This window comes from Pseudomonas sp. YL2 (assembly GCF_023063025.1).
Classification (GTDB): Bacteria; Pseudomonadota; Gammaproteobacteria; order Pseudomonadales; family Pseudomonadaceae; genus Aquipseudomonas; species Aquipseudomonas putida_A.
The window spans coordinates 60,293-116,226 of record NZ_JAJSLU010000011.1 but is presented as its reverse complement, the minus strand read 5'-3'; the positions used below and the strand labels follow the sequence as shown (position 1 = coordinate 116,226).

Genomic DNA, 55,934 nt, shown 5'->3' with positions numbered 1-55,934 from the left:
GCAGCCGCGCGTCGTGTTTGGTATCGGCCAGACCTTTGCCACAACCGCTGGAGCCGGTGCAGGCAATCAGCCGGGACAGCGGCTCGCGGGTGTCGGTCAGCCAGTGCAATTGACTCAGGTGTTGCAGGACTCGCCCCGGGTCGGCGGGCTTCACGTTCGGCAGCAGCAGACTTTGCCAAGGGGTGAAACGCAGGCTGCCATCTCCGAACTCGCGAGCCAGCTGGGCCACGCCCCGCAGCATGGCCGGATCGAGACGGCCGAGCGCCGGCACCGCACCGACATATACCCGGTCGTCAGCGTTTTGCGCGTGAACACCGATATGCAGCGCATCCGCCATCGGTGTGCGCTGTCGAGCGACGGCAGCTGTGATCGCCACGCGTTCGCGCAATTGTTCGAGAAACGCCAGCAGCGGCAGTTCATCGAGCAAATGGCGCATGCGGGTCTGCTCCGGCCGAGCCAGCTCAAGGAACAACTCCAGCACCGCGACCACCAGTGCATGGCCGTTTTCCACGCTCACGGCACCGGCCGCACGATCGGTCGGGCAGCCGGCCAGACCGAACGCCAACAACACTTCACCGTCACGTTCGAACGCCGACAGCCACAGATCATGCGGATGCTCGAGCATCGCCAACGCCTCACCGCCGTCCAGCTGCACGGCGAACTTGGCACTCAACTGGTGAAAGCGCGGATGCGTCTGCAATGTCGCCAGAATCTGTTCGGCCAGAGGCCGGGTATCGAATAGCAACTGCCGATCAATCCCGGCACTCGGGCTGAGCATCAGGTTGCGCACATCGTCGCCCGCTGCGGTTTGCGGCCCCAACCCGGCGGCCAGCAAACTGTCGACCAATGCCGCGGACTGCTCGCCGATGCCGCGAATCTGCAGATTGGCGCGGTTGGTCGCCTCGATCGCGCCACTGGCAAAACGCTCGGCGGCATCGGCCACCGCGTCGGCCTGATCAGCAGTGATCGAGCCGCCATTGAGCTTGATCCGGCAGATACCGCCATCCAGCGCCTGGACAATACGCAGCAACCCCGGACAAGCCGAGGGGCGCAAAGCGGTGGACATAGAGCGTTCGTTCAAGGGATGACCGGCTAGCTGGCAGCGCTGTGGTGGGCGAAAGGTCGCCATTATGCCTGCTTTGCCCGAGCGCATGAAAATGCCTGCCGGTCGGAAACTGCGGCGTTTCAGAGTTCGACCTCCTCAAGGTCGGCCACGCTCTCGCGAATCGCCTGATCTACAACGTCCCGGTTTTTGTCGATGTCCCGGCGATTGATCACCATTCTCCTGGCGCGGATGTCCAGTTGCGACATCGGTTGATGGACCTGCCAGAACAGGTAGTTGGTACTCAATACCAACTTGAAAAAGCGGATATGGCTGAGCACCACAACCAACTCGCCGCTGGCATTCTTACTGACCGGCACAATATGCGAAGTGAAGCTTTTGCCACTCAAAGCGGTAAACTTTTGCAGCAGTGCTGTATCTCTTTCCAGTGCTGCCAGCCCGGCTTCAACCTGCTCTAATTGACCGCGCGCGAGCAAGGGGGCTGTCAACCGCCGCCACGCCTCCTGCACACTTCCGGAAAACGCCTCCTGGACCAGCACGACCGGCTTCTCTTCCAGGTTCCAGCCACATGACCAAAGGCCCCCGGCAAAGTAATCGAACCACTCTGCAGGGTGCAGGCTGCTGTCACAACGCTTGTCCGCCGCGATCTGGGCGAGATAAATGCAGTTCCTCACAAATCTGTTATCGGCCTCTGCGCGCCCCTCCAGTCCGGTGAACAACATATTATTAACGACAACTGCATTACTCTGACTTAAACGTGTAGCTGAATTGATATCCATATCGCTCCCTGCCAACTTGGCACGTATTAATTTTATAGCTTCATTGCGCCAGACTTATTAAAAAGAACTGACTTGGAATCAAACTAACAAAAACGGAAGTTGAAAAAATCACTATTACTCGACATTAAGTTTCCGCGTTGTTCTCGACACGCCGCGACGACAGACCTGCGTCAGGTGCCGGCAGTCGCGTTATCATGCCGCCCGTGAAGATCTACTCAGGATTAAGGAACGGCATGACACCCTGGCTGACGGTTGTGGGAATCGGTGAAGACGGCTTCAAGGGCTTGGGCAAAAATGCCCGGCGGGCGCTGATGGGCGCCTCGCGGATCATCGGCGGCCAGCGGCAACTGGACTTGCTGCCGGTGTGCATTCGTGGCGAACGCGAATTGTGGCCGAGTCCGTTTTCCCTCGCGCCGGTATTGGAGCAGCGCGGCGAAGCGGTGTGCGTGTTGGCCAGTGGTGATCCGATGTTCTACGGCGTCGGCGCCAGCCTCGCGCGGCACGTGCCGAGTGCCGAGATGCTGATCCTGCCGGCGCCATCCTCCTGTTCGCTGGCCGCCGCCCGACTCGGCTGGCCGCTTCAAGAGGTGGTCACCCTATCGCTGGTGGCGCGACCACTGGCGGCACTCAATGCGCAGCTGTTCAGCGGGGTGCGCCTGTTGCTGTTGAGCAATGACCGGCACAGTCCGGCGGCAGTCGCGGCGCTGCTGCGCGAGCGCGGTTTTGGCGGCAGCCGCCTGACTGTGCTTGAGCATTTGGGCGGCGATGCCGAACGGCGCCTCGAAAGTACTGCCAATGACTGGAATGACCCGGCGATTGCCGATCTGAATGTGATCGCCATCGAATGCCTGGCCGATGCGCAGGCGCCACGCCTGTCGCGTCTTGCCGGACTGCCCGACTCGGCATTCCAGCACGACGGGCAACTGACCAAACGCGATGTCCGCGCCATCACCCTCGCCCGCCTCGCACCGATCCCCGGCGAATTGCTGTGGGACGTCGGCGGTGGTTGCGGCTCGATCGGCATCGAATGGATGCGCGCGCACCCGAGCTGCCGCGCGATTGCCATTGAGGCGGACGAAGGCCGACAGGCCTTGATCGAACACAACCGCGACGCGTTGGGCGTACCCGGTCTGCACCTGGTGCGTGGCCGTGCGCCGCAGGCACTTGCCGGGCTGGAGCGCCCGGACGCGATCTTCATCGGCGGCGGCGTGACCCGCGAAGGCGTGTTTGAAACCTGCTGGGAACAACTCAAACCCGGCGGCCGACTGGTTGCCAACGCCGTGACCCTGCAAAGCGAAGTCACCCTGGTGAACTGGCGCGAACGCCACGGCGGCGAACTGACCCGCATCCACGTGGCCCAGGCGCAACCGCTGGGCGAGTTCGACACTTGGCGTCAGGCGTTGCCGATTACCCTGCTGGATCTGGTCAAACCCCTCGATGCGTGACGAAACCGCCGAACAACCCGCCCCGCTGCGCAGCGGTCTGACCACCGGTAGCTGCGCCACCGCCACCAGCCTCGCCGCCGCCCGCCTGCTGCTCGGCGGAACGTCGGCGGATGCGGTGCAGATCGTTCTGCCCAAAGGCAAACAAGTGCAGATGCGCCTGGAGTTCTGCCGCCTGACCGAGGGCGGTGCCGAGGCAGGGACGATCAAGGACGCCGGCGACGACCCGGACGTAACGCACGGTGCGCTGCTCTATTCGCACGTGCGGCTGCTGGCCGAGCCGGGGATTCGCTTTGTCGCGGGCGCAGGTGTCGGCACCGTCACCCGGCCGGGGCTGGTACTCGGCGTCGGTGAACCGGCGATCAACCCGGTGCCGCGAAAGATGATCAGCGATCACTTGAGCCTGCTCGCCGCCGAGATCGGTTATGCCGGCGGTTTCGAGGTCACCGTCAATGTCGAGGGCGGTGAGGCGCTGGCGCTGAAAACCATGAACCCGCGGCTGGGCATTCTCGGTGGTTTGTCGATCCTCGGCACCAGCGGCATCGTCCGGCCGTTTTCCTGCGCGGCGTACATCGCCTCGATCCATCAGGGCATCGACGTCGCCAAAACCAATGGCTATCTGCACATTGCCGCGTGCACCGGCAACGCCAGCGAAGACACCATGCGCCGGGTCTACGACCTTCCGGAAATCGCCTTGATCGAAATGGGTGACTTTGTCGGCGCGGTGCTCAAGCATCTGCGCAAAGTGCCGGTGGATAAACTCAGCCTGTGCGGCGGCTTCGGCAAGATCAGCAAACTGGCGGCCGGGCACATGGATCTGCACTCAAGGCATTCGAGCATCGACCTGCCGCAACTGGCTGAATGGGCGGCGGAGATTGGTGCCGATCAGGCATTACAGCAGAGCATTCGTGAAGCCAACACCAGTCAACAGGCCCTGACGATGGCCAGCGCTGCAGGCATCGCCCTCGGCGATGAGGTCTGCCGCCACGCATTGAATTTCGCCCGCAGCGTGGTGCCGGCGCAGGTGCAGGTCGAGGTGTTTGCGATTGATCGCCTGGGCGGCATTGTCGGCCACGCCGGAGGTTTTGCATGAAACGCATTCTGTTGCTTGGCGGCGTCACCGAGGCGTTGGCCATCGCCCGTACGCTGGGGCCAGAACACATTTACAGTCTGGCCGGCGTGGGCCGGGTGCCGACCGACCTGACCTGCCAGGTGCGCGTCGGCGGCTACGGCGGGGCCGAAGGTCTGGCGCAATTCATTCGCGCTCAAGGCATCGACCTGCTGTTCGATGCGACCCACCCTTACGCCGCGCAAATCAGCCACAACGCCGCCATCGCCGCACAACTCGCCGGCATCCGCTGCTGGGCCTTGCGCCGCCCCGCGTGGCAGCCGCAACCGGGCGACGACTGGCGTGAAGTCAGCGACTGGGCCGAACTGATCGAAGCCCTCAAACCGTTCCGCCGCCCGCTGTTCACCCTCGGCCGCGAACCGCTGCAACACCTCGACGAAATCCCTGCCAACCAGTATTGGACCCTGCGCGCCCTCGACGCTTATCCCGGTAACGAACGCTGCGAAGTCATCGGCGCCCGTGGGCCGTTTCTGCTGGAGGATGAACGCGCACTGTTCGAACGCCGGCAGATCGATGTGCTGATCAGCAAGAACAGTGGCAGCACCGCGACCGAGCCGAAACTGGAAGTGGCGCGGGAGTTGCGAGTGCCGGTGATGGTGCTGAAGCGACCGGTGTTGCCGAGGGTTGATCGGGAGTTTTGGACGCTTCAAGAAACACTTGTTGAATTGGAGGCGATCACCTCCTGAGGCAAGATCCACGGCTTGCATGATAAGTAACCTATTTGTTACCTTCAGGGCCGACTGTGATCACACTCGAAGAATATCTACAAGAAAACGATTCAAGCCCGTTTGGCCGTTGGATCTCCACTTTGAGCGTGCCGGCCGCAGCGAGGGTTTCGAAAGCCTTGGCACGGTTGGAAGCGGGCAACACCTCCAACATCAAGTGGTTCGATGGTCTCGGCGAATACAAAATAAACTGGGGGCCTGGCTATAGAATTTATCTGATACAAGAGCGAAAACGACTGATCATCTTGTTCGGTGGAGGAGATAAATCCACACAGAGACAGGACATCAAACAGGTGAAAGCACTGATAGCCGAATTTCGAACTCGAAAAAAAGCTGAACAGAACCAGAGGTAATTTGATGGCGCTCACTCGAAGCTACAAAATTTCAATTTCAGAGCGTGCACAACGTGATCCCGAATTTGCCCAGGCATTACTGGACGAAGCCGCAACGCTTTTTCTGAATGGCGAGCCAGAAGTTGCGAGGATAATTTTGCGCGACCTCGTCAATGCAACTGTCGGATTCGAAGAACTTGCGAGGGAAACTGAAAAGCCCAGCAAAAGCCTGCATCGAATGTTGTCCGCCAAAGGCAACCCGAGCATGGACAATCTGGCAAAAATTTTTTCGGTAATCCGAACTACGCTGGGAGTAGACATGGAGGTTCACGCGGTACCAGTGAACTGAGCGATTGGTTGATGAGATCGCTGCGACACCAAACCGCACGACGCCTTTTTACTTATCGGCCCTGATCAGGCTAAATAGCCCGCGCCTGATTGCCCACCCAACGGATCTGTCCCATGAACCGACACCGGCTCGCATTTGCCTGGATCGCCTGCTTCGCAGTGCTGTTCAACATGCTCGCCATGCCGATGACCGGGGCGCTGGCGCAGGCGGCCAGTTCACCGGCCGAACAATTGCTGTGGAGCAGTTTCTGCACCGGCAGCGGGACGAAGATGGTGGCGATCGACATCGGCACCCCGGAGCAGAAAGCCCCGCCCAACGACAGCCATTCCAACATGCAGCATTGCTGGTGCTGTTCGGGTTCCGCGCCGCTGGTGGCGTTGCCGGGCCATACGCCGCAGCTGTATTTCGCCCGCTACGAAAGCAATCGCAGCGTGGCGCCGCCCTCGTTGCTAACACCGACACCGCGCCAGCAATGGCCGAGCCTCAATCCCCGCGACTCGCCTCTGGTCTGATCTGTCTCGCAATTGACCTGCGTTTCACATCGTTCTGGAGAACTGCCATGTTGAACAAACTCTTCGTCATCGCTGCGCTGTTGCTGCCGGCGTGCTTCGCCCATGCCCACGAATACAAGGCCGGCGAGCTGGAAATCGCTCACCCGTGGTCGCAGGAGCTGCCGCCCAATGCGCCGACTGTCGCCGCTTATTTCGTGATCAGCAATCCCGGCAAGACCGACGACCGCCTGCTCAGCGTCGACTCGCCGATTACTGACGAGGCTCAGTTGCACGAGCATGTGATGCAGGGCGACCTGATGAAAATGCAGCAGGTGCCCGACGTGGTGATTCCTGCCGGCGGCAAGGTGACGTTCGCGCCGATGGCCTATCACGTGATGCTGCTCAACCCGAAAGACCGCAGCCTGCTCAGCGACGGCAAACGCTTCCCGCTGACCCTGCATTTCGAGAAGGCCGGAGACGTGACCGTCGAAGTCGCGGTGCAGAAGAAACCACCGCAAGACACCAAGGCACACGATCACGCCCAGTAACCGATCCGGCTGACCACGCCCGTGCGCCCACAATGCGCCGGGGCGTCCCGCCTGCATCGCCAGAGCCAGACTCTGACCCGCGGTAGCTGGATCGCCCTGTTCGCCATGTTGATGATCTTCATCGGCCCACTGATTTCTCAGTCGATGCCGATGGATCAACACGCCTCGACGTCCATGCCGATGCCCATGGCGATGGACATGCCGGGCATGGATCACGCCGCGCACGGCGCACAACCGGCTGCCGAACACTGCCCGCCGCAATCCTCGCACCACGCCCTATGGGAAAAGTGCGGTTATTGCAGCCTGCTGTTCAACTGCCCGGCGCTGACCGGGGGCGGCACGTTCGCCACGTTCAGCGTCGCCCACGTCAACACCTTCAGCCCATCCTCTCCACGCCTGGGCCATGCCCGGCAGACCTTCTTCCCCGGCGCCCGCACCCGCGCCCCGCCCGTCAACGCGTAAACACCGCACCTTTGATTGCACACGGTTGAGAAGACAGCTTCAGGCTGCCGGCCGTGTCGTTTACGACTGTTTGATGGAAATTGTCATGTCCAGGTTTTCTGCTGTTCCACGCTCGGGTTCTGCCCGGGCGTCTTTCGCGCTGAACGCATCGCGCATTGGTTTCTCGCACGCCACCGCCGTCCTTTGCGGCGTCCTGTCGTCCCCGCTGGTGCTGGCCGATGACCACGCCGGGCACAACGAAGAACTCAGTCCGACGGTGATTACCGCGATCGCCCCCAGCTCGCCGTTGACCATCGTCACCAACCCCAAGGATCCGCGCCAACCGGTGCCGGCCAGTGACGGCGGCGATTACCTGAAGACCATTCCCGGCTTCGCCCTGGTGCGCAATGGCGGCACCAACGGTGATCCGGTGCTGCGCGGGATGTTCGGTTCGCGGCTGAACATTCTCACCAACGGCAGCATGCTGCTCGGCGCCTGCCCCGGACGCATGGACGCACCGACCTCGTACATCTCGCCGGAAACCTACGACAAACTCACGGTGATCAAGGGCCCGCAAACCGTACTCTGGGGGCCGGGCGCATCGGCCGGCACGATCCTCTTCGACCGTGAGCCGGAAAGCTTCGGCGAACTCGGCACGCGGGTGAATGCAAGCGTGCTGGCCGGCTCCAACGGACGCTTCGACAAAATTGTCGACGCCGCTGCCGGCGGGCCATTGGGCTACGTACGGGTAATCGGCAATACCGCGCACTCCGACGACTATCGCGACGGCAACAACGACATCGTTGCCTCGCGCTACGACAAGTGGAACGGTGACATCGCGCTCGGCTGGACCCCGGACGCCGACACCCTGATCGAACTCACCGCCGGCAAGGGCGATGGCGAAGCGCGCTACGCCGGGCGCGGCATGGACGGTTCGCAGTTCCTTCGCGAAAGCCTCGGCCTGCGCTTCGAAAAATCCAACATCACCGACGTGCTGGAGAAAGTTGAAGCACAGGTTTACTACAACTACGCCGACCACGTGATGGACAACTACACCCTGCGCACACCGTCCGGCACCGGGATGATGGCCGAGCCCATGGCGTCCAACGTCGACCGGCGCACCCTCGGCGCGCGGATCAAGGCAACCTGGCGCTGGGCCGACATCCAGCTGATCACCGGTCTCGATGCGCAGACCAACGAGCATCGCCAGCGCAGCGGCATGGGCATCGACACCTACAAGGATCAGCCCTACACCAAGGACGCCGATTTCCATAACTACGGCGTGTTCAGCGAAATGACCTGGTACGCCGCCGACCGTGATCGGCTGATTACCGGCGCCCGGGTCGACCGTGCTTCGGCCAAGGATTACCGGCAGCGCATTGGTTCGGGAATGATGAGCCGGCCAAATCCGACCGCCGACGAGACCCGCGCCGACACCCTGCCAAGCGGCTTCGTGCGTTACGAGCATGACCTCGCTGACAGCCCGGCCACGCTGTACGCCGGCCTCGGTCACGCGCAGCGCTTCCCGGATTACTGGGAGCTGTTTTCACCGAAGTCCGGCCCGGCCGGCTCGCTGAATGCGTTCGACTCGATCAAACCGGAGAAGACCACCCAGTTCGACTTCGGCGTGAACTACAAGACTGCCGAACTCGAAGCCTGGGCCTCGGGCTACATCGGTGTGGTGCGCGACTACATCCTGTTCGACTACACACCGACAATGATGGGCATGAGCACTTCGCGCGCGGAAAACATCGACGCGCGGATCATGGGTGGCGAGCTCGGCGCCGCCTACAAACTCACCGATAACTGGAAAGCCGACGCGACCCTGGCTTACGCCTGGGGCAAGAACAGCAGCGATGGCAAGGCTCTGCCGCAAGTGCCGCCGCTGGATGCGCGTTTCGGCCTGACCTACAGCGAAGACAACTGGAGCGCCGGGGCGCTGTGGCGCGTGGTCGCGGCGCAAAACCGCATCGACCAGAACAAGGGCAACGTGGTCGGCAAGGACTACGACAAGAGCGGCGGCTTTGGCGTGTTCTCGCTCAACGGCGCCTACCGGATCAACAAAAACTGGAAGGTCAGCACCGGCGTCGACAACCTGTTCGGCAAGGCTTACGCCGAGCACCTGAACCTGGCCGGTAACGCCGGTTTCGGCTACCCGGCCAACGACCCGCAAGCGATAAATGAACCGGGGCGCACGCTCTGGACCAAGGTTGATATGAGTTTCTAACCGAGCGGCACGCCCTGCCCTTGTGGGAGCGGGCTTGCTCGCGAAGACGGCGGCACATCCGGCACGGGTGGCGCCTGACACGACGCTTTCGCGAGCAAGCCCGCTCCCACAGGAGTGCAGCGGTGACGCTACCCATACAGAACAACTAAAAGATCCAAGCCAAGCGGAGCAAACGTGATGCAAAAGCCCAAACCGAATTTCTACAACCTGGCGTGGCGCTGGCATTTCTATGCCGGATTATTCGTCGCGCCATTCATGGTGATGCTGGCCCTGACCGGCATCATCTACCTGTTCAAACCGCAGCTCGATTCGCTGATGTACAGCAGCCTGCTCAACGTCCCCGCCGGGCATCACATGGTGCCGGCCGATGATCTGCTGCAACGGGTGAAAAGCGCTTATCCACAAGGCCAGATCAGCCAATACCTGCCGCCGGCCAACGCCGAACGCAGCGCTCAGTTTGTCGTCAAGAATGAGGGTCATGAACTCAACGTATTCATCGATCCGTACCACGGCGACATCCTCGGCGAGCAGGATGCGAAGAAAAATCTGCAAGCCGTCGCCCGCGCCATTCACGGCGAATTGATGATCGGCACGCTCGGTGATCGCCTGATCGAGCTCGCCGCCGGTTGGGGCGTAGTGCTGGTGGTGTCGGGGGTGTTTCTGTGGTGGCCGCGCGGTCAGGCGGCGGGGATTCTGTGGCCACGCCTGAACAGTCGCGGTCGCGTATTGTGGCGTGATCTGCACGCGGTCACCGGGTTCTGGGGCGCGGCATTGCTGCTGGTGATGCTGCTCAGCGGCATGACCTGGACCGGGTTCTGGGGCAAGCAATATGCGCAGGTGTGGAACGTGTTCCCGGCCGCGATGTGGAACAACGTGCCGACCTCCGACGTCGAGGCCGGCAGCCTCAATAACGCCGCGCGCCAGACCGTGCCATGGGCGATGGAAAACACGCCGATGCCGATGTCCGGCGACCACGCTGAACACATGGCCCACGGCGGTATGCAACACGGCCCCGCCGCACCCGCGATCAGCCTGCAAGAGGTGCAGAACATCGCCATTGAACGCAAGGTCGAACCCGGCTACAGCATCACCCTGCCAACCACCGCGACCGGCGTGTTCACCATCGCGGTATTCGCCGACGACCCGCGCAACGACGCGACCTTGCATGTCGATCAGTACACCGGCAAGGTTCTCGCCGATGTGCGTTTCGAGCAGTACGGCGCAGTGGCGCGGGCAACGGAAATCGGCGTGATGCTGCATGAAGGCAAGATGTTCGGCACCTTCAACCAGATCGTCGTGCTGCTGATCTGCCTGATGATTCTGCTCAGCGCCGTCAGCGGTGTGGTGATCTGGTGGAAGCGGCGTCCGCAAGGCAAGTTCGGCGTGCCGCCGCTGCGCCATGACCTGCCGAAATGGAAAACCGGCGTGGCGATCATGCTCGCGCTGGCCGTGATCTTTCCGCTGGTGGGGGCTTCGCTGGTACTGGTCTGGCTGCTGGATCGCCTGCTGTTGTCGCGTCTGGGTCGCCAAACTGAATCTGCCTCAACTTCATCGTGAAGCAGGCGAGATGCGCGTTTCAGACAGATCTTTAAACTGCCGGGGCTTAAGCTTCGACATTTTTTAGTGTTACTGTGTAACACAAATAGGCCGCCCTGCCCGCAGCCACAAGTTGCGGGCTTTCTTTTGAAGAAGTGATTCACCGCCCCGATGAACAAGTACCTCTTGTCCAGCCTCTGCCTGTTCGCCCTGAACAACGCCAACGCTGATGGCCAGCCGCTGACGCTGCCCACCGGCACCATCTCCGCGCCTGCGGTTGACGAAGAAAGTGTCAGCCTGAACACGCCGACCACCGCCGGTTCGCGTCTGAACCTGACAGCCATGGAAACCCCGGCCAGTGTCGAAAGCCTCAGCGGCGAGCAGGTGCGTGCCCGTGGCGATCGCAGCGTGCAGGACGCCGTATCGCGCAGCACCGGCATCAGCCGCACCGGCACCCCGGGCGATGGCGGTACCTCGTTGCAGGCACGCGGTTTTACCGGGCAGAGTTCGGTGATGCAGTTGTATGACGGCAATCGGATGTACACCGGCATGGGCACCGTGACCTTTCCGGTCGACACCTGGTCGGTGCAGCGCATCGACGTGCTGCGCGGCCCGGCCTCGGTGCTGTACGGCGAAGGCGCGACCGGTGCTGTGGTCAACGTGATTCCGAAGAAACCGTTCGAGGGTGAAATCGAAAATCACCTGCGCGTCGGCTACGGTTCCTACGACAGCCAGCAGCAGGCGTTCGACAGCGGCGGCTCGCTGAGCGACACCCTGAGCTATCGGCTCAATCTCAATCGTCTGCGCAGCAACGGCTGGATCGATCGCGGTGATTCATCAAGCGACTTCATCAGCGCCGCGCTGCGCTGGCAAGCCACTGATGACCTGGCCTTCACCCTCGCCCACGACTACGGCGACCAGCGTCCGCAGAACTACTTCGGCACGCCACTGATCAACGGCCGATTGCAGGACAGCCTGCGCAACAAGAACTACAACGTGCGCGACGATCAGCAGCACTACAACGATCAGTGGACGCGCCTGACCAGCGATTGGCAGATCAACGACGCCGTCAGTGCCAGCAACGAGCTGTACTACCTCAAGGCCCAGCGCCGCTGGCAGAACGCCGAGAACTACAACTTCGACCGCGACAGTCAGCAACTCAGCCGCAGTGGCTACTTCGGCATCGGCCACCAGCAGGAGCAGGTCGGCGACCGCCAGACCTTCACCTTCAAGCATTCGCTGTTCGGCCTCGACAGCCAGACCGTGACCGGCGTCGATTACAACCGCATCCGCTTCCAGCTCAACAGCAACTCGCCGTTCAACGATGTGCTGCCGAACGGTCAGGCGCTGGATCTGTATCACCCGCAACCGGGCTATTTCGAAAGCGCCAACCCGTACCGCGACCAGTTCGACAGCACCACCAAACAGATGTCAGTGTTCGCTGAAAACCGCACGCAACTGAGCGAGCGCTGGTCGCTGGTGACCGGCGTGCGCCGTGACTATGTACATGTGGATCGCAACAATCTGGTCGACGACAGCCAGAGCGACAAGACCCTGACCGGCAACAACTGGAAGGCCGGACTGGTGTTTGCGCTGACGCCTGAGACTTCGTTCTACGGTCAGGTTGCGACCAGCACCGACGGCATCGGCGGCCTGATATCCCTCAGTCCGAGCCAGCAGCAATACGACCTGTCGACTGCACGCCAGACCGAGGTCGGCATGAAGCAGTTGTTCTGGGATCAACGCGGCGAGTTCACCCTGGCGGCCTATCGCATCGTCAAAAAGAAACTGCTGACCGACGATCCGGGCAACCCGACGCTCAAGCAGCAAGTTGGCCAGCAATCTTCCAACGGCCTGGAAGCCAGCCTCGATCTGCAACTGCCGCACGCCTGGCAACTGCAGGCCAACGCGGCGATCGTGAAGGCCAAGTACGATGACTTCTCCGAAGTGGTCGACGGGCAAACCCTGTCGTACAACGGCAATCGCCCGGTGGATGTGCCACGGCGCACCGCCAATCTGTGGCTGAACAAAAACCTCAGCGATGATCTGAAGGCCGGTGCCGGCGTGCGTTATGTCGATGCGCGTTACGCCGACATGGCCAACCGCAACGAGCTGCCAAGTTACACCGTGGTCGATGCGACGCTGTCGTGGCAAGCCCTGCGCAACACCACGCTTGGCCTGCAACTGAACAATCTGTTTGACCGCCAGTACGCACAAAGCCAATACAATGCCGGCCAGCAGTGGATTCTCGGCGAGCCGAGATCGTTCTTCGTCACGGCGGATTACACCTTTTGATTCACCGGCCCCTTCGCGAGCAAGCTCGCTCCCACATTGAAATGCGATCCACTGTGGGAGCGGGCTTGCTCGCGAAGGCGTCATCAGCAACACCCGATATTTCAGAGTAAAAGCATGACCTCACTGACCCTCGCCAACCTGGCCTGGACACCTCTGGGCCACGGCCACTGCCATCACCAGTTCCAGCTGCGTGACGCCTCGTTGCAGGTGGCCGCCGGTGAGTTTGTCGGGCTGATCGGGCCCAACGGCAGCGGCAAGACCAGCCTGCTGCGCTGCGCCTATCGCTTCAGTCAGCCGGAAAGCGGAGAGGTCAGACTCGATCACCACAACGTGTGGAAGCAATCCTCGCGCTGGTGCGCGAAACGCATCGCCGTGGTCCTGCAGGAATTCCCCGATGCCTTTGGCCTGACCGTCGAAGAAGTGGTCGCCATGGGTCGCACGCCGCACAAAGGCCTGTTCGATGGCGACACGCTGGAAGATCGCAATCTGGCGACGCAAGCGCTCAAATCCGTCGGCCTCGACGGCTTCGAAGACCATGCGTTCGCCACCCTGTCCGGCGGTGAAAAACAGCGGGTGATCCTCGCCCGCGCCCTGACCCAGCAACCGCAATTGCTGATCCTCGACGAGCCGACCAACCACCTCGACCCGCGTTATCAGCTCGAACTGCTGCAACTGGTCAAACGTCTGCAGATCGGCACCCTCGCCAGCATTCACGACCTGAACCTGGCCGCCGCGTTCTGTGACCGACTGTACGTGATCAATCACGGGCGGATCGTCGCCAGCGGCACGCCGCAACAGGTACTCACCACCGAGCTGCTGCGCGACGTGTTCGGCGTCGAGGCGTTGATCGATTCCCACCCTCTTCACGGCTACCCGCGAATCACCTGGATAACCCGACCATGACTGTGCGTTCCCTGCTTTGTGTCGCTCTTTTGTTGTGCAGTGCCCAGGCCTTCGCCGAAGCTACGAAATACCCGTTGACCATCCATAGCTGCAACCGCGAAGTGACCTTCAACGAAGCGCCGAAACACGCGGTCAGCCACGACATCAACATGACCCAGATGATGCTCGCCCTCGGCCTCAAATCGCGCATGGCCGGTTACAGCGGCGTCAGCGGCTGGAAGTCGGTGACGCCCGAAATGCAGTCGTTGCTCGACGGCTTGCCGGAGCTGGCTGCGAAATATCCATCGGTGGAAACCCTGCTCAACGCCAACGTCGATTTTTTCTTCGCCGGCTGGGATTACGGCATGCGCGTCGGTGGCGACCTCACGCCGCAGACCCTGCAACCGCTGGGCATCAACGTGTATGAGCTGACCGAATCCTGCGCCTTCGTGATGAAGCGCCCGGCGGCGACACTGGACGACACCTACAACGACCTGCGCAACCTCGGGAAAATTTTCGACGTGCAGGATCGCGCCAACGCACTGATTGCCGACATGCAGAATCAGGTCGCCGAGATCCGCAAAGACCTGCCCGCCGACAAGCCGCGCGTGTTTCTCTACGACAGCGGCGAAGACCGCGCCATGACTTCCGGGCGTCTCGGCATGCCGCAAGCGCTGATCGACGCGGCGGGTGGGCGCAACATTCTCGATGACGTCGAAGCGAGCTGGACCCGGGTCAACTGGGAGACCGTGGTCGAGCGCAATCCGCAGGTGATCGTGATCGTCGACTACAGCGAAATCACTGCTGAACAGAAGATCGAATTTCTGCTGAAGAACCCGGCGCTGCAATCGGTCGATGCGATCAAGAACCAGCGCTTCATCGTCATCCCTTACGTGCAGGCCACGCCGGGGATCGATAACGTGCTGGCGGTGGAAACCCTGGCCAAGGGGTTCCACGGCGAATGATCGACCGTCGCTACGCCTTGTTGCTGATCGCCCTCGGCGCCGTGTTGCTGGTGTCATGCGTGGTCTCGCTCGGTTTTGGTCCGGCGCGGGTGCCGGTGGAGGTGGTTTGGCGGATTCTGCTGCACAAGACCTTCGGTTTCGGCGAGGTGAGCTGGAGCGCCGGGCAGGAGCACATTGTCTGGCTGATCCGTGTGCCGCGCATGTTGCTCGGGGCGTTGGTCGGTGCCGGGTTGGCGTTGATTGGCGCGGTGCTGCAAGCGGTGACGCGCAATCCTCTTGCCGATCCGCACCTGCTCGGCGTCACCTCCGGCGCGACACTCGGCGCAGTGATCGTGGTGCTGCACATCGGTGAAATCGTCGGCCTGCTGACCCTGCCGATTGCCGCGTTCATCGGTGCATTGCTGAGCATGTTTCTGGTGCTGGGCATTGCCAACCGTCAGGGTCGGCTCGACAGCGACCGGTTGCTGCTGTGCGGCGTGGCAGTGTCGTTCGTGATGATGGCAATCGCCAATCTGCTGCTGTTCATGGGCGACCATCGCGCCAGTTCGGCGGTGATGTTCTGGATGCTTGGCGGCCTCGGCCTCGCGCGTTGGGAGTTGCTGACGGTGCCGGCGCTGAGCGTGTTGCTCGGCCTCGGTCTGCTGTTGGGCATGGCCCGGCCATTGAACGCACTGATGGCCGGCGAACAGACCGCCGTCACCCTCGGCCTGAATGCCCGCGCCGTGCGCCTGCGGGTGTTTGTAATCGCCTCGTTGATGACCGGGGTGCTGGTGTCGATCAGCGGCTCGATCGGTTTTGTCGGGCTGATGGTGCCGCACATTGCCCGGCGTCTGGTCGGCGCCGAACACCGCCGATTGCTGCCGGCCTGCGTACTGCTCGGCAGCCTGTTTCTGGTGTGGGTCGATGTTGCCGCGCGAACTCTGATCGCCCCGGAAGACCTGCCCATCGGCGTTGCCACCGCGGCTATCGGCGGTCTGTTCTTCATCGGCCTGATGCGCCGCCGCTGATCCAACCCAATCAACTTGTAGGAGTGAGCCTGCTCGCGATGACGGCGGCACATTCGACATCAATGCGGATGACAGAACGCTATCGCGAGCAGGCTCACTCCTACAGGGGACAGTGTTGTCCTTGAAATCGCGCCCCAATCTGGCGCGGCCGCCTGCACCAACGCTCTCTCCGCGTCCCTTCATGGTGCATCCCACCAACGCGCAACCGCTCTAAACCGACATTTTCCTGCCCGATCCCGACCGGGCACAGCCCTTGCAAAACACACCTTCAGTCGTCCGCATCTGCCAACCATAAAAAACTTTAACGTTCATGGAGATCGCACAATGAAGCGTCGCAGTTTGATCAAGGCTTTCACACTCACGGCATCCATTGCCGCGATGGGCATGACCTGGACTGTCCAGGCGGCCGAGACCATCAAGGTCGGGATTCTGCATTCGTTGTCCGGGACCATGGCGATCTCTGAAACGTCGCTCAAAGACATGGCGCTGATGACCATCGACGAGATCAACGCCAAGGGCGGGGTGAACGGCAAGATGCTCGAACCGGTGGTGGTCGACCCGGCGTCGAACTGGCCGCTGTTCGCCGAGAAGGGCCGGCAGTTGCTGACCCAGGACAAGGTCGCGGTGGTGTTCGGTTGCTGGACCTCGGTTTCACGTAAATCGGTACTGCCGGTGTTCGAAGAACTCAACGGCCTGCTGTTCTACCCGGTGCAATACGAAGGCGAAGAAATGTCGCCAAACGTGTTCTACACCGGCGCCGCGCCGAACCAGCAAGCGATTCCCGCCGTTGAATACCTGATGAGCGAAGAAGGCGGCAGCGCCAAGCGCTTCTTCCTGCTCGGCACCGACTACGTCTACCCGCGTACCACCAACAAGATCCTGCGCTCGTTCCTGCATTCCAAAGGCGTGGCCGACAAGGACATCGAAGAGGTCTATACCCCGTTCGGTCATAGCGACTATCAAACCATCGTCGCCAACATCAAGAAATTCTCCGCCGGCGGCAAGACTGCGGTGATCTCCACGGTCAACGGCGACTCCAACGTGCCGTTCTACAAAGAGCTGGCCAACCAGGGCCTGAAGGCTACCGACGTACCGGTGGTGGCGTTCTCGGTGGGTGAAGAAGAGCTGCGCGGCATCGACACCAAACCGCTGGTGGGCAACCTTGCGGCGTGGAACTACTTCGAGTCCGTGGAGAACCCGGTGAACAAGAAGTTCGTCGCTGACTGGAAGGCCTACGCGAAGAAACACAACCTGCCGGGCGCCGACAAAGCGGTGACCAACGACCCGATGGAAGCCACTTACGTCGGCATCCACATGTGGGCGCAAGCGGTGGAGAAAGCCAAGTCCACCGACGTCGACAAGGTTCGCGAAGCGCTGGCCGGCCAGACCTTCGCCGCGCCGTCCGGTTACACCCTGACCATGGACAAGACCAACCACCACCTGCACAAACCGGTGATGATCGGCGAGATCCAGAACGACGGTCAGTTCAACGTCGTGTGGCAGACCGAAGGCCCGATCCGCGCGCAGCCGTGGAGTCCGTTTATCGATGGCAACGACAAGAAGCCGGATTACGCGGTGAAGAGCAACTGAGCCATTGGGTGTCGGGCTGTTAAGACTTTCAGTCCGGCACACTCCCCCTGTGGGAGCGGGCTTGCTCGCGAAAGCAGTTCGTCATTCAACTTAGATGCAAGCTGACACACCGCTTTCGCGAGCAAGCCCGCTCCCACAATTAGTCCGCGCAAGGCGACTCTTTATGCCGACTACCCTATACCGCTTCATCCTCGCCATCGCACTGCTGTTGCCGATGACTGCCTTTGCCGGCGACGCCGAAGACTTCGTCGCCGCCAATCCCGTGCAACAGGCCAAACTGCTGGAAGCCTGGGCCGCGCAGCCCGAGCCAGCGCGTGTCGAGCTGATCAACGCCCTGCAACAAGGCCAATTGACCCTCGACGGCCAAACCAAAACCCTGCGCCTGAACAACCGCCTGCGGGGTCTGATCGACACCGCTCTGGCCAGCCACCAATTGCTCGCCGCCGACGCCAAAACCCGTCTGAGTGCCGCGCAGCAATTGCAGAAAAGCGCGAAACCCGCGCAGCTGAAATTCCTCGACCAGCAGCTGGCTGGCGAAAAAGACCAGAACGTCCACGCCGCCCTGAGCCTGGCGCTGGCCAATCTGCAGCTGGTCGACAGCGATCCGGCGGTGCGTCTGGCCGCCGTGCGCCTGCTCGGCGAAACCGGCGATCCGCTGGCCCGCACCCGCCTCGAAGGCCTGCTCGAACCCGGCGTGGAAAGCGATGCCGGGGTGCGCACCGCCGCCGAAACCAGTCTGGCTCAGGTCAAGCGCAAACTGCTGATCGGCGAAGTGTTGGGTCAGGCGTTCAGCGGCATGTCCCTCGGCTCGATCCTGCTGCTCGCGGCCCTCGGGCTGGCGATCACCTTCGGCCTGCTCGGGGTGATCAACATGGCCCATGGCGAGATGCTGATGCTTGGCGCCTACTCGACCTACGTGGTGCAGCTGATGTTCCAGCGCTACGCCCCGCAAGCCATCGAGTTCTATCCGCTGATCGCACTGCCGGTGGCGTTCTTTGTCACGGCGGCAATCGGCATGGCGCTGGAGCGCACGGTGATTCGTCATCTCTACGGCCGACCGCTGGAAACCCTGCTCGCCACTTGGGGCATCAGCCTGATGCTGATTCAGTTGGTGCGCCTGCTGTTCGGCGCACAGAACGTTGAAGTGGCGAACCCGGCGTGGCTGTCCGGCGGTATTCAAGTGCTGCCGAATCTGGTGCTGCCGTACAACCGCATCGTGATCATCGCTTTCGCTTTGTTCGTGGTGGTGCTGACCTGGCTGCTGCTGAACAAGACCCGCCTCGGCCTCAACGTCCGTGCGGTCACGCAGAACCGCAACATGGCCGCCTGCTGCGGCGTGCCCACCGGGCGCGTCGACATGCTCGCCTTCGGCCTCGGCTCGGGCATTGCCGGCCTCGGTGGCGTGGCGCTGAGTCAGATCGGCAACGTCGGCCCGGACCTGGGCCAGAGCTACATCATCGACTCGTTTCTGGTGGTGGTGCTCGGTGGCGTCGGCCAACTCGCCGGCAGCGTGCTGGCCGCGTTCGGGCTGGGCATCGCCAACAAAATTCTTGAACCGCAGATCGGTGCGGTACTCGGCAAGATCCTGATCCTCGCGCTGATCATTCTGTTCATCCAGAAACGTCCGCAAGGCCTCTTCGCACTGAAAGGACGGGTGATCGACTGATGAACCAGCCTCTACTTGTCACGGCCACGCAAAAAGCCGGGCCGAAAGTCACCCTCGCCATCGGCGCGGTGATCCTCGCGCTGCTGATCGCCCTGCCGCTGCTCTCACTGTTGGCGCCGGACAGCACGCTGCATGTGTCGGCGTATACGCTGACGCTGGTCGGCAAAATCCTCTGCTACGCCATTGTCGCCCTGGCGCTGGATCTGGTCTGGGGCTACGCCGGGCTGCTGTCGCTGGGCCATGGCCTGTTCTTCGCCCTCGGTGGTTATGCGATGGGCATGTACCTGATGCGCCAGGCCGCCGGTGATGGCTTGCCGGCGTTCATGACCTTTCTGTCGTGGACCGACCTGCCGTGGTACTGGAGCGGCACCAGCAGCTTTATCTGGTCGATGTGTCTGGTGGTGCTGGCACCGGGTCTGCTGGCGCTGGTGTTCGGCTTCTTCGCCTTCCGCTCGCGGATCAAGGGCGTGTATTTCTCGATCATGACCCAGGCCCTGACCTTCGCCGGGATGCTCCTGTTTTTCCGCAACGAGACCGGCTTCGGCGGCAACAACGGCTTCACCAATTTCCGCACGATTCTCGGTTTCGGCATCACTGAGCCGGGCACCCGCGCGGTGCTATTTCTGGCGACCGTACTGTTGCTGGTGGCGAGTCTGTTCATCGGCTGGCGTCTTGCACAGAGCAAGTTCGGCCGGGTGCTGACCGCGCTGCGCGATGCAGAAAACCGCCTGATGTTCTGCGGCTACGACCCGCGCGGTTTCAAACTGTTCGTCTGGGTCTTGAGCGCGGTGCTGTGCGGTCTGGCCGGGGCCCTGTACGTGCCGCAGGTCGGCATCATCAACCCCAGCGAAATGTCGCCGACCAACTCGATCGAGGCGGCGGTATGGGTCGCCCTCGGCGGTCGCGGCACGCTGATCGGGCCGCTGCTCGGTGCCGGTGTGGTCAACGGCATGAAGAGCTGGTTCACCGTGGCCTTCCCTGAATACTGGCTGTTCTTCCTCGGCGCGCTGTTCATCGTCGTGACGTTGTATCTGCCCAAAGGCGTGATCGGCCTGCTGAAGAAACGAGGTGAACAATGAGAGTCACTGCGAGTGCTGAATTCATGCTCGAACCGGCGTTTTTCCCCGTGGAACCGAACAAGGACGAGGGCACCAGCCGCGACTCGATCGGCCTCGGCCAGCGCGTCGGGCCGGGCCTCGACACCCGTCACGGCACGATCCTGACCCTGGAAGACATCAGCGTCAGCTTCGACGGCTTTCGCGCGCTGAACAATCTGAACCTGTACATCGGTGTCGGCGAACTGCGCTGCATCATCGGCCCCAACGGCGCGGGCAAGACCACGCTGATGGACGTGATCACCGGCAAGACCCGCCCCAGTCACGGCAAGGCGTGGTTCGGCGAAACCCTCGACCTGACGCAGATGAGCGAAGTGCAGATCGCCCAGGCCGGGATCGGCCGCAAGTTCCAGAAACCGACGGTGTTCGAAGCCCTCAGCGTGTTCGAGAACCTTGAGCTGGCGCAGAAGACCGACAAGTCGGTGTGGGCCAGTTTGCGCGCACGCTTGAGTGGCGAGCAGCGCGATCGCATCAGCGAGGTGCTGGAAACCATTCGCCTGACCAGCTCGGTCAATCGCCCGGCAGGCCTGCTGTCCCACGGTCAGAAGCAGTTTCTGGAAATCGGCATGCTGTTGATGCAGGACCCGCAACTGCTGCTGCTCGACGAACCGGTGGCGGGCATGACCGATGCCGAAACCGAATTCACCGCCGAGCTGTTCAAGTCGCTGGCCGGCAAACATTCGCTGATGGTGGTGGAGCACGACATGGGCTTCGTCGGCTCGATTGCCGACCACGTGACGGTGCTGCATCAGGGCAGCGTGCTGGCGGAAGGGTCGCTGGAGCAGGTGCAGGACAACGAGCGGGTGATCGAGGTTTACCTCGGCCGCTGAGCTGCAAACACCTTTCCAAACTGTAGGAGTGAGCCTGCTCGCGATAGCTGTGTATCAGATAAGCCGGCGTTGACTGACACGCCGCTATCGCGAGCAGGCTCACTCCTACAAGCGATTTGAGGAGATTTTGAGAATGCTGCAAGTCGACAAGCTGCACCAGTACTACGGCGGTAGCCACATCCTCCGTGGCCTCTCATTCGACGTAAAAGTCGGCGAAGTCACCTGCCTGCTCGGGCGCAACGGCGTGGGCAAGACCACCCTGCTCAAATGCCTGATGGGCCTGTTGCCGGCCAAGGAAGGTGTGGTGAACTGGGAAGGCCAACCGATTACCACGTTCAAGCCGCACCAGCGGGTACACGCCGGGATCGCCTATGTGCCACAGGGCCGGGAAATCTTCGGCCGGCTCACAGTGGAAGAAAATCTGCTGATGGGCCTGTCACGGTTTCCCGGCAGCGAAGCGAAAGAAGTACCAGGTTTCATCTACGAATTGTTCCCGGTGCTGCTACAAATGAAGCAGCGCCGCGGCGGTGACCTGTCCGGCGGTCAGCAACAGCAGCTGGCTATCGGTCGCGCCCTGGCCAGTCGTCCGCGTTTGCTGATCCTCGACGAGCCCACCGAAGGCATCCAGCCCTCGGTGATCAAGGAGATAGGCGCGGTGATCAAGAAGCTCGCGGCGCGCGGCGACATGGCGATTTTGCTGGTGGAGCAGTTCTACGATTTCGCTGCGGAGCTGGCCGATCAGTACCTGGTGATGTCCCGGGGCGAGATCGTGCAACAGGGTCGCGGCGAAAATATGGAGGCCGAGGGTGTACGAGGTCTGGTAACAATTTAATCTGTAGCTTCCTAACGATAATTACAAACCATGAACTTACCGCTTCCCACTGCCCTGTTTACCCCGAGCTGGCACGCCGAGCTGGAGCTGGCCTACGCCCGCTTCGGCGACTGTACGCGCCCGGTTCAGCGCCGGCATCTCGGCCCTCTGCGCGTGCAAAAGCACCTGTATGCCGAAGGCCCCGAGGTCTGCCAGCACATCATCGTCCACCCGCCCGGCGGGATCGCCGGCGGTGACCGGCTGAACATCAGCGCCCGCGTCGAAGCAGACGCCTGGGCGCAGATCACCAGCCCCGGCGCGGCCAAGTGGTATCGCGCAGCGGGGCCGGCGTATCAGCAGCTTGACCTGAAAGTCGCTGCCGGTGCGACGCTGGAATGGCTGCCGCAGGAAACCATCGTCTACAGCGCCGCTCAGGCTGAACTCACCACCTCAATCGAGCTTGAAGGCGATGCGCGGTTGTTCTACTGGGACGTGGTGGCGCTGGGCCGACCGGCCAGTGGCGAGCGCTTCGACCTCGGACACTTTCAAGCGCATCTGGATATCCGCCGCGACGGGCGATTGCTCTGGCACGAGCGTCAGCGCATCACCGGCAATGACGGCTTGCTCGATTCGCCGATCGGTCTGGATGGCAATCCGGTGTTTGCGACGCTGCTGGTGAGCGGTGAAATCGACGCCGAACTGCTGGAGCGGTGTCGTTCGCTGGGGCATGCAGTGCGCGGTGATCTGACCCAGTTGCCGGGGCTGTTGGTGGCACGTTGCCTGGCGAGCGAGGCACTGCTGGCCCGCGCCTGGCTAATCGATTTATGGCGTTTGTTACGCCCGGCTCTGCTAGGCCGCGAAGCCCAGCCCCCGCGAATCTGGAACACCTGAAATGCAATCCAATTGTGGGAGCGGGCTTGCTCGCGAAGGCGGTGTGTCATTCACACAGATGCGGGCTGACCTGCCGCTTTCGCGAGCAAGCCCGCTCCCACAGGAAATTTGTGCACATTTTTCAAACTGCCCTGATGGATACCCGCAATGGACCTGACCCCACGCGAAAAAGACAAGCTGTTGATCTTCACCGCCGGCCTCGTCGCCGAACGCCGACTGGCCCGTGGCGTGAAGCTCAACTACCCGGAAGCCATGGCCTACATCTCCGCCGCCCTGCTCGAAGGCGCCCGTGATGGCCAGACCGTGGCCGAGCTGATGCACTTCGGCACCACCCTGCTCAGCCGCGAGCAGGTGATGGAAGGCATCCCGGAAATGATCCCGGAGATCCAGGTCGAAGCGACGTTTCCCGACGGCACCAAACTGGTCACCGTCCACCAACCGATCGTCTGAGGTCGCGCCATGACTTACACCATTCGCGATGCCCTGCACGCCGATCTGCCGGCGATCCGCGACATCTACAACGACGCGGTGCTCAACACCACGGCGATCTGGAACGAATCGGCGGTCGACCTCGGCAACCGCCAGGCGTGGTTCAGCGCCCGTCAGGCCCAGGCCTACCCGATTCTGGTGATCGTCGACGCCGACAACGTTGTGCTCGGCTACGCTTCCTTTGGCGACTGGCGGCCGTTCGACGGTTTCCGCCATACCGTCGAGCACTCGGTCTACGTGCGCAGCGACCAGCGCGGCAACGGTCTTGGCCCGCAATTGATGAGCGTGCTGATCGAGCGGGCCAAAGCCTGCGACAAGCATGTGATGGTCGCCGCCATCGAAAGTGGCAACGCCGCTTCCATTCGTCTGCATGAGCGCGCCGGTTTCAGCATCACCGGACAAATGCCGCAAGTCGGCACCAAGTTCGGTCGCTGGCTCGATCTGACCTTCATGCAACTGACCCTCAATCCTGGCGCCCAGCCGCCGGTCGCCAACAAGGAGTGATACGCGATGAACCCCGCCCAACTGCGACGCGTCAATGCGGAAAGTTTTGCGCACTATCGTCAGGGCCTGATTGATCTGCTGCTCGACGCCGTGGGTTATGGCGCCAGCGTCGGTTTCATGGCCGACCTCGATGCCGCGCAAGCCCGCGCCTATTTCGATGAAGTGCAGCAACAAGTGAACAAGGGCAGTGTGTTGCTCTGGGTGGTGGTCAAGGATGAAGAGGTGCAGGCCAGCGTGCAGTTGGGCCTGTGCCAGAAGGCCAACGGCCTCAATCGCGCCGAAGTGCAGAAGCTGCTGGTGCGCGAACAGGCGCGTCGACGCGGCCTCGGTCAGCAATTGATGAATGCGCTGGAGCTCGAAGCGGCCAAGCACAAGCGCGGCATGCTCTACCTCGACACCGAGGCCGGCTCCCCCGCCGAAGATTTCTACAAGGCCCTGGGTTACACCCGCGCCGGCGAAATTCCCGACTACGCCTGCGACCCGCACGGTACCTATCGCCCGACCGCCCTCTACTACAAGATTCTGCAAGGAGCCCGGCCATGATTCCCGGCCAGTACCAGATCCAGCCCGGCGACATCGAATTGAATGTCGGCCGCCGCACCCTCAGCCTGAAAGTCGCCAACAGCGGCGACCGACCGATCCAGGTCGGTTCGCACTATCACTTTTTCGAAACCAACGACGCGCTGACCTTTGATCGCGCGGCCAGCCGTGGCATGCGCCTGAACATCCCCGCCGGCACCGCCGTGCGCTTCGAGCCGGGGCAAAGTCGCGAGGTCGAGCTGGTGGAGTACGCCGGGCATCGGCGGGTGTTCGGCTTTGCCGGGCGGGTCATGGGTGATCTCTAAGTAATGCGGTGTCTGCTCTGGCCCCTTCGCGAGCAAGCCCGCTCCCACATTAAACCGAGTTCCTCCAGCTGGAATCCGATCCCCTGTGGGAGCGAGCCTGCTCGCGAAAGTGAGCGCAGCGAACGATCTCAAAACCAATTGAATTCCAAGGCGAACACATGAAGATCTCGCGTCAAGCCTACGCCGACATGTTCGGCCCCACCGTCGGCGACAAGGTGCGCCTGGCGGACACCGAGTTGTGGATCGAAGTCGAAAAGGACTTCACCACCTACGGCGAAGAAGTGAAGTTCGGCGGCGGCAAAGTGATCCGCGACGGTCAGGGCCAGAGCCAGTTGCTGGCCGCCGAAGTGGTCGACACCCTGATCACCAATGCGTTGATCATCGACCACTGGGGCATCGTCAAAGCCGACGTCGGCCTCAAGGACGGGCGCATCGCCGCGATCGGCAAGGCCGGTAACCCGGACGTACAGCCCAACGTGACCATCGCCATCGGCGCCAGCACCGAGGTGATCGCCGGTGAAGGCATGATCCTCACTGCCGGCGGCATCGACACGCACATCCACTTCATCTGCCCGCAGCAGATCGAAGAAGCGCTGATGAGCGGCGTCACCACCATGATCGGCGGCGGCACGGGGCCGGCGACCGGCACCAACGCCACCACCTGCACCTCCGGGCCGTGGCACCTGGCGCGGATGCTGCAGGCCGCTGACGCATTCCCGATGAACATCGGCCTCACCGGCAAGGGCAACGCCAGCCTGCCGGAGCCGCTGATCGAGCAGGTCAAGGCCGGCGCCATCGGCCTCAAACTGCACGAAGACTGGGGTACCACTCCGGCGAGCATCGACAACTGTCTGAGCGTCGCCGACCAGTACGACGTGCAGGTGGCGATACACACCGACACCCTCAACGAATCGGGTTTCGTCGAAACCACCCTCGGCGCGTTCAAGGGCCGCACCATTCACACCTATCACACCGAAGGTGCCGGTGGCGGCCATGCGCCGGACATCATCAAGGCCTGCGGTTTTCCTAACGTGCTGCCGAGCTCGACCAACCCGACCCGGCCGTTCACCCGCAACACCATCGACGAACACCTCGACATGCTGATGGTCTGCCACCACCTCGACCCAAGCATTGCCGAAGACGTGGCGTTCGCCGAAAGCCGTATCCGCCGCGAGACGATTGCCGCCGAAGACATCCTCCACGACCTCGGCGCGTTCTCGATGATCAGCTCCGACAGCCAGGCCATGGGCCGCGTCGGCGAAGTCATCACGCGCACCTGGCAAACCGCCGACAAGATGAAAAAGCAGCGCGGCCCGCTGCCGCAGGATGGCGCAGGCAACGACAACTTCCGCGCCAAGCGCTACATCGCCAAATACACGATCAACCCGGCGATCACGCATGGCATCAGTCATGAAGTGGGTTCGATCGAAGTCGGCAAATGGGCCGACCTGGTGCTCTGGCGTCCGGCGTTTTTCGGTGTGAAACCGACGCTGATCCTCAAGGGCGGCGCCATCGCCGCCAGTCTGATGGGCGACGCCAACGCGTCGATTCCAACCCCGCAACCGGTGCACTACCGCCCGATGTTCGCCAGTTACGGCGGCTCGCTGCACGCCACCAGCCTGACGTTCATCAGTCAGGCCGCGCAGGAGGCCGGGTTGCCCGAGGCATTGGGCCTGAAGAAGAAAATCGGCGTGGTCAAAGGCTGCCGCGACGTGCAGAAAACCGACCTGATCCACAACGATTACCTGCCGAACATCGACGTTGACCCGCAGACCTATCAGGTCAAGGCCGACGGCGTGCTGCTCTGGTGTGAACCGGCTGAAACCCTGCCGATGGCCCAGCGCTACTTCCTGTTCTGACGCACGGCAAAAGGCCCCGGTTTCGTGTCTTGCGCACGATCCCGGGGCCTTTTTCATGTCGCTGGAAAAGCACCGTGCAAACGGTCGTGTATTTCCCGCCAAAGGGGCTAATATTCGATTCGCTCCGCCTTTTTTCAGGAACTGCCCATGCGTCTTTCCGAGTTCATCGTGGCCAATATCGACCCTATCGTCGATGAGTGGGAACAGTTCGCCGCGACCATCACGCCGGCCGCCGACTATCTGGATTCCACTGCGCTGCGCGATCACGCCAGCGAGATTCTGCGGGCCGCCGCCCGCGACATGAACAAGCCGCAAAGCCCCGCCGAACAGGCTGCCAAGGCCAAGGGCGAAGGCCCGGAAAAGACCCCGAGCCTGGACGAGGCCGGCGCCAGCCATGGCGAACTGCGCCACACCGTCGGTTTCGATCTGGTGCAGATGACCAGCGAATTCCGCCATTTGCGCGCCTGCGTGATCCGCCTGTGGGTCAACAGCCTTGAATCGCCGGACATGACCTATTTTCAGGACATGATCCGTTTCAACGAAGCCATCGACGAGGCACTGGCCGAATCCACCGCGGCCTACGCCGAGCAGGTCAATCGCTCGCGGGACATTTTCCTCGCCATCCTCGGCCATGACCTGCGTGCGCCGCTGCAGGCGGTGAGCATGTCCACCGAACTGCTGCTGCGCAAATCCAGCCTTGAAGGCGATGCCCTGGCCTGCGCCCAGCACATCAAGCGTGGCGCGCGGCACATGGCGACGATGGTCAGCGATCTGCTGGAACTGGTGCGCAGTCGTCTGGGCCGTAGCCTGCCGATCGAGCCGGCACCGATGGATCTGGCCGTTGCGGCGCGAGCGGCGATCGCCGAAGCCTGCGCCGGTCAACCGCAATCCGATCCCAGGCTCACCGTGCACGGTGACACCAGCGGCGTGTGGGACGCCGGACGGATCGACCAGTTACTGCAAAACCTGATCGGCAATGCCTTGCAGCACGGTGCCAACCAGCGCGACGTGACCGTCGATCTGCGTGGCGAGAGCGACCACGTGTGCCTGTCGGTGCACAACTACGGCACACCGATTTCCGAAGAGGCGATCGGCACCATTTTCGACCCGCTGGTGCGCAGCGCCGACGAAGAACTCGGGCAACCGTCGACCAGCCTCGGGTTGGGCTTGTTCATCGTCAAGGAAGTGGTGAACGCCCATGGCGGGACGATCGATGTCAGCTCGAGCGAGGCCGACGGCACGCTGTTCAGTGTGGTGTTGCCAAGAAAGGTTTAAGCAGGCCAACCGCGTAATCGTTCTTCGCGAGCAAGCTCGCTCCCACATTCAGATCGCGATCCACTGTGGGAGCGGGCTTGCTCGCGAAGGGGCCGGCAAAGACACTCCAGAACCAACGGTAAAACTACTCGACCACCAAACGCCCCAACCGCTGGCGCAGCATGCGATTCTCGGCTCGCAGTTCCTTCACTTCATCCAGCAGATCAAGTGCCAGCGCGACGCCCTCCCACTCAAGCTCCAGCTCGCGCCGCAACTTCGCGGCGCGCTTGGCCAGGCTCAACTCGTAGTCGGTGAACCGCCATTCCCGGGGCTGCGCGCCCTGAGGTTCGAGGATGCCGTGTTCGACGATTTCGATCACGTAGACGTCCGACAGATCGGCCGCCTCACAGAATTCTGCCATGTCCAGTTGAACGATCAGGGGGCTGCTCATGATGGGCTACTCCGTCGTCGGATTCAGAAGTTCTCTCGTGGGTTGAACGCAGCTTTCTTCGCCAGTTCCTGCCACAGCGCCTTGACCTCGTCGTCGGAGGTTTTCGGCATCACGGCCTTGAGCTGCACGAACAGGTAACCGCGCTCACCAGCCTTGTTCTTCAAGCCATGCCCCTTGGCGCGCATGCGCTGACCGTTCTGACTGCCGGCCGGAACCTTGAGGTTGATCTTGCCGGTCAGGGTCGGCACCGCCACTTCAGCGCCCAACGCCAGCTCCCACGGTGCCAATGGCAAGGTGATGATCAGGTTTTCGCCTTCGACATCGAATTTCGGGTGCGGCGCAAAGCGAATGGTCAGGTATAGATCGCCATTGGCCCCGCCACCGATGCCCGGTGCGCCCTGGCCTTTGAGGCGGATGCGCTCGCCGTCGGTGACGCCCGCCGGGATCTTCACGTTCAGGCTCTTGCTGGTGTTGCTGACGTGCTGACCGTTGGCGTTGTATTGCGGAACCTGAAAGCTGACCTTCTTCGACTCGTCCGACAAGGTCTCCTCAAGGAAGACCGGCAGTTCCATTTCCACGTCTTGCCCTCGGCGCCCTGCACTGCGTTGTTGCCGACCGTCGCCACCGAAACCGGCGCCGCGATTGCCGAAGATCGAACTGAAGAAGTCCGAAAAGTCGCCGGTGTCGCCACCGCCGCCGCCAAAACCGCCACGGCTCTGCCAGCCCGGCGGGCCCTGGAACGGCTGACCGTGCTGGCCATAACGGCGCAGCTCGTCATATTCGGCGCGTTTGTCGGCGCTTTTCAGCGCTTCATAGGCTTCCGAGGCGTCCTTGAACTTGGCCTCGGCGTCTTTTTCCTTGCTGACATCGGGGTGGTATTTGCGCGCCAGCTTGCGATAGGCAGCCTTGATCGCCTTGTCGTCCGCTGTCGGCTCCACGCCGAGTATCTTGTAATAGTCTTTGAAGTCCATCGAAGAAATCACCATCCGTTATCGATTTCGCGCCGAGGCCAGCATGCGCTCATTCGCGCGTGCCGGGTTGACCGATCTCAACTTTGTGACCGGGTGGCGCAGCAGAAGTTTATCGGCAGTGGACGACGGTTCTTGCGACCGCCGGTATGTCTGCCGGCCCATGCCAGCAAGTTTGGGGCGAAGCTGCGACTTTCAAGAAGCTTAGTCGTGAAATAGCAGATGACCGGCCTTCGAATCTGCCGCGCACTGACATACACTGCGCGGCCGTTTTTTGACCGGAACCCGAAAGACATGAACAACGCCTCTCCAGCCCGTGCCTGCGGTATCGACTTCGGCACCTCCAACTCCACCGTCGGCTGGCTGCGCCCCGGCATGGAAACGATGATCGCGCTGGAAGACGACAAGATCACCCTGCCGTCGGTGGTCTTCTTCAACATCGAAGAGCGCCGTCCGGTTTACGGTCGTCTGGCCCTGCACGAATACCTGGAAGGCTACGAAGGCCGGCTGATGCGCTCGCTCAAGAGCCTGCTCGGTTCCAAGCTGATCAAGCACGACACCAGCGTGCTCGGCACGGCGATGCCGTTCAAGGATCTGTTGGGTCTGTTCATCGGTCAGCTCAAGAGCCGTGCCGAAACGGCCGCCGGTCGCGAGTTCGAACAAGTGGTGCTGGGGCGTCCGGTGTTTTTCGTCGATGACGACCCGCTGGCTGACCAGGAAGCCGAAGACACCCTGGTCGAAGTGGCACGCAAGCTCGGTTTCAAGGACGTGTCGTTCCAGTACGAACCGATTGCCGCCGCATTCGACTACGAGTCCACAATCGAGAAAGAAGAGCTGGTGCTGATCGTCGACATCGGCGGTGGTACTTCGGACTTCTCGCTGGTGCGCCTGTCGCCCGAGCGTCGCGGCATGGACAACCGTCACGACGACATTCTCGCCACCGGCGGCGTGCACATCGGCGGTACCGATTTTGATAAACAGCTGAGCCTGCAAGGCCTGATGCCGTTGTTCGGCTACGGCAGCCGGATGAAGAGCGGCGCCTACATGCCGACCAGTCACCACATGAACCTGGCGACCTGGCACACCATCAACTCGGTGTACTCGCAGAAATCCACCCTGGCGCTGGGCAGCATGCGCTACGACATCGAGGACACCGGTGGCATCGACCGTCTGTTCAAGCTGATCGAACAGCGCGCCGGGCACTGGCTGGCGATGGAAGTCGAAGAAACCAAGATCCAGCTGACCCACGCCGACAGCCGCCACGTACCGCTGGATCGGATTGAGCCGGGCCTGAGCGTGGAACTGAGCCGCGCCCTGTTCGAATCGTCGATCGACGCCTTGCTTGAACGCGTGCGCGGCAGCGTTACGCAGCTGTTGAACGATGCCAACGTGTCGGTGGCGCAGGTCGATACGGTGTTCTTCACCGGCGGTTCGAGCGGCATTCCGGCACTGCGCAACAGCGTTTCGGCGATGCTGCCGAATGCGCGACATGTGGAAGGCAATATCTTTGGCAGCATCGGCAGCGGTCTGGCGATTGAGGCGATGAAGCGCTACGGTTCGATGGTCTGATCCAGAATCAGCGGCGCGCCCTTCGCGAGCAAGCCCGCTCCCACAGGATCACACTGAACCTGTGGGAGCGGGCTTGCTCGCGAAAGGGCCCTTTCAAACGCTACAAGGCTTGAATCAAACCATCCCGCCCAGCTTCAACTCACTCTTCAGGTACGCGTAATAAATCGGCCCCGCCACCACTCCCGGCAGGCCGAACGCGGCTTCGAACACCAGCATCGCCAGCAGCAACTCCCACGACTTGGCACTGATCTGCCCGCCGACGATGCGCGCGTTGAGGAAGTATTCGAGCTTGTGGATAAAGATCAGATAGCCCAGCGCCGCCACCGCCACCCAGATCGACAGCGACAGGCCGACGATGGTGATCAGCGTGTTCGACATCAGGTTGCCGATCACCGGCAACAGGCCGAGCAGAAAGGTCAGGACGATCAGGGTCTTGGTCAGCGGCAGCTTGATACCGAACAGCGGCAAGACCACCACCAGGAAAATCGCGGTGAAGAAAGTGTTCAGCAGGGAAATCTTGATCTGCGCGAAGACGATGTTGCGAAAGGCTTGAACCACCAGGTGCAGACGGTCGAACAGGGCGGCGGCCAGCGGTTTGCGTTTGGTCAGGTCCGGCACGCGCTGCAAGGCAATGATCGCGCCGAGGACCATGCCGATCAGCAGGGTGACGAACATGTGCGCCGCGTCCTTGCCCACCAGTTGCAGCTCGGACAGGTGCTTGCTCGCCCATTCGCCGATGGCCACGCGAAATTCCGCAGCGCTGGCCGGCAGGTAGGCATCGAGAAACGGCGGCAGTTGCCCGCGCGCGCGATCGACCACGCCCATGAATTTGTCGAGCGAGGCGCCCGGGTTTTCCGCTTCGTGCAGCAGGAAACTGATGGCGCCGGCAAAGATCAGCGCCAGCACACTGACCACCAGGGTGCCCAGCAGCGCCACCGCCAGCCAGCGCGCACGCCGACCTTCGATCAGCCGTTGCAGTTGCGGGGTGAGCATGTTGACCAGCTCGAACACCAGCAAACCGGCCAGCAGGCTGGGCAACAAGCGCAGCGGCAATGCCAGCAGCAAGCCGCCGCAGATGATGATGCAACTGACCCAAAACACAACATGACGCTCAGAAAACGTTGGCATACAGCCTCAAAACGAACGGCGTAAAAGGATTGGCAGTCTGCCAGCGATCCGGGGAGAGCACTAGGGATATGCAGGGGCTATTGTCGTGCTCAATGGCCCCTTCGCGAGCAGGCTCGCTCCCACAGGGGGGTACGCATTTCAATGTGGGAGCGAGCCTGCTCGCGAAGAGGCCGGCCCGTTCACCGCAAATCCTTGCTGATTATTTTTTCTTCAGACAATCACTCATGAAGGTCTTGCGCGCATCGCCGGTCAGCGCCTTGGTTTTCGCATCGGCGTTGCAGGTTTTCATTTTTTCCTGCTGCGGGGTCAGCACTTTGCCGTCATTGGCGGCCGGTGCAGCCTTGAGGCAAGTGCTCATGAACGTCTTGCGCTCGTCGCCCTTGAGGCTTTTGGCGGTAGCGTCAGCATTGCAGGTGGTCATTTTGTTCTGTTGCGCCGTGGCGGCGAAACCCTGGGAACACAGGAGCAGACCGATCATCAACAAAGGGACACGCAACATCTTCATGGAGTTTTCTCCTTGTCGCCGCATCGATGGATGCGGCCTCCGCTGAAGTGTAGCCAAATCTTGTTACACCTTCCTGCCTTCCAGGTGGCTACGCCGATACTGTTCCGGCGTACACCCGGCCTGCCGGGCAAACATGGCAATGAACGCCGAGCCGCTGCTGTAGCCGAGATCGAAGGCGATTTCCTGCACGCTGCGGGTACCTTCCAGCGCCTCGATGGCCGCGAGATAACGCAGGCGCTGACGCCATTCTCCGAAACTCAGTCCCAGTTCGCGCACGAACTGCCGGGCTAGCGTGCGTTCACTGACGTGCACTTGCGCCGCCCAGTGCGCCAGCGGGAGGTTATTGCCCGGATCAGCCTGCAAGGCGTCGAGGATCGCCAGCAACCCGGGATTGCTTGCGTACGGCAGATAACATTCATGCACCGGCGCCTGTTGCAATTGATCGACCAACACCTGGGCCAGACGCTGGTCGGCATCCAGTTCGGGGATTTTCACGTCGCGGGCGGCGAAGTCCTTGAGAATCGCCTTGAGAATGTCGCTGATTGCCAGCGTGCAGGCGCGCGGCGGCAGATCGGCGCAAACCTTCGGATCGAGGCACACCGCGCGGTAGTTGACCGGTTGATGGCTGTAGAAACTGTGCTCGACCTGCGGCGGCACCCACACCGCGTAGTGCGGCGGCGACATGAAGCGGCTGCCGCCGACGTCCATGTGCAGCACACCGTGGGCCGCGTACTCCAGCGTGCCCCACGGATGACGGTGCGGCGCCGCGTATTCATGGGCGTTGAAGTCGGCATAGCGGAAGTACACCGCCGACGGCAGTTCGCTGAAATCCAGCAGATCGATGTGCTTGCTGTTCATGCTGTCCGGTTGCAGAGGCAGGTTGTCCGGTTCGCAGTATAGGGCTGCATCCAGACAGGCGATAATCACCGTTCATCAACGTTCTGGTTTTAACCCATGCAATACGCGTTTCCCCTGCTGGCGATTTTCATCTGGGCCGGCAATACCGTGATCAACAAACTGGCGGTCGGGGCGATCTTCCCCGCCGAGATCGGTTTCTACCGCTGGCTGCTCGCCGGGCTGCTGTTCACCCCGTTCATGCTCAAAGCGGTGATCGCGCACTGGCCGCAGATCCGCCCGAATCTGGGCAAGATCTTCATCCTCGGCGTGCTCGGGATGGCGGTCTATCAGAGCCTCGCCTATTTCGCCGCGACCCTGACCACGGCGACCAACATGGGCATCATTCTGTCGCTGATGCCGCTAATGTCGCTGGCCATGGCCATCATCAGCCTCGGCCAGCGCCTGACCGCTGGCGCATTGTTCGGCGCGGTGCTGTCGTTCGCCGGCGTGCTGGTGGTGGTGTCGTCCGGCAGCCTCGGCGCGCTGCTGCAACATGGAGTGAACCTGGGTGACGCGATGATGCTGATCGCCACCCTGGCCTACGCGATCTACAGCACCCTGCTGAAAAAATGGCAGCTGCGCCTGCCGCCGCTGGTGTTGTTGTACCTGCAGGTGCTGGTGGCGATTGTGGTGCTGTTTCCGCTGTACGCCGCCTCGCCGAAAACCGGCTTCACCGCGCAGAACATTCCGCTGGTGCTGTACGCGTGCCTGCTGGCCTCGATGCTCGCGCCGCTGGCGTGGATGCAGGCGGTACAGCGCCTGGGACCGAGCCGCACGACCTTGTTCTTTAACCTGCTGCCGCTGATTACCGCGCTGATTGCGGCGGTGGTGTTGAAGGAAGAGCTGGCGATGTATCACCTGGTGGGTGGGGTGTTGACGTTGGGCGGGGTGATTCTTTCCGAGCGCTGGACCACCGTGCTAGGCCGCAGAATCAGCGTTGCCTGATCTGGCCCTTTCGCGAGCAAGCCCGCTCCCACATTCGACCGGGTTCCAACAGGTGGAATGCGAACCACTGTGGGAGCGGGCTTGCTCGCGAAGAACGATAACGCGGTGTAACTGACATTCACACGCCGGCGGCCTTTAGCCGCGCCGCATGCTCGACAAACAACCGCACCGGATCCGCGCCCTTCCCCACCAGCCCCAGCGACTGATTGACGATGTCGAAGTGATCCAGCGGATAGTCGTCGCCAATCACCGTGCCGAGGTGCGAGCTGTAACGCCCGACCATCCCGTCACACTGCCCCGGCTCGCGCACGAAGGTTTTTGCGAACAAGCGGCAGCTGCGGTTGGTGCCGTCGAACAGGTTGCCACCGCGATCGGTCTTGCCCGGTTGCAACGTCCCCGACCACGAGTAATAACGCACGCCGTTGACCTCTTCCGGCCCGTGACCGCCCCATGTCTCGGGCAGGCCCTGTGGATAACGCTGATTGAACAGCGCCACGCCTTCACTGGTCAGCGATTGATGCGAAGCGTGGATGTCCACCGGCAGTTTCGGCCCGTGGTAACCGGTTTCCAGCAACGCCATCAGCCAGCCGACAAAACGCAACAGCACCTCAAGCACGCGGCCCTTGGCGCTGTTCGCCGGGTAGTGTTTCTGCAGATAGTCGGCCAGTTCAGAACCGTGATTGGGCCCGGCCACGGAGGTTACCGAGGCGACCAGATCCGGCCGTTTCGCGGCGGCATAACGCGCGGTCAACGAGCCCTGGCTGTGGCCGAACAGATTGACCCTGGCAGCGCCGGTCTCGCGCAGAATTTCGTCGATGCGCGCCAGCAACTGCTCGCCACGCACCTCGGTGGAATTGAGCGGCGATACCTGCACCGCAATCACCGTCGCCCCGCCACGGCGCAACGCCTTAATGATCCCGTACCAGTACGGATACAGCAGCAGCCGGATAAACCCGAGCATGCCCGGCACCAGCACCAGTGGATAACGTGTCGCCGAACCTTGTGACATGGGCAAACATCCTTGTGGTCGCTGAGTGGATGCCAGACGTGCAAAACGCCCGCCAAGCCTCCTCCCTGATGATGACAACTGCACCATCAGCCTACTTCAGGCCCACCACCCCCGCCACAATCAGCCCCACCGACAGCAGTTTGACCAGGGTCAGGCTCTCGCCGAGCAGGGCAAAACCGAGAAACACCGTGCCCAGCGAGCCGATCGCCGTCCAGATCGGATAGGCGATGCTCACCGGCAACTCGCGCAGCGCCAACGTCAGGAAGTAAATCCCGCCAATCGCCGCCACCACCGTGATCAGCGACGGCCACAAGCGGGTGAAGCCTTCGGCGTACTTCATGCCCATGGCGAAAGTCACCTCGAAACCGGCGGCGATCAGCAGGCACAGCCAGGCCACTTAGAACGTCCGGGCGAGGTCGAGCAAACGCTGCTCGGCCTCGCCCACTGATACCGCGAAGGTGCGCTCGGCCGATTCCTCGCCCTCGGCCGCGACCACGCTGACGTCGTTGATGCCGATAAAGCCCAGCGCGGTGCGCAACCACGGATCGGCATGGTTCAACGCTTCCAGTTCGCCGCCGGGGCCGAAGCCGAAACCGCCACGGCTGGTGACAATCAGCGCTTTCTTGCCTTGCAGCAACGGCGTGTATTGAGCGATGCCGTTGTCCAGGGTGTGGTCGAACGTCAGGCCCAGACGCACGATCTGATCGACCCAGGCCTTGAGGCCGCTGGGCACGCTGAAGTTGTACATCGGCGTGGAAATCAGCAGCAGGTCATGCTCGAACAACTCGCCGACCAGTTGATCGCTGAGCGCCAGATCGGCCTGCATCGACAACGGACGCGCTTCGGGTTCAGGGTGAAACGCGGCGGCGACAAAGGCTTCGTTGACTGGCGTGATCAGCGCGCGCCCGACTTCCCGGCGGGTGACCTGAGCCTGTGGATGGCGCACCTGCCAGGCGCTGAGAAAACTTTCTGCCAAACGCCGTGAGTGCGAACGATCACCGCGCGGGCTGGCATGGATCGCAAGAATCTTGCTCATCTGAATCTCCTTGGGACTAGACTTGAGTGGCTAAGTGGCGCCAGATTGGCGCCGACCCGCTGCTGTCTCAACTGAGTAAAAATCAGTCGGGATGAATCCATTTCATCCATGGAGCACTCAATGTTCGCCTCGTTGCCGCTGACCGCCCTGCGCGCCTTCGAATCCGCTTCGCGGTTGCTAAGTTTCAAGGCTGCCGCCGAGGAGTTGTCGGTCACGCCGACGGCGATTTCCCATCAGATCCGAGCGCTGGAAGACTGGCTCGGCGTGGCGCTGTTCGAGCGTTTGCCGCGTCAGGTGCGCCTGACCGAAGGGGGCGAGCGGCTGTTTCGCAGCTTGCACGGGGCGCTGCTGGAAGTGGCGCAAAGCGTCGACACCCTGCGTCCGCAACGCAGCGGCAGCAACCTGACACTGTCGACCACCGCCGCGTTTGCCGCGCTGTGGCTGGTGCCGCGCCTCGGAAGGTTTTATGCGCAACACCCGAACATCAACGTACGCCTCGATACCCACTGCGAAGTCATCGACCTGCATCAGGACGCCAGCGTCGATCTGGTGCTGCGCTATAGCCTCGACGATTACCCCAACCTTTACGGCTTGTGCCTGTTCGATGAGACCTTCGGCGTGTATGGCTCGCCGGAACAGGTGGCGCTGGCCGCCCGGCGCACGCCGGCGCTGATCAGCGTGCGCTGGCACAACTCGAAGCTGTATGCCCATGGCTGGGAAGCGTGGTGCGCTCGCTCCGGCGAAAACTGGTTGAACCAGCATCCGGCGATTCGCGAGTACGACGAAGAGCATTACGCCCTGCAAGCAGCGATTGCCGGACAAGGTCTGGTGCTGGCGAGCAATATTCTGGTCTCGCAGAGCGTCGCCAGTGGGTTGCTGGTGCCGTACAAGGGGCAGGTGCAAGTCGATGGTGCCGGATACAGCGCGCTGTGTGTGCCGGGACGGGAGCGGCATCCGCCGGTGCGGGCGTTTTTTGCCTGGTTGCGCGAAGAAGCGCAGTTGTCCGAGCTGGTACCAAGGTCGCCGGAAATCTCATAAAACTTTTTGCGTCGCTCAGGACTCACAACTTGGGTAACCGATCACGCCTGTAGAGCGTGGCGCCATTGGATTAGCCTCCTGGAGATCAACATGAGCGACGACCTGCACTTGTCAGATGTCAAAACCCTGCGCGAACGTGCGCGACAACACGTCGAGAACGGCGCGGTAACCGAGAGCTACAGCGCCGACCGTGACGAGGTGCTGCGCTTGCTCAACGAGTCGCTGGCCACCGAGCTGGTCTGCGTGCTGCGTTACAAGCGTCATTACTTCATGGCCAACGGCGTCAAAGCCCACGTGGCCGCGGAAGAATTCCTCGAACACGCGACCCAGGAAGCGCAACATGCCGACCGTCTGGCCGAGCGCATCGTGCAACTGGGTGGCGAACCGGAGTTCAATCCGGACCTGCTGTCGAAAATGTCCCATGCCCAATACGTGGCCGGGAACACCTTGAAGGAAATGGTCTACGAAGACCTGGTGGCCGAACGGATCGCCATCGACAGCTACCGCGAGATCATCCAGTACATCGGCGAAAAAGACCCGACCACCCGGCGCATCTTCGAAGACATCCTCGCGCAGGAAGAAGAGCACGCGGATGACATGCCCGCCATCCGGAACGCCATGTAACCCTCCCAAAAGCGCCTCCGGGAGCACCCCCGCCCCCACAGGTTTTACACTAAGCCTGGGGGAGCAAGCTTGCCCGCGAGGGGGGCCTGTCAGTCACCGATCATTTTGTTGGCTTGACGGTCACTGGCGCCTTGCCCGCCTTCATCTGCTCAAGCAGAGGCGCACACTGGTTCGGCTCCCCGCCACTCGGCGCCACCAGCGCCAACAACCCCGCAGCCGGTGCGGCAATCACGCCCAGTGCCACCATCCCCGCGCCACGCAACATCAACGGCACGGCCTTGACCCCGGCGTCCGGCTTGATGAACTTGCCGCGCACGTACAACGGTGAACGCAGCGAAATCAGACGCCAGCCCTTGGACTCCGGTGTCACCGTCAGGTCCAATTGCTCGGTGGCCATGTTCGCGGTGCCGTCGATGTAGATGATCGCGTTCTCGGTATCGAACACAAACAGCCGTGTGGTCGCCAGGCCAGTCTTGATGTCGAAGTCCGCCGCCGCGCAGTTGATCTTCACTTCCTTGTCGCCAAAAATCTTGCCGACCACGTAGTTACCGACGTTGAGACCGGCCAGCTCCATCAGTTCACGGCTGATCGCGCCGTCGTTGATCAGCATCTTCAACTGGCCATTGGCGCCGCCGAGCAGCTTGGCCACCGAGTTGCCGCGACCGCTGATATCAGCATCACCGTTGAGCTCACCGAAGCTGGTTTTCATCGGTTCGAAGGTCGGGAACAACTGCTTGAGCTTGAAGCCGCGCGCAGTCAGTTTGGCCCGGCCTTCAAGCGGTTCGGTGCGACCATTGAGGCGGATCTGCGCGTCCAGATTGCCGCCGGCCACGCCGAAGCGCAGCGGTTCGAGGCTGAGTTCGCCGTCGTTGAGTTTCAGGTGGGTATAGAGGTCGGTGAACGGCAGCTTTTCACTGTGGACGATGCGCTTGCCGGTGAACTCGACGTCGGCATCCATCGCGCGCCAGCGGTCGGTCTTGAATTCTTCCACCGGCAGCACTTTGTCGGACGGCTGCTTGCTCTCGCCGCCGCGGGCCTTTTGCTTGTCATTGGAGTCGGCGCCGATCAGCGGCGCGAGGTCGGCGAACAGCAATTGATTGGACAGCAACGCGCCGCTGAGCTTGGGCCGTGGCTGGCTGGCGACGTAGGTCAGATCGCCGTGAATGTCACTGCCGCCGATCTTGCCGTTGAACTGTTCATAAGTGAATTTCGCACCGGCGGCATCATGCAGCTTGGCAATCAGATGGCCGTCGGTGGAGTACGGCGGCGTGTCCGGCAGGGTCACGCCGGTCAGTGGATAGAGGTTGCCGAGGCTGGCGCCGGCCAGTTTCAGACGCAGATCAAGAGCGCCAAGGTTCAGCGGGTCGGTCAAGGTGCCAGCGAGTTCGATGCTGGTGGCGCCGATCTTCGCCTGAGCCTGCAGCGGGAACGGTTTGTTCGCGTCCTGCAACGCCAGCAGCCCGCCGATCTTGCCCTGACCGGTGAGGTTCTGGCCGTGGTATTGGCCTTTGACCTTCAGCGCGAACGCATAGTCCTGCGGCGCGGCGCCCTTGTCCTGCGCGGTCTTCGCGGCTTTGGCGCCGACGATATCGCTGAACGGAATCGGTTTGCCCAGCGGATCGATCAACACGTCGAGATTAGTCTTGAGTGTCTGGTCATCCAGAGTGACGTGGCCCTTGTCGAAGCCAATGGCTCCGATGTCCACCACCCAGTTCGACGGTTCGGCATTCGGGTCTTTCGGGTCGAACTTGAAGGTCCAGTTGGCGCGGCCATCAGCCAGGCGTTGCAGTTGCGCGTTGGGTTCGGTCAGGTCGATGCGCGGGATCGTCACCCGTTGCGCCAGCAGGGCCAGCGGCGAGATGCGCAGCTCCACGCGTTTGAGTGTGACCATCTGCGGCTGCTTCGACCAGTCCGGATTGCCCAGCGTCAGGTCTTCAGCCACCACGTGCGGCCAAGGCACCCAGGCCCGCCAGCCGCCTTCGTCCGGCTCACGCTGCCAGATCACCGCGAGGTTGCCATTGATGGCGAACGGACGATGCAATTCTTCCGAGACTTTGGCGTTGAGCGGCGGTTTGATCCGGTTCCAGTCGAAGAACACGATGATCAGAACCAGTACCGCCAGCAGCAGTACGAGAGTGGCGAAGGTCCAACTGAAGATTTTTCCGGTGCGCGTCATGCACAAAACTCCTGATGACGACCGCACGCCGATTTCGCGACGCACAGCTGAAACGGCGGGCCAAAGCGGCCCTCATGAATTCTACGACTGGCAAACAGTGCGCAGGTTTAATCGGAATATAGATTGCGCGGCAAAAAATCGCCCGAATGCTGACCGATTGGTCGAACAGCGTTACCGCTGCCCGCACATTTGCGAGGCGCGAGTGAGTCGAAAATACCCACTGCGGTGCAAAACCACCGCCCGCAAACGCCCGAGCTAGAGCGCCTCGGCAGAACAATCAATTCTGTTGATTATTACCATTGCGTTTATGAACTTTTATATCGACTTATCGAGAGTAGCATTGGCTTCGTACCCACTTTATCGCCCTCCCAAGGAGCAACCCATCATGAAACGCCAATTACTGCTCAGCCTTACCCTGTCGATGCTAGCCAGCACTGCTTTCGCCCTGCCCGCTGCCGATCAGGCTACCCCACAAGTGAAAGCCAGCCACTCTGTGTTCAGCCAGACAGTGGCTGCTGACGGCGGCGACCGCACGCCACAAGGTCAGACTCTGGCTGAAAACGGTCGTCATCGTCTGGAAGAAAAAGGCCTGGTACAAGATGGCTACGACAAGACTCCACAAGGTCAAGCTGTAGCAGAAGGCGGCCGTGATCGTCTGGAAGAGAAAGGTCTGGTGCAAGACGGCTATGACAAGACTCCACAAGGTCAGACCCTGGCTTCCGATGGCGGCGACCGCACTCCACAAGGGCAAACCCTCGCTGAAGGTGGCGGCGACCGTACTCCACAAGGCCAGACCCTGGCTGAAGACGGTTTCGACAAAACCCCACTGGGACAGGCCGTTGCCGAAGGCGGTGGTGACCGTGTGATCGAACGCAACAGCGCTTTGAGCTAAGCCCATGGCGGCCTGGAAAAAAAGCCCAATCACCGGATTGGGCTTTTGACTTTTTCAGTACCGACATTCTGCGAAACCTTTTTTCCTGCTGACTTTTCCCCCTGCCGTTCGACGCCAGCAAAGCCGATTTGCTAGAGTGCGGCGCTTGTCCCGCTCAAGAAAACGCCTTTGCGATGCTGCCCCGCGCCGAACAGAAACAACAGACCCGCAACGCCCTGATGGACGCTGCCCGCCATTTGATGGAAAGCGGCCGAGGTTTCGGCAGCCTGAGCCTGCGCGAAGTGACCAAGACCGCCGGCATTGTGCCCACCGGTTTCTATCGGCATTTTGCCGACATGGACGAGTTGGGTCTGGTGCTGGTCAGTGAAGTCGGTCAGACCTTCCGCGAAACCATCCGACTGGTGCGCCACAACGAATTCGTCATGGGCGGCATCATCGATGCGTCGGTGCGGATTTTCCTCGACGTGGTCAGCGCCAACCGTTCGCAGTTCCTGTTTCTCGCTCGTGAGCAATACGGCGGCTCGCAGCCGGTGCGTCAGGCGATCGGTCGTCTGCGCGAGAACATCAGCGCCGACCTTGCGGCCGATCTGACGCTGATGCCCAAGCTGCAACATCTGGATGCAGCCGGGCTGAGCGTGATCGCCGACCTGATCGTCAAATCGGTATTCGCCACTCTGCCGGACATCATTGACCCGCCCGCCGAGGCCCTGCCGGAGCATCTGACGCCGCAGGCGAAGATCACCCAGCAATTGCGCTTCATCTTTATCGGCCTCAAGCACTGGCAAGGGTTGGGCAGTACCGAGTAATTCCCTTCCCCAAAACCCCACAAACCCCCTGTAGGAGTGAGCCTGCCCCCGATGGCGTCCGTTCAGTCAGCCGAGAATTGACTGGAAGACCGCTATCGCGAGCAGGCTCACTCCTACATTGCTTTGTGTGACAGCCACAAATTGGTGCATGTAAAAATCTTCACGCACCAAAACCTTCCAAAATTCTGCAACATCTTGAAACATCCTCTACGCTCCGACAGGGATTTCCTACATCTCGTCCGGTTGGCAAGCCCCTTGCTCTAGCCCTCCTACAAGTCCACTGCTGGAAGCTTTCCGATGCTGGTGATTCATCGCAGAATCGACCCTCAACCTGTCTGGTCCGCCGAGTTGCACCTGACCTTCGAAGCGCGGAGCAAAAGCCGTCTGCGCTGTTTCAGTGCCGATGGCGAAGACGTCGGGTTGTTTCTGGAGCGCGGTCAGGCACCGTTATATGACGGCGAATGCCTGCAGGCCGAGGACGGCCGCATCGTTCGCGTCTGCGCCCGCCCCGAGCAACTGCTGCACGTCACCTGCGCCAATGCCTTCGAACTGACCCGCGCCGCCTATCATCTGGGCAATCGCCACGTCGCCTTGCAAGTCGGCGATGGCTGGCTGCGTTTGCTCGACGATTACGTGCTCAAGGCCATGCTCGAACAGCTCGGCGCCCAGGTCGAGGCGATAGAAGCGCCGTTCCAGCCGGAACACGGTGCCTACGGCGGCGGCCATCACCATTCGCGGCATGGCGACGAAGATTTCAACTACGCGCCCAAACTCCATCAGTTCGGCGTACGTCTGTGAATCCGGCCTGGGCGCTGTTGCGCCTGGCCAGTCCGCAACTGCCGATTGGCGGCTACAGCTATTCGCAAGGCCTGGAAATGGCGGTGGATAACGGCCGCGTGAACAACCCGGACAGCGCCCGCCGCTGGATCAGCGATCAACTACTGCTCAACCTCGCCCGTTTCGAGGCGCCGCTGCTGCTGGCCCATTGTCAGGCCGCGGCCGAGGAAAACTGGCCCGAGTTGCTGCATCTCTGCGAAACCCACCGTGCCAGTCGCGAGACCCGTGAGTTGCATCTGGAGAGCCGGCAGATGGGTTACTCGCTGCAGCAATTGCTCAACGGTTTGCCGGAACTCGACGCGCCGGCCCGCCGCTTTCTTGAGCAATGCGCCGAACCGCACCTGGCTCTTGGCTGGGCACTGGCTGCCCGCGCCTGGCAAATCAGTCCGCAGGATGCGCTCGCCGCGTGGCTGTGGAGCTGGCTGGAAAACCAGCTCGCGGTACTGATGAAAACCCTGCCACTGGGCCAGCAAGCCGCCCAGCGCCTGACCAGCGAACTGCTGCCGCTGCTGCAACAGGCGCAGCAGGACGCCACCCGCATCAATCCCGAACACATCGGCAGCGCCGCGTTCGGCCTGTCCCTGGCGTGCATGGCGCATGAGCGCCAGTACAGCCGTCTGTTTCGCTCTTAGGGCCTGTCATCTTGGAGAAGCACATGAACACACAACCCCTGCGCGTCGGCATCGGCGGCCCGGTCGGTTCCGGCAAGACCGCATTGACCCTGGCCCTATGCCTGGCGTTGCGCGATCGCTACAACCTGGCCGTCGTCACCAACGACATCTACACCCGCGAAGACGCCGACTTTCTGGTGCGCAACCAAGCGCTGGCACCGGAGCGGATCATCGGCGTGGAAACCGGTGGCTGCCCGCACACGGCGATCCGCGAAGACGCTTCGATCAACCTCGAAGCCGTCGATCAACTGAACCGGCGCTTTCCGGGGCTGGACCTGATTCTGGTGGAATCCGGTGGCGACAACCTGTCGGCAACCTTCAGCCCGGAGCTGTCAGACCTGACCATTTACGTGATCGACGTCTCCGCCGGCGACAAGCTGCCGCGCAAGGGCGGCCCGGGGATCTGCAAGTCCGACCTGCTGGTGATCAACAAGATCGACCTGGCGCCGCTGGTCGGTGCTTCGCTGGAAATGATGGATAGCGACACCCAGCGCATGCGCAACGGCAAGCCATTCGTCTTCAGCAACCAGAAAACCGGCCAGGGCCTGGAAGAGATCATCGCCTTCATCGAGCGCCAGGGCCTGCTGAACGCCGCCTGACTTATTGACCAACAAGGAAGCTTATCCATGACACTCAAACGTATTCTCGGCGCCGTGGCGCTGCTGCTGACCCCGGCACTCGCCTTCGCCCACCCGGGCCACGGCGACAGCGGTCTGGTCGCCGGTATCAGCCACCCGATCGGTGGCCTCGACCATTTGCTGGCGATGGTCGCGGTCGGCCTGTGGGCCGCGCAGCAACAAGGCGCGGCACGCTGGGCGCTACCGTGCACGTTTGTCGGCACCATGCTGATCGGCGGCATGCTCGGTTTTGAAGGGCTGGAGTTGCCGGCGCTGGAAAGCGGGATCGCCGCTTCGGTGCTGGCGCTGGGTCTGGCAGTGGCACTGACGGTGCGTCCACCGCTGGTGATGGCGGTGGCGGCAACGGCGTTGTTTGCGCTGTTCCATGGCGTGGCGCATGGCCTGGAGCTGCCGGACATGAGCAGCCCTTGGGCGTATGCCGCCGGTTTTGTCGCGGCGACGGCGGCGCTGCATGCGGCGGGTTATGGCCTAGTGCGCGTGTTGCCTCAGGCTGCTGCGCCATTGGTACGAGTGGCAGGGGCTGCTTCGGCGGTGACAGGCGCCTGGTTGCTGGCCGGCTGATCTCTATCGCCTGAACCGGCCTCTTCGCGAGCAAGCCCGCTCCCACCCTGGATTTGCGGTGTACACAAAACCTGTGGGAGCGGGCTTGCTCGCGAAAGCGGTCTGACAGACACCGCGTCTCTAAAGGACGCCGCTCTGCTACCATGTCGCGCAATCGCCCCAGCCGTGACGACGTCCGCCAATGCCCCATGCTTGCCGCTCCACCTCCCTGCCCGAATTGACCGCCCTGTTCAGCAACGTGCAACAGCACTTTCTGAACGTGATCGTGCCGCTTTGGCAAGGCCCGGGCTGGAACGCCGACATGGCGCTGCCCTACGAGGCACTCGACGCGGCGCATCAACCTTTGCCACCGCAACGCTATCGGGCGATGGCCTGCGCACGGCAGCTGTACCTGTTTTCCAGCCTGATCGGGGTTGTGGATAACGCCGAGGTGCGCGCCGCGGCGCTGTTCCGCTCGCTGCAACGGCATTTCCACGATGCCGAGCACGGCGGCTGGTTCTACAGTATCGACGCGCAAGGCAAGCCGCTGGATCAGCGCAAAGATCTCTATACCCACGCCTTCATCCTGTTCGCCTGCGCCCATTACTGGGCCAAGTCCCGCGAGCCGCTGGTGGAATCCACGCTGAACGCCGCACTGGAAGTCATCGGCCGACGCTTCGCCACCGGCGATGGCTTGTACGAAGCCTGCCTGGACCGCGACTGGATCACCCTGCAAACCGGGCCACTGCAAAACCCGCTGATGCACCTGGCCGAAGCGTTCCTCGCCACCTTGGCGGTGCGTGAAGACGCGGCGACGCAGAAAGCGCTGGTGGAGTTATGCACAGCCATGCACACGCAGTTCGTCGATCCGCAGCACGGAGTGTTGATGGAAAAACCACTGGGGGCTGTGGATAACTGGTACGAGCCAGGGCATCAGTTCGAATGGTATTTCCTGCTCGAGTCTTCAGCCCTGCTGCGTGGTTCGAAACTGCATGCAGCGCTGGACCGGGCATTCGCTTTCACCGAGCAATTCGGCGTTGAACAACCTTCAGGTGCGGTGCGCGCGATGCTCGATCTGCAACTGGACGGTCGCCCGAAAGATTCGACTCAGCGCATCTGGGCGCAGGCGGAATACCTGCGCGCCCTGACCTTGCGCGCGGACAGCGAAGCCACCGTGCTGCGCCAGTTGCAGGCGCTGCAGCAGCGTTTTCTGCACGCGGGCGGGTGGCATGAATGCCGAGATGAGCTGGGAGAGGTCAGCCGCAAGGACATGCCTTCAACGACGCCTTATCACTTGGCGACGTGCTACAGCGGGCTGGCTGAATATCTGCGTTGATTGAAAAATAGCTTTCGCGAGCAAGCCCGCTCCCACATGGGAATTTCGGCGAACACATAATCTGTGAACAGCCTGGATCCCTGTGGGAGCGGGCTTGCTCGCGAATAGCCGTTACACGGTCTCTAGGCAATCCACTTCTTGTCACCGGTAAAGCTGATCGTCAACCAGCGTGCCGCATCCGGCTCGCCGAGCTGCGCCGAGATTTCCTCCCGCAACACATCCAGCTGACCTACGCTGCTCAGCGCATAATCCGCCGGCAACACCACATGAATCTCGATAAACCGCGCCCGCCCGTGCTTCTGCACGTAGGTCACGTAGTCGTCGAAACCATGCTCGCTCTTCGCAGCTTCCATGACCTGACGCACCTGATCATCCAGGGTGTCCGGGGCAATACCCAGTACATCACGCAGTGCCGGGCCGAGGATCTTGAACGCCGGTGGCAACATGGTCAGCGCCAGCACGATCAGGATCAGCGGGTCGACAAATTTCGCCCACTCGTCAAAGCCCTGGGCCTTGAGCAGCAACGCGGCGAGAAAACTGATCAACAGGCCGACCGAAAGCATCGCGTCCACCAGCCAGCTGATGTTGTCGAACTGGATCAGGCTGGACTTGAGCTTGCGATTGCGCCGACGCACGTAGAAGAAGTAGGCGAACTCGACGACGGTGAACACCGCCGCATAAATGATCACCAAGCCCAGCTCGATCTCGCGGCCGCCGTTGATGATGCCGAACACACCGTTGAGAAACGCATAGATCGCGATCAACAGCAGGAAGCTGCCTTCGATCAGCAGCACCATCGGCTCCAGATGCCAGAAACCGAACTGGAAGCGGTGATTGCTCTCTTTGGCGATCAGCCGGGCGGTGATCAGCATCAACACTTTGATGAACGTTGCGATCAGCGAGAAAAAACCATCGAAAAGGATGGATTGCGAACCTGAAACAAAACCGGTGACGATCCCGGCAATCGACACCGCGAACATCAGGATGGTCGATTGTTTGAGCAGTGACTGCTCACCTCGGTTACTCACTTTAACTCCTCGAAAACCTTAAAAACCGCAGGGTGCGGTGGGGTTATTGGGGGATGAGTTTACCTTATCGCCGGTTATGCCCGGTTTTGTGGCGAGGGAGCTTGCTCCCGCTGGGGTGCGGAGCGCCCCCGCTCTTCAGTTCAAAAAAGCGGGCCTGCTGCGCAGTCCAGCGGGAGCAAGCTCCCTCGCCACAGGGTCTTACGCCTTGTTACGCTCGATCGCAAACCCCGCCCAGGTCTGGCTCACCGGCATCAGCTCCAGGCTGTTGATGTTGATGTGCGCCGGGGCGTTGAGCACCCAGAAGATGGTCTCGGCGATGTCCTGCGGCTGGATCGGCTCGGCACCGGCGTAAGTGGCGTTGTAGCGTTCCTGGTCACCGGCAAAGCGCACCAGCGAGAACTCGCTTTCGCACAGACCCGGCTCGATGTTGCTGACACGCACGCCGGTGCCCTGCAGGTCGCAACGCAGGTTCAGCGAGAATTGCTTAACGAACGCCTTGGTGGCGCCATACACGTGGCTGCCCGGGTACGGGTAGTTGCCGGCGATGGAGCCGAGGTTGACGATGCCGGCGCCACGGCCGTGAGCGATCAAACGCGGCAGCAGCAGACGAGTGCTGTACATCAGGCCCTTGACGTTGGTGTCGACCATGGTGTCCCAGTCGTCGAGGTCGCATTTGGGTGCCGGATCGACGCCCAGCGCCAGCCCGGCGTTGTTGATCAGGCCACGCAGCTTGGCGAACGACGGCGGCAGATTGGCAATTGCCTCTTCCATCGCCTTGCGGTCACGCACGTCGAGCACCAGGCCATGCACTTCAGTCTGCTTCGACAACTCGGCGCACAGCGCGTCGAGACGTTCTGCACGACGGCCGGTCAACACCAGTTTCCAGCCAGCCTCGGCGAAACGACGGGCACAGGCTTCACCAAAACCGGAGGTTGCGCCGGTAATAAACAGGGTGTTGGACATCGTGTTCTCCTTGCGTCGGCCGCCAGCGCAGCCATTGGAATAGAAAATCAGCAGCCAGCATGCCCGGCCCGGCATTTACGAGCAACACCCCGACTGGGACATCTTCCGATCAAAATTTGATCAATCGCCGCTACACCTTATATGGCTTGGCCTGTAGCCATGTGCACGCACGTTATCCACAGTCCCTTCCACAGTTTCCGGGGGCAAGTGGAAACGCGCAAAGCCGCGCCATACAAGGCTTTGCGCGGGAAACAGAAAGTTTTTTGCTTGACCCTGAAGCCGCTGTTGTGCCGGAGATGGCATTTTGCACGACCGACCGGTCAACGCAGTGATTGCGCGAGGCCAGTAATTACGGCCCTCAGCGGAGTCTTTCCAGAGTTTAGTCACAGACTTATCCACAGGCTTGCTCACACGTAATTGTCTCCACAGCACAGCCTAGAAAAAGGTTGACAACAGCGTCTTCAGCTCCAGCAAAAACGCCTGATCAAAAATCAATCACCAGCCCGCAGACCACGTTTCACAAGGGCTGCAGCCAGCTACTCCCACGTTATTCACAGCCAGCTCCACAGCAAACGGGGACAAGTCAAAACTGTGGAAAAACAGCCATTTGCAGCGTCTATATGTCGCGCTTTGGCAGCTATGGGAATTTGTTTTCCACAATTCTGAAATCTGGCGCAGATCAACTGTGGGAGCGGGCTTGCTCGCGAAGAGGATGTGTCATAAAACACGGCGTTATCTGACACACCCTCTTCGCGAGCAAGCCCGCTCCCACAAGGGATTTGTGCTGGACTTGGGATGAAAAAAGCCCCGGGACTTACGTCGCGGGGCTTTGTGGACAACTCAAGCAGAATCAGTGCCCGCCCAGATAAGCGTTACGCACCTCCTCATTCACCAACAACTCCTTACCGGTACCGGTCAGACGAATCTCGCCGTTGACCATCACGTACGCCCGATCCGACAGCTTCAACGCATGGTTGGCGTTCTGCTCAACGAGGAAAATGGTCATGCCGGTTTTCGCCAGTTCCCGCAGGGTGGCGAAGATCTGCTTCACCACGATCGGCGCAAGGCCCAGGCTCGGTTCATCGAGCAACAACAGCTTCGGCCGGCTCATCAGCGCACGGGCAATGGCGAGCATCTGCTGCTCACCACCGGACATGGTCATCGCCCGCTGAGTGCGGCGCTCTTCGAGCCGCGGGAACAGCTCGAACATGCGCTGCATGTCCTCTTTGGCGTACTTGTCGCCAATCGGGATGGTGCCCATCAGCAGGTTTTCCTCGACGGTCATGTCGGGGAACACCCGCCGCCCTTCCGGCGACTGCGCGATGCCGTTGGAGGCGATGTAGTGCGAGGACTTGTGGGTGATGTCGACGCCTTGATAGAGGATCTGCCCGCCCGCCGCGCGCGGCTGGCCGAAGATCGACATCAGCAGCGTCGATTTACCCGCGCCGTTGGAGCCGATCAGGCTGACGGTCTCGCCTTCGTTGATCTGCAGCGACACGCCCTTGAGGGCCTGGATCGGGCCGTAGAACACGTCCAGGTCTTTGAGTTCGAGGATCGGTTTGCTCATACCAGCTCCTCTTCGTCGGCGCCCAGGTAGGCGGCAATCACTTTCGGATCGTTGCGAATGGCTTCAGGCCCGCCTTCGGCGATGACCACGCCGTGATCCAGCACCACGATGTGGTCGGAAATGCTCATCACCATGCCCATGTCGTGTTCGATCAGCACCACGGTCAGATCGTGCTCGTCGCGCAGCAGCCGGATCATCGCGCTCAGCGCTTCGGTTTCCTGAGGGTTGAGGCCGGCGGCCGGTTCGTCGAGGCAGATGATCTGCGGCCGCGTGCACATGGCCCGGGCGATCTCCAGACGGCGTTGCTGGCCGTAGGACAGTTCACCGGCCAGACGGTTGGCGCAGTCCACCAGATCCACCACTTCCAGCCAGTAGAACGCGCAGTCCAGCGCATCACTTTCGGCCTTGCGGTAGCCCTTGGTGTTGAGGATGCCGGCGAGCATGTTGCGGTTGACCCACATGTGCTGCGCCACCAGCAGGTTTTCCAACACCGACATTTCCTTGAACAGGCGAATGTTCTGGAAGGTCCGGGCCAGGCCGGCGCGGTTCACCAAGTGGGTGCCGCCGAACATCTTGTAGTACAGGCGACTGAGGAAGCTTTTCGGCGACACGAAGTCGGTCGGTTTGAACGACTCGCCCAGCAACTGGATGACGTTGGTCTGCTTGCCGCGCACGTTGAGTTCGATCTTGCCGCCGGAGGCCTTGTAGAACCCGGTCAGGCAGTTGAACACCGTGGTCTTGCCGGCGCCGTTCGGCCCGATCAGGGCGAAGATCGAGTTGCGTTTGACCTTGAGGCTGACATCGCTCAGGGCCTTGATGCCACCGAAGTGCATCATCAGTTTTTCCACAGAGAGTACGACTTCACTCATGGCGCAGTCCTCTCATAGTGAATGGCACCTTTGCGTGGAGTGACCCCGGTACGGCTGATGCGAATCAGCCCGCGTGGTCGCCAGATCATCATCAACACCATCAGGATGCCGAACAGCAGCACGCGGTATTCAGCGAAGCCGCGCAGCAGTTCCGGAGCAACCGTCAACACGAATGCCGCAATCACCACGCCGATGGTCGAGCCCATGCCGCCGAGCACGACGATGGCGAGGATCAGCGCCGATTCGAAGAAGGTGAACGAGGTCGGGTTGACGAAGCCTTGATAGGTGGCGAAAAACACCCCGGCCAGCCCGGCGGTGGATGCACCGATAGTGAACGCCGAGAGCTTGACCAGCACATGGTTGAGGCCCATCGAGCGGCAGGCGATTTCATCTTCGCGCAGCGCTTCCCAGGCGCGACCCACCGGCATTTTCACCAGACGATGCTTGATGTACAGCACGGCCAGTACCACCAGGAACAACACCGTGTAGATGAAGTAATACTTCACATCGGGGTTGTAGGCGATGCCGAAGAACTCGTGGAACGGCACCCCGCCATCCTTGGCCCGCTTGCCGAATTCCAGACCGAAGAATGTCGGCAGTGGCGCCGGCATGCCGTTCGGCCCGCCGGTCAGCGACAGCCAGTTGTTGAGGATCAGGCGGATGATTTCACCGAAGCCCAGAGTCACGATCGCCAGATAGTCACCGTGCAGACGCAGCACCGGGAAACCGAGGATGCAGCCGGCCAAACCGGCAGTGATTGCCGCCAGTGGCAATACGGTCCAGAAGCCCAGCCCGAGATATTGATAACCGAGCGCGAGACCGTAGGCGCCGATGGCGTAGAACGCCACGTAACCGAGATCGAGCAGACCGGCCAAACCGACCACAATGTTCAGCCCCAGGCCCAGCAGCACGTAGATCAGCCCGAGGATGACCACGCCCAGCAGGTACGAGTTGGAGACAAACGGCACAATCACCGCCAGCACAATCAACAGCGGAATGATCCAGCGCAGGCGTGATTTGTGATCGGCAGGCAGCACATGCACACCGGAGCCGGTGCTCTCGAATCCGTCGAGAATCTTCAGGCCCTTGGGCGTCTGCAGAAACAGACTCAAGGCAAAGCGGCCGATCATCACGATGCCGATAAGCCACGCCACGCGGGTTGGTTCGAGGTTGAAGCTGTAGCCTTCTAGCACGACGCCGACAATCGGGCCGAACACGATCAGGGCAATCAGGCCGGCCAGAATCGCCTCAACCAGGCTTTTTTTGATATCGATATTTTTTTGAGTGGTTGAAGACATCGCTTACACCTTCGACACAAGAGGACGGCCCAACAGGCCCTGAGGCCGGAAGACCAGAACAAGTACGAGCAGCGAGAAGCTGAACACGTCTTTGTAGTCGGAGTTGACCAGGCCCGAGAACAGCGACTCGGAGATGCCGAGAATGATCCCGCCGAGCATCGCGCCGGGCAGTGAGCCGATCCCGCCAAGCACGGCGGCGGTGAACGCCTTGATGCCGATGACGAAGCCGGCGTAGAAGTCGAACGTGCCGTAGTTCATGGTGATCAGCACGCCGGCCAGGGCCGCCATCGCCGCACCGATGATGAACACGTAGGAAATCACCCGGTCGGTGTTGATCCCGAGGATCGAAGCCATCTTGCGGTCTTGCTGGGTGGCGCGGCACATGCGGCCGAGCTTGGTGTACTTGATCACGTAGGTCAGCAGGCCCATGCCGACAAATGCGGCGACCAGAATGAAGATCTTGGTGTAGGTCAGTTGGACGAAACCGCTGCCGACGTCGATGCGCCAGGCACCGGTGAGCAGCGTCGGAACACCCTGTTGACGGGCGCCCTGGCTGATCTGGGCGTAGTTCTGCAGGATCAGCGAGATACCGATAGCACTGATCAGCGGTGCCAGTCGAGTGGAGTTGCGCAGAGGTTTGTAAGCGACGCGTTCGATTACCCAGCCATAGACGCCGGTGACGACGATAGTGAAAACCAGCGTGCCAAGCATCAACAGCGGGAAGGATTCGATACCGAAGTAAGCCAGCAGAGCCAGACTGATTGCCGCGAGGTACGCGGAAATCATGTAAACCTCGCCGTGGGCGAAGTTGATCATGCCGATGATGCCGTAGACCATTGTGTAGCCGATGGCGATCAGGCCATAGACCGACCCGAGGGTCAGGCCGTTGACCAGTTGCTGCAGGAAAATACCATCCATAACGCAATCTCACGCAATGAGAACCTGCCCACCGGAGCGGGCGGCTCTTCTAGGAAAAATACAGATTTACGTCGGAGCAATGCAGACACGTTCCCCCGGAACACCATCGCCTCCTGTGGGAGCGGGCTTGCTCGCGAAAGCGGTGTATCAGCTACCGTTGATGGCGACTGACATCCCGCATTCGCGAGCAAGCCCGCTCCCACAGGGGTTCATGGTGTTCGGATGATCACGTCAGCCCTTACTTCTGTTTTTCCAGCTGATGGTATTTGCCGTCCTTGTCCCACTGGTAAACCACGTAGTCAGAGACTTTCAGGTCGCCCTTCTTGTCCCAGGCTTTCTCGCCCATGACGGTTTTCACCGGGTTGGCCTTGAGCCACTCGGCGGCTTTTTCGCCACTGTTGGACTTGGCGCCGTTGAAGGCGGCCGCCAGGGTCTGAACCGACGCGTAGGCGTACAGGGTGTAGCCTTCAGGTTCGGTGCCGGCCTTGCGGAACGCATCGACCACGGTCTTGCTGTCTGGCAGCAGACGTGGGTCGGCGCCGAAGGTCATCAGCACGCCGTCAACGTATTGCGGGCCACCGGCGGTGGTCACCAGTTCGTCGGTGACGATGCCGTCGTCAGACATGAACTTGACGTCTTTCAGGCCTTCGGTACGCAGTTGCTTGACCAGCGGGCCGGCTTCCGGGTGCAGGCCGCCGAAGTAGACCACGTCGGCACCGGCTGCACGAATCTTGGTGACCACAGCGCTGAAGTCTTTCTCGCCACGGGTCAGGCCTTCATACAGCACCGGCTTCACGCCACGTTTTTCCAGTTGAGCCTTGGTCGCATCGGCCAGGCCCTGACCGTAGGTGTCCTTGTCGTGCAGCACGGCGACCTTCTTGCCCTTGAGCACGTCGACGATGTAGTCGCCCGCGACGATGCCTTGCTGGTCGTCACGCCCGCACATACGGAACATGGCGCTCAGGCCGCGCTCGGTCACTTGCGGGTTGGTGGAACCCGGGGTGATCGCGATAACGCCGGCTTCGTCGTAGATTTCCGAGGCGGGGATGGTGGAAGAGGAGCAGAAGTGACCGACCACGCCGGCTACCTTCTGGTTGACCAGATCCTTGGCGACTGTCACTGCCTGTTTCGGTTCGCAGGCGTCATCGCCCTTGACCAGTACGATTTTCTCGCCGTTGACGCCGCCTGCCGCGTTGACTGCGTCCGCCGCTGCCTGTGCACCCTTCATGTACTGCTCGCCAAATGCCGCGTTGGCGCCAGTCATCGGACCCGCTACACCGATTTTCACATCAGCTTGAGCAAACGCAGAAACACCCAGCGCAGTAGCTACTGCGAGGGCCAGAAAGCCTTTCTTGTAAAACGTCTGGGACATGAGGTGGTGCTCCAAGGTTTTTTTTAGTTGGCACTGCGACTTCACTTCACTGAATGCTCTGAGCAAGCGCCGTGCCATCGGTTTTTTATTCTTCAAAAAGTCGCTGCTTTCTTGTTATTTCGACTGTTTCGTTCCCATTTTCATTGGGCGTGCAACCGTCTAAACCGCGGAAGGTGAAACCTTTTTAAATCTTAGGCGCAACCCGCTTGCGCCATCATTGCAACCGCGGCACCAAACGACGTGCAACCAGCCTGTAACAGCTCGCGTCACCGAACTGCACACTGCTGGTGCGGGACTGCTACAACCCGCACCATTAGAGGCTAGTCGCTACGCCGAAAAGCGCCGCTTCCGGCAACATATTTCAACACTCAAATGACGATGCGCAGGCACTGGCCCGCGTGATACAGCGAGAAGCCGGCCTCGTACAGGCAACTGCGCAGGCCGACGCCGGCCAGGGGCTGCATCGGTGCGAAGGGGATCGGCAGGGCTTGAGGATTTCCGTCACACAGGTAGTCGGCGAAGGCTTTGCCGACCACGGTGCCGGTGGTCACGCCACGACCGTTGTAACCGGTGACGGCCACCAGTCCCGGCGCCGGTTCGAACAGGCGCATCAGGTGATCGGGGGTGAAGGCGATGCGCCCGGTCCAGGTGCATTCCCATTCCACCGGTTTCAGGTTGGGGAAGTAGTGTTGCTGCACCCGGTCGGCCCAGGCCTTGAGGAACCAGGTGGGTTTCTGATTGCCGTTGCCCAGACTGCCGAGCAACAAGCGGCCGTCCTTGTCGCGACGGATGCTGCTCAACACTTGCCGCGTGTCCCATGAGCCCTGACCGCCGGGGAGGATGTCATGGGCGGCGTCTTCGGTCAGCGGCACCGACGCGACCTGATAGTAGTAACCGGGGAAGAAGTTGCGCTTGAGTTCGGTCCAGTCGCCCTCGGTGTAGGCGTTGGAGGCGATCACCACTTGCTCGGCGAGTACCGAACCTAGCTCGGTCTGCACCGACCATAGCTGGCCCACGCGTTCGAGACGGGTCACTGCCGAGTGATCGAACATCTGCCCGCCCAGGCCCTTCACCGCGTTGGCCAGGCCGGTGACATAGGCCATCGGGTTGAGCGTACCGGCGCGGCGATCGAGCAGTGCGGCGGCAATCTTCTGCGTACCGGTGGCTTGCTCGCAGGCCTTGCCGGTGAGCAGCTCGACCGGTGCCCCGCGACGCTTCCATTGTTGCTCGCGACTGCGCAGATCCGCCTCACCCTTGGCGTTGTGCGCCATGTGCAGGGTGCCTTCGCGGCGCAACTGACAATCAATGTTGTATTTATCCACAAGGCTGAACACCAGCGCCGGCGCCGCCCCGAGCATGCGGTTGAGTTGACTGCCGACCGCTTCGCCGAATCCGGCCTCGATCTCGTCCGGCGGGATCCACATGCCGGCGTTGACCAGCCCGACGTTGCGTCCGGAACCGCCATGCCCGGCACGATGCGCTTCGAGCACGCAGACGCTTTTGCCTTTTTCCAACAGATGCAGCGCCGCCGACAACCCGGTAAACCCGGCGCCGATCATGCAGACATCGACTTTGACCTCACTCTTGAGCGCGGTGTTATCCGGGCGCTGCGGCGTGAGCTTTTCCCACAGACATTCTTCGCGTAACGGCATTGCCAGACTCCAACAGAAACCTGCCAAACACACTGTTGATCCTGTGGGAGCGGGCTTGGGCGCGGAAGGGGGGGTTTAGCCCCCACCCTTGTGGGCGGGCCCCCCCCGTTCCCCGGGCAGGCCCCCCCCCCCAGGG

At 61.5% G+C, this 55,934-nt stretch carries 56 protein-coding genes (1 of these 56 cut by a window edge); 37 read left to right on the top strand and 19 right to left on the bottom strand.

Annotated features, from left to right (window positions below):
* Both cobG and LVD08_RS17025 read right to left on the bottom strand, forming a co-directional pair.
* Positions 1-1,066 carry the 5' portion of a precorrin-3B synthase gene (gene cobG, locus LVD08_RS17030; RefSeq protein WP_342453912.1) on the bottom strand. The gene continues 233 nt to the left of window position 1, outside the view, so only the first 1,066 of its 1,299 coding nucleotides appear in the window; its start codon is at positions 1,064-1,066; the stop codon falls past the left edge of the window.
* Positions 1,067-1,185: 119 nt separating this feature from the next.
* Positions 1,186-1,842 carry a hypothetical protein gene (locus LVD08_RS17025; protein ID WP_247268722.1) on the bottom strand — a complete coding sequence of 219 codons (657 nt, stop codon included), beginning with the start codon at positions 1,840-1,842 and terminating at the stop codon, positions 1,186-1,188.
* 233 nt (positions 1,843-2,075) lie between these two features.
* Here LVD08_RS17025 and cbiE point away from each other — a divergent pair, with 233 nt between their 5' ends.
* The 26 genes from cbiE to LVD08_RS16895 all read left to right on the top strand — a co-directional run bounded on the left by cbiE (position 2,076) and on the right by LVD08_RS16895 (position 28,086).
* A complete protein-coding gene (gene cbiE / locus LVD08_RS17020; protein ID WP_247268721.1) occupies positions 2,076-3,287 on the top strand; it encodes a precorrin-6y C5,15-methyltransferase (decarboxylating) subunit CbiE in 1,212 nt (403 codons plus the stop codon).
* Positions 3,280-4,377, top strand: coding sequence for a cobalt-precorrin-5B (C(1))-methyltransferase (locus LVD08_RS17015; RefSeq protein ID WP_247268720.1), 1,098 nt, complete (start codon positions 3,280-3,282; stop codon positions 4,375-4,377). Before cbiE ends, LVD08_RS17015 begins: the two co-directional genes overlap by 8 nt.
* The gene (locus LVD08_RS17010) at positions 4,374-5,099 is read left to right on the top strand and encodes a cobalt-precorrin-6A reductase (RefSeq protein WP_247268719.1); all 726 of its coding nucleotides are present in this window, start codon (positions 4,374-4,376) and stop codon (positions 5,097-5,099) included. Before LVD08_RS17015 ends, LVD08_RS17010 begins: the two co-directional genes overlap by 4 nt.
* A gap of 56 nt (positions 5,100-5,155) precedes the next feature.
* Positions 5,156-5,491 (top strand): type II toxin-antitoxin system RelE/ParE family toxin, encoded by a 336-nt coding sequence (locus LVD08_RS17005; protein ID WP_247268718.1) that lies wholly within the window; start codon positions 5,156-5,158, stop codon positions 5,489-5,491.
* A 4-nt stretch (positions 5,492-5,495) separates the two neighbouring features.
* The gene (locus LVD08_RS17000) at positions 5,496-5,819 is read left to right on the top strand and encodes a helix-turn-helix domain-containing transcriptional regulator (protein WP_027613574.1); all 324 of its coding nucleotides are present in this window, start codon (positions 5,496-5,498) and stop codon (positions 5,817-5,819) included.
* A 113-nt stretch (positions 5,820-5,932) separates the two neighbouring features.
* Positions 5,933-6,331 (top strand): DUF2946 domain-containing protein, encoded by a 399-nt coding sequence (locus LVD08_RS16995; RefSeq protein WP_247268717.1) that lies wholly within the window; start codon positions 5,933-5,935, stop codon positions 6,329-6,331.
* A gap of 47 nt (positions 6,332-6,378) precedes the next feature.
* Entirely contained in the window at positions 6,379-6,858 is a 480-nt protein-coding gene (locus tag LVD08_RS16990; protein ID WP_247268716.1) for a copper chaperone PCu(A)C, read from the top strand.
* Positions 6,859-6,879: 21 nt separating this feature from the next.
* Positions 6,880-7,320, top strand: coding sequence for a DUF2946 domain-containing protein (locus tag LVD08_RS16985; protein WP_247268715.1), 441 nt, complete (start codon positions 6,880-6,882; stop codon positions 7,318-7,320).
* A gap of 85 nt (positions 7,321-7,405) precedes the next feature.
* A complete protein-coding gene (locus LVD08_RS16980) occupies positions 7,406-9,526 on the top strand; it encodes a TonB-dependent copper receptor (RefSeq protein ID WP_247268714.1) in 2,121 nt (706 codons plus the stop codon).
* 177 nt (positions 9,527-9,703) lie between these two features.
* Positions 9,704-11,083 (top strand): PepSY-associated TM helix domain-containing protein, encoded by a 1,380-nt coding sequence (locus LVD08_RS16975; RefSeq protein WP_247268713.1) that lies wholly within the window; start codon positions 9,704-9,706, stop codon positions 11,081-11,083.
* Between the two features lie 150 nt (positions 11,084-11,233).
* Positions 11,234-13,357 carry a TonB-dependent receptor gene (locus LVD08_RS16970; RefSeq protein ID WP_247268712.1) on the top strand — a complete coding sequence of 708 codons (2,124 nt, stop codon included), beginning with the start codon at positions 11,234-11,236 and terminating at the stop codon, positions 13,355-13,357.
* 114 nt (positions 13,358-13,471) lie between these two features.
* Complete coding sequence (locus LVD08_RS16965; RefSeq protein WP_027613567.1) at positions 13,472-14,260, top strand: ABC transporter ATP-binding protein; 789 nt, start codon at positions 13,472-13,474, stop codon at positions 14,258-14,260.
* The gene (locus tag LVD08_RS16960; protein ID WP_097089895.1) at positions 14,257-15,204 is read left to right on the top strand and encodes an ABC transporter substrate-binding protein; all 948 of its coding nucleotides are present in this window, start codon (positions 14,257-14,259) and stop codon (positions 15,202-15,204) included. The genes LVD08_RS16965 and LVD08_RS16960 overlap by 4 nt, the downstream gene beginning before the upstream one ends.
* Positions 15,201-16,211 carry a FecCD family ABC transporter permease gene (locus LVD08_RS16955; RefSeq protein WP_096794794.1) on the top strand — a complete coding sequence of 337 codons (1,011 nt, stop codon included), beginning with the start codon at positions 15,201-15,203 and terminating at the stop codon, positions 16,209-16,211. The genes LVD08_RS16960 and LVD08_RS16955 overlap by 4 nt, the downstream gene beginning before the upstream one ends.
* Before the next feature lie 324 nt (positions 16,212-16,535).
* Positions 16,536-17,801, top strand: a complete 1,266-nt coding sequence (urtA, locus tag LVD08_RS16950) for an urea ABC transporter substrate-binding protein (RefSeq protein ID WP_064585757.1) — start codon at positions 16,536-16,538, stop codon at positions 17,799-17,801.
* Positions 17,802-17,964: 163 nt separating this feature from the next.
* Positions 17,965-19,467 carry an urea ABC transporter permease subunit UrtB gene (urtB, locus tag LVD08_RS16945; protein ID WP_247268711.1) on the top strand — a complete coding sequence of 501 codons (1,503 nt, stop codon included), beginning with the start codon at positions 17,965-17,967 and terminating at the stop codon, positions 19,465-19,467.
* Entirely contained in the window at positions 19,467-20,546 is a 1,080-nt protein-coding gene (gene urtC / locus LVD08_RS16940; RefSeq protein WP_247268710.1) for an urea ABC transporter permease subunit UrtC, read from the top strand. Before urtB ends, urtC begins: the two co-directional genes overlap by 1 nt.
* On the top strand, positions 20,543-21,412 hold the full coding sequence (urtD, locus tag LVD08_RS16935) for an urea ABC transporter ATP-binding protein UrtD (protein WP_096794792.1): 870 nt from the start codon (positions 20,543-20,545) through the stop codon (positions 21,410-21,412). Before urtC ends, urtD begins: the two co-directional genes overlap by 4 nt.
* A 133-nt stretch (positions 21,413-21,545) precedes the next feature.
* Positions 21,546-22,244 carry an urea ABC transporter ATP-binding subunit UrtE gene (gene urtE / locus LVD08_RS16930; RefSeq protein ID WP_098966990.1) on the top strand — a complete coding sequence of 233 codons (699 nt, stop codon included), beginning with the start codon at positions 21,546-21,548 and terminating at the stop codon, positions 22,242-22,244.
* Between the two features lie 30 nt (positions 22,245-22,274).
* Positions 22,275-23,114 carry an urease accessory protein UreD gene (locus LVD08_RS16925; protein ID WP_247268709.1) on the top strand — a complete coding sequence of 280 codons (840 nt, stop codon included), beginning with the start codon at positions 22,275-22,277 and terminating at the stop codon, positions 23,112-23,114.
* A gap of 147 nt (positions 23,115-23,261) precedes the next feature.
* Positions 23,262-23,564, top strand: a complete 303-nt coding sequence (gene ureA, locus LVD08_RS16920; RefSeq protein ID WP_007915951.1) for an urease subunit gamma — start codon at positions 23,262-23,264, stop codon at positions 23,562-23,564.
* A 9-nt stretch (positions 23,565-23,573) separates the two neighbouring features.
* On the top strand, positions 23,574-24,107 hold the full coding sequence (locus tag LVD08_RS16915) for a GNAT family N-acetyltransferase (protein WP_047600616.1): 534 nt from the start codon (positions 23,574-23,576) through the stop codon (positions 24,105-24,107).
* 6 nt (positions 24,108-24,113) lie between these two features.
* Positions 24,114-24,650 carry a GNAT family N-acetyltransferase gene (locus LVD08_RS16910; protein WP_027613558.1) on the top strand — a complete coding sequence of 179 codons (537 nt, stop codon included), beginning with the start codon at positions 24,114-24,116 and terminating at the stop codon, positions 24,648-24,650.
* Positions 24,647-24,952, top strand: coding sequence for an urease subunit beta (locus LVD08_RS16905; RefSeq protein WP_098966985.1), 306 nt, complete (start codon positions 24,647-24,649; stop codon positions 24,950-24,952). The genes LVD08_RS16910 and LVD08_RS16905 overlap by 4 nt, the downstream gene beginning before the upstream one ends.
* A 158-nt stretch (positions 24,953-25,110) precedes the next feature.
* Entirely contained in the window at positions 25,111-26,811 is a 1,701-nt protein-coding gene (ureC, locus tag LVD08_RS16900; protein WP_115988317.1) for an urease subunit alpha, read from the top strand.
* Between the two features lie 147 nt (positions 26,812-26,958).
* Positions 26,959-28,086: a sensor histidine kinase gene (locus tag LVD08_RS16895; RefSeq protein ID WP_247268708.1), complete on the top strand. Its 1,128-nt coding sequence runs from the start codon at positions 26,959-26,961 to the stop codon at positions 28,084-28,086.
* A 124-nt stretch (positions 28,087-28,210) separates the two neighbouring features.
* Here the strand turns inward: LVD08_RS16895 and LVD08_RS16890 are convergent, their stop codons facing one another.
* Positions 28,211-28,516 carry a chaperone modulator CbpM gene (locus LVD08_RS16890; RefSeq protein WP_027613554.1) on the bottom strand — a complete coding sequence of 102 codons (306 nt, stop codon included), beginning with the start codon at positions 28,514-28,516 and terminating at the stop codon, positions 28,211-28,213.
* Between the two features lie 23 nt (positions 28,517-28,539).
* Positions 28,540-29,487 (bottom strand): DnaJ C-terminal domain-containing protein, encoded by a 948-nt coding sequence (locus LVD08_RS16885; protein ID WP_027613553.1) that lies wholly within the window; start codon positions 29,485-29,487, stop codon positions 28,540-28,542.
* Positions 29,488-29,778: 291 nt separating this feature from the next.
* Here LVD08_RS16885 and LVD08_RS16880 point away from each other — a divergent pair, with 291 nt between their 5' ends.
* On the top strand, positions 29,779-31,053 hold the full coding sequence (locus tag LVD08_RS16880) for an Hsp70 family protein (protein ID WP_047600627.1): 1,275 nt from the start codon (positions 29,779-29,781) through the stop codon (positions 31,051-31,053).
* A gap of 114 nt (positions 31,054-31,167) precedes the next feature.
* On the opposite strand, the gene LVD08_RS16875 is transcribed toward LVD08_RS16880, so the two are convergent.
* The 3 genes from LVD08_RS16875 to LVD08_RS16865 form a co-directional block, all read right to left on the bottom strand.
* Positions 31,168-32,181, bottom strand: coding sequence for an AI-2E family transporter (locus LVD08_RS16875; RefSeq protein ID WP_027613551.1), 1,014 nt, complete (start codon positions 32,179-32,181; stop codon positions 31,168-31,170).
* Between the two features lie 199 nt (positions 32,182-32,380).
* Positions 32,381-32,686 (bottom strand): PsiF family protein, encoded by a 306-nt coding sequence (locus tag LVD08_RS16870; protein ID WP_007966973.1) that lies wholly within the window; start codon positions 32,684-32,686, stop codon positions 32,381-32,383.
* 63 nt (positions 32,687-32,749) lie between these two features.
* A complete protein-coding gene (locus LVD08_RS16865) occupies positions 32,750-33,544 on the bottom strand; it encodes an AraC family transcriptional regulator (RefSeq protein WP_247268707.1) in 795 nt (264 codons plus the stop codon).
* Between the two features lie 96 nt (positions 33,545-33,640).
* On the opposite strand from LVD08_RS16865, the gene LVD08_RS16860 reads away from it, so the two are divergent.
* Complete coding sequence (locus LVD08_RS16860) at positions 33,641-34,528, top strand: DMT family transporter (protein WP_247268706.1); 888 nt, start codon at positions 33,641-33,643, stop codon at positions 34,526-34,528.
* 118 nt (positions 34,529-34,646) lie between these two features.
* Here LVD08_RS16860 and LVD08_RS16855 read toward each other — a convergent pair whose 3' ends face one another.
* From LVD08_RS16855 to LVD08_RS16845, 3 genes are all read right to left on the bottom strand, one after another.
* Entirely contained in the window at positions 34,647-35,537 is an 891-nt protein-coding gene (locus tag LVD08_RS16855) for an esterase/lipase family protein (protein ID WP_247268705.1), read from the bottom strand.
* Between the two features lie 91 nt (positions 35,538-35,628).
* On the bottom strand, positions 35,629-35,934 hold the full coding sequence (locus tag LVD08_RS16850) for a DMT family transporter (protein WP_097089887.1): 306 nt from the start codon (positions 35,932-35,934) through the stop codon (positions 35,629-35,631).
* A complete protein-coding gene (locus LVD08_RS16845) occupies positions 35,935-36,573 on the bottom strand; it encodes an FMN-dependent NADH-azoreductase (RefSeq protein WP_247268704.1) in 639 nt (212 codons plus the stop codon).
* Between the two features lie 108 nt (positions 36,574-36,681).
* On the opposite strand from LVD08_RS16845, the gene LVD08_RS16840 reads away from it, so the two are divergent.
* Both LVD08_RS16840 and LVD08_RS16835 read left to right on the top strand, forming a co-directional pair.
* A complete protein-coding gene (locus LVD08_RS16840; protein ID WP_247268703.1) occupies positions 36,682-37,611 on the top strand; it encodes a LysR substrate-binding domain-containing protein in 930 nt (309 codons plus the stop codon).
* 90 nt (positions 37,612-37,701) lie between these two features.
* The gene (locus tag LVD08_RS16835) at positions 37,702-38,235 is read left to right on the top strand and encodes a ferritin-like domain-containing protein (protein WP_247268702.1); all 534 of its coding nucleotides are present in this window, start codon (positions 37,702-37,704) and stop codon (positions 38,233-38,235) included.
* A 100-nt stretch (positions 38,236-38,335) separates the two neighbouring features.
* Here the strand turns inward: LVD08_RS16835 and LVD08_RS16830 are convergent, their stop codons facing one another.
* A complete protein-coding gene (locus LVD08_RS16830) occupies positions 38,336-40,411 on the bottom strand; it encodes an AsmA family protein (RefSeq protein WP_247268701.1) in 2,076 nt (691 codons plus the stop codon).
* 385 nt (positions 40,412-40,796) lie between these two features.
* On the opposite strand from LVD08_RS16830, the gene LVD08_RS16825 reads away from it, so the two are divergent.
* From LVD08_RS16825 to LVD08_RS16795, 7 genes are all read left to right on the top strand, one after another.
* The gene (locus LVD08_RS16825) at positions 40,797-41,303 is read left to right on the top strand and encodes a hypothetical protein (RefSeq protein ID WP_247268700.1); all 507 of its coding nucleotides are present in this window, start codon (positions 40,797-40,799) and stop codon (positions 41,301-41,303) included.
* A gap of 173 nt (positions 41,304-41,476) precedes the next feature.
* Positions 41,477-42,109 carry a TetR family transcriptional regulator gene (locus LVD08_RS16820; RefSeq protein WP_027613541.1) on the top strand — a complete coding sequence of 211 codons (633 nt, stop codon included), beginning with the start codon at positions 41,477-41,479 and terminating at the stop codon, positions 42,107-42,109.
* 297 nt (positions 42,110-42,406) lie between these two features.
* Entirely contained in the window at positions 42,407-42,907 is a 501-nt protein-coding gene (gene ureE / locus LVD08_RS16815; RefSeq protein WP_003221180.1) for an urease accessory protein UreE, read from the top strand.
* The gene (locus LVD08_RS16810; RefSeq protein ID WP_103368038.1) at positions 42,904-43,578 is read left to right on the top strand and encodes an urease accessory protein UreF; all 675 of its coding nucleotides are present in this window, start codon (positions 42,904-42,906) and stop codon (positions 43,576-43,578) included. The genes ureE and LVD08_RS16810 overlap by 4 nt, the downstream gene beginning before the upstream one ends.
* A 23-nt stretch (positions 43,579-43,601) precedes the next feature.
* Positions 43,602-44,216: an urease accessory protein UreG gene (gene ureG, locus LVD08_RS16805; RefSeq protein WP_103368037.1), complete on the top strand. Its 615-nt coding sequence runs from the start codon at positions 43,602-43,604 to the stop codon at positions 44,214-44,216.
* A 27-nt stretch (positions 44,217-44,243) separates the two neighbouring features.
* Positions 44,244-44,816 (top strand): HupE/UreJ family protein, encoded by a 573-nt coding sequence (locus LVD08_RS16800; RefSeq protein ID WP_247268699.1) that lies wholly within the window; start codon positions 44,244-44,246, stop codon positions 44,814-44,816.
* A 181-nt stretch (positions 44,817-44,997) separates the two neighbouring features.
* Positions 44,998-46,131: an AGE family epimerase/isomerase gene (locus LVD08_RS16795; RefSeq protein ID WP_247268698.1), complete on the top strand. Its 1,134-nt coding sequence runs from the start codon at positions 44,998-45,000 to the stop codon at positions 46,129-46,131.
* Between the two features lie 122 nt (positions 46,132-46,253).
* Here the strand turns inward: LVD08_RS16795 and LVD08_RS16790 are convergent, their stop codons facing one another.
* The 8 genes from LVD08_RS16790 to amaA all read right to left on the bottom strand — a co-directional run bounded on the left by LVD08_RS16790 (position 46,254) and on the right by amaA (position 55,798).
* Entirely contained in the window at positions 46,254-47,159 is a 906-nt protein-coding gene (locus tag LVD08_RS16790; protein WP_247268697.1) for a cation diffusion facilitator family transporter, read from the bottom strand.
* Positions 47,160-47,357: 198 nt separating this feature from the next.
* Entirely contained in the window at positions 47,358-48,122 is a 765-nt protein-coding gene (locus LVD08_RS16785; RefSeq protein WP_027613536.1) for an SDR family oxidoreductase, read from the bottom strand.
* Positions 48,123-48,972: 850 nt separating this feature from the next.
* Entirely contained in the window at positions 48,973-49,689 is a 717-nt protein-coding gene (locus LVD08_RS16780; RefSeq protein WP_047600666.1) for an ABC transporter ATP-binding protein, read from the bottom strand.
* Complete coding sequence (locus LVD08_RS16775; protein WP_027613534.1) at positions 49,686-50,558, bottom strand: ABC transporter ATP-binding protein; 873 nt, start codon at positions 50,556-50,558, stop codon at positions 49,686-49,688. Before LVD08_RS16775 ends, LVD08_RS16780 begins: the two co-directional genes overlap by 4 nt.
* Positions 50,555-51,856 (bottom strand): high-affinity branched-chain amino acid ABC transporter permease LivM, encoded by a 1,302-nt coding sequence (livM, locus tag LVD08_RS16770; protein ID WP_096794779.1) that lies wholly within the window; start codon positions 51,854-51,856, stop codon positions 50,555-50,557. The genes LVD08_RS16775 and livM overlap by 4 nt, the downstream gene beginning before the upstream one ends.
* Before the next feature lie 3 nt (positions 51,857-51,859).
* On the bottom strand, positions 51,860-52,774 hold the full coding sequence (locus tag LVD08_RS16765) for an ABC transporter permease subunit (RefSeq protein WP_027613532.1): 915 nt from the start codon (positions 52,772-52,774) through the stop codon (positions 51,860-51,862).
* A 238-nt stretch (positions 52,775-53,012) separates the two neighbouring features.
* Positions 53,013-54,146, bottom strand: coding sequence for an ABC transporter substrate-binding protein (locus LVD08_RS16760; RefSeq protein WP_027613531.1), 1,134 nt, complete (start codon positions 54,144-54,146; stop codon positions 53,013-53,015).
* Positions 54,147-54,514: 368 nt separating this feature from the next.
* Entirely contained in the window at positions 54,515-55,798 is a 1,284-nt protein-coding gene (gene amaA / locus LVD08_RS16755) for an L-pipecolate oxidase (protein WP_247268696.1), read from the bottom strand.
* Between the last annotated feature and the right edge of the window lie 136 nt (positions 55,799-55,934).

What these genes read in the sequence shown, in the direction of transcription:
- LVD08_RS16925 (WP_247268709.1), top strand. Translation starts at nt 22,275, where the DNA reads ATGAACTTACCGCTTCCCACTGCCCTGTTTACCCCGAGCTGGCACGCC.
- LVD08_RS16880 (WP_047600627.1), top strand. Translation starts at nt 29,779, where the DNA reads ATGAACAACGCCTCTCCAGCCCGTGCCTGCGGTATCGACTTCGGCACC.
- LVD08_RS16830 (WP_247268701.1), bottom strand. Translation starts at nt 40,411, where the DNA reads ATGACGCGCACCGGAAAAATCTTCAGTTGGACCTTCGCCACTCTCGTA.
- LVD08_RS16955 (WP_096794794.1), top strand. Translation starts at nt 15,201, where the DNA reads ATGATCGACCGTCGCTACGCCTTGTTGCTGATCGCCCTCGGCGCCGTG.
- LVD08_RS16975 (WP_247268713.1), top strand. Translation starts at nt 9,704, where the DNA reads ATGCAAAAGCCCAAACCGAATTTCTACAACCTGGCGTGGCGCTGGCAT.
- LVD08_RS16840 (WP_247268703.1), top strand. Translation starts at nt 36,682, where the DNA reads ATGGAGCACTCAATGTTCGCCTCGTTGCCGCTGACCGCCCTGCGCGCC.
- LVD08_RS16845 (WP_247268704.1), bottom strand. Translation starts at nt 36,573, where the DNA reads ATGAGCAAGATTCTTGCGATCCATGCCAGCCCGCGCGGTGATCGTTCG.
- urtD (WP_096794792.1), top strand. Translation starts at nt 20,543, where the DNA reads ATGAGAGTCACTGCGAGTGCTGAATTCATGCTCGAACCGGCGTTTTTC.
- LVD08_RS16800 (WP_247268699.1), top strand. Translation starts at nt 44,244, where the DNA reads ATGACACTCAAACGTATTCTCGGCGCCGTGGCGCTGCTGCTGACCCCG.
- ureG (WP_103368037.1), top strand. Translation starts at nt 43,602, where the DNA reads ATGAACACACAACCCCTGCGCGTCGGCATCGGCGGCCCGGTCGGTTCC.
- LVD08_RS16970 (WP_247268712.1), top strand. Translation starts at nt 11,234, where the DNA reads ATGAACAAGTACCTCTTGTCCAGCCTCTGCCTGTTCGCCCTGAACAAC.
- LVD08_RS16760 (WP_027613531.1), bottom strand. Translation starts at nt 54,146, where the DNA reads ATGTCCCAGACGTTTTACAAGAAAGGCTTTCTGGCCCTCGCAGTAGCT.
- urtC (WP_247268710.1), top strand. Translation starts at nt 19,467, where the DNA reads ATGAACCAGCCTCTACTTGTCACGGCCACGCAAAAAGCCGGGCCGAAA.
- LVD08_RS16995 (WP_247268717.1), top strand. Translation starts at nt 5,933, where the DNA reads ATGAACCGACACCGGCTCGCATTTGCCTGGATCGCCTGCTTCGCAGTG.
- LVD08_RS16990 (WP_247268716.1), top strand. Translation starts at nt 6,379, where the DNA reads ATGTTGAACAAACTCTTCGTCATCGCTGCGCTGTTGCTGCCGGCGTGC.
- urtE (WP_098966990.1), top strand. Translation starts at nt 21,546, where the DNA reads ATGCTGCAAGTCGACAAGCTGCACCAGTACTACGGCGGTAGCCACATC.
- LVD08_RS17025 (WP_247268722.1), bottom strand. Translation starts at nt 1,842, where the DNA reads ATGGATATCAATTCAGCTACACGTTTAAGTCAGAGTAATGCAGTTGTC.
- LVD08_RS16960 (WP_097089895.1), top strand. Translation starts at nt 14,257, where the DNA reads ATGACTGTGCGTTCCCTGCTTTGTGTCGCTCTTTTGTTGTGCAGTGCC.
- LVD08_RS16785 (WP_027613536.1), bottom strand. Translation starts at nt 48,122, where the DNA reads ATGTCCAACACCCTGTTTATTACCGGCGCAACCTCCGGTTTTGGTGAA.
- LVD08_RS16855 (WP_247268705.1), bottom strand. Translation starts at nt 35,537, where the DNA reads ATGTCACAAGGTTCGGCGACACGTTATCCACTGGTGCTGGTGCCGGGC.
- LVD08_RS16765 (WP_027613532.1), bottom strand. Translation starts at nt 52,774, where the DNA reads ATGGATGGTATTTTCCTGCAGCAACTGGTCAACGGCCTGACCCTCGGG.
- LVD08_RS16910 (WP_027613558.1), top strand. Translation starts at nt 24,114, where the DNA reads ATGAACCCCGCCCAACTGCGACGCGTCAATGCGGAAAGTTTTGCGCAC.
- LVD08_RS17000 (WP_027613574.1), top strand. Translation starts at nt 5,496, where the DNA reads ATGGCGCTCACTCGAAGCTACAAAATTTCAATTTCAGAGCGTGCACAA.
- LVD08_RS16885 (WP_027613553.1), bottom strand. Translation starts at nt 29,487, where the DNA reads ATGGACTTCAAAGACTATTACAAGATACTCGGCGTGGAGCCGACAGCG.
- LVD08_RS16820 (WP_027613541.1), top strand. Translation starts at nt 41,477, where the DNA reads ATGCTGCCCCGCGCCGAACAGAAACAACAGACCCGCAACGCCCTGATG.
- amaA (WP_247268696.1), bottom strand. Translation starts at nt 55,798, where the DNA reads ATGCCGTTACGCGAAGAATGTCTGTGGGAAAAGCTCACGCCGCAGCGC.
- LVD08_RS17010 (WP_247268719.1), top strand. Translation starts at nt 4,374, where the DNA reads ATGAAACGCATTCTGTTGCTTGGCGGCGTCACCGAGGCGTTGGCCATC.
- LVD08_RS16795 (WP_247268698.1), top strand. Translation starts at nt 44,998, where the DNA reads ATGCCCCATGCTTGCCGCTCCACCTCCCTGCCCGAATTGACCGCCCTG.
- LVD08_RS16890 (WP_027613554.1), bottom strand. Translation starts at nt 28,516, where the DNA reads ATGAGCAGCCCCCTGATCGTTCAACTGGACATGGCAGAATTCTGTGAG.
- LVD08_RS16895 (WP_247268708.1), top strand. Translation starts at nt 26,959, where the DNA reads ATGCGTCTTTCCGAGTTCATCGTGGCCAATATCGACCCTATCGTCGAT.
- ureE (WP_003221180.1), top strand. Translation starts at nt 42,407, where the DNA reads ATGCTGGTGATTCATCGCAGAATCGACCCTCAACCTGTCTGGTCCGCC.
- LVD08_RS16860 (WP_247268706.1), top strand. Translation starts at nt 33,641, where the DNA reads ATGCAATACGCGTTTCCCCTGCTGGCGATTTTCATCTGGGCCGGCAAT.
- urtA (WP_064585757.1), top strand. Translation starts at nt 16,536, where the DNA reads ATGAAGCGTCGCAGTTTGATCAAGGCTTTCACACTCACGGCATCCATT.
- LVD08_RS16865 (WP_247268707.1), bottom strand. Translation starts at nt 33,544, where the DNA reads ATGAACAGCAAGCACATCGATCTGCTGGATTTCAGCGAACTGCCGTCG.
- livM (WP_096794779.1), bottom strand. Translation starts at nt 51,856, where the DNA reads ATGTCTTCAACCACTCAAAAAAATATCGATATCAAAAAAAGCCTGGTT.
- LVD08_RS16875 (WP_027613551.1), bottom strand. Translation starts at nt 32,181, where the DNA reads ATGCCAACGTTTTCTGAGCGTCATGTTGTGTTTTGGGTCAGTTGCATC.
- LVD08_RS16870 (WP_007966973.1), bottom strand. Translation starts at nt 32,686, where the DNA reads ATGAAGATGTTGCGTGTCCCTTTGTTGATGATCGGTCTGCTCCTGTGT.
- LVD08_RS17015 (WP_247268720.1), top strand. Translation starts at nt 3,280, where the DNA reads ATGCGTGACGAAACCGCCGAACAACCCGCCCCGCTGCGCAGCGGTCTG.
- LVD08_RS16825 (WP_247268700.1), top strand. Translation starts at nt 40,797, where the DNA reads ATGAAACGCCAATTACTGCTCAGCCTTACCCTGTCGATGCTAGCCAGC.
- urtB (WP_247268711.1), top strand. Translation starts at nt 17,965, where the DNA reads ATGCCGACTACCCTATACCGCTTCATCCTCGCCATCGCACTGCTGTTG.
- LVD08_RS16775 (WP_027613534.1), bottom strand. Translation starts at nt 50,558, where the DNA reads ATGAGTGAAGTCGTACTCTCTGTGGAAAAACTGATGATGCACTTCGGT.
- cbiE (WP_247268721.1), top strand. Translation starts at nt 2,076, where the DNA reads ATGACACCCTGGCTGACGGTTGTGGGAATCGGTGAAGACGGCTTCAAG.
- LVD08_RS16780 (WP_047600666.1), bottom strand. Translation starts at nt 49,689, where the DNA reads ATGAGCAAACCGATCCTCGAACTCAAAGACCTGGACGTGTTCTACGGC.
- LVD08_RS16965 (WP_027613567.1), top strand. Translation starts at nt 13,472, where the DNA reads ATGACCTCACTGACCCTCGCCAACCTGGCCTGGACACCTCTGGGCCAC.
- LVD08_RS16905 (WP_098966985.1), top strand. Translation starts at nt 24,647, where the DNA reads ATGATTCCCGGCCAGTACCAGATCCAGCCCGGCGACATCGAATTGAAT.
- ureC (WP_115988317.1), top strand. Translation starts at nt 25,111, where the DNA reads ATGAAGATCTCGCGTCAAGCCTACGCCGACATGTTCGGCCCCACCGTC.
- ureA (WP_007915951.1), top strand. Translation starts at nt 23,262, where the DNA reads ATGGACCTGACCCCACGCGAAAAAGACAAGCTGTTGATCTTCACCGCC.
- LVD08_RS16915 (WP_047600616.1), top strand. Translation starts at nt 23,574, where the DNA reads ATGACTTACACCATTCGCGATGCCCTGCACGCCGATCTGCCGGCGATC.
- LVD08_RS16980 (WP_247268714.1), top strand. Translation starts at nt 7,406, where the DNA reads ATGTCCAGGTTTTCTGCTGTTCCACGCTCGGGTTCTGCCCGGGCGTCT.
- LVD08_RS16835 (WP_247268702.1), top strand. Translation starts at nt 37,702, where the DNA reads ATGAGCGACGACCTGCACTTGTCAGATGTCAAAACCCTGCGCGAACGT.